Source organism: Vescimonas coprocola (assembly GCF_018408575.1).
GTDB classification, from domain to species: domain Bacteria; phylum Bacillota; class Clostridia; order Oscillospirales; family Oscillospiraceae; genus Vescimonas; species Vescimonas coprocola.
The window spans coordinates 1,084,407-1,142,077 of the sequence record NZ_AP023418.1 but is presented as its reverse complement, the minus strand read 5'-3'; the positions used below and the strand labels follow the sequence as shown (position 1 = coordinate 1,142,077).

General features: G+C 55.5%; 55 protein-coding genes, 1 tRNA gene, 3 pseudogenes and 1 riboswitch (1 of these 60 only partly in view). Of the genes and pseudogenes, 28 read left to right on the top strand and 31 right to left on the bottom strand.

The annotated features are described in order from the left end of the window. Positions 1-825: the 5' portion of a YkvI family membrane protein gene (locus tag KJS28_RS05630; RefSeq protein WP_213542092.1), read on the bottom strand. Its footprint begins 246 nt before the window's first position; 825 of the gene's 1,071 nt are visible here — the first part of the coding sequence; the start codon lies at positions 823-825; the stop codon falls past the left edge of the window. 340 nt (positions 826-1,165) lie between these two features. Here KJS28_RS05630 and KJS28_RS05625 point away from each other — a divergent pair, with 340 nt between their 5' ends. Further along, complete coding sequence (locus KJS28_RS05625; RefSeq protein ID WP_213542091.1) at positions 1,166-2,356, top strand: pyridoxal phosphate-dependent aminotransferase; 1,191 nt, start codon at positions 1,166-1,168, stop codon at positions 2,354-2,356. A 428-nt stretch (positions 2,357-2,784) separates the two neighbouring features. Beyond that, the gene (asnA, locus tag KJS28_RS05620) at positions 2,785-3,795 is read left to right on the top strand and encodes an aspartate--ammonia ligase (RefSeq protein ID WP_213542090.1); all 1,011 of its coding nucleotides are present in this window, start codon (positions 2,785-2,787) and stop codon (positions 3,793-3,795) included. An 82-nt stretch (positions 3,796-3,877) separates the two neighbouring features. On the opposite strand, the gene KJS28_RS05615 is transcribed toward asnA, so the two are convergent. After that, a complete protein-coding gene (locus KJS28_RS05615; RefSeq protein ID WP_213542228.1) occupies positions 3,878-4,447 on the bottom strand; it encodes a manganese efflux pump MntP in 570 nt (189 codons plus the stop codon). 316 nt (positions 4,448-4,763) lie between these two features. On the opposite strand from KJS28_RS05615, the gene KJS28_RS05610 reads away from it, so the two are divergent. Beyond that, positions 4,764-5,222, top strand: a complete 459-nt coding sequence (locus KJS28_RS05610) for a MarR family winged helix-turn-helix transcriptional regulator (protein ID WP_021858241.1) — start codon at positions 4,764-4,766, stop codon at positions 5,220-5,222. After that, on the top strand, positions 5,219-6,058 hold the full coding sequence (locus KJS28_RS05605; RefSeq protein WP_213542089.1) for a DegV family protein: 840 nt from the start codon (positions 5,219-5,221) through the stop codon (positions 6,056-6,058). Before KJS28_RS05610 ends, KJS28_RS05605 begins: the two co-directional genes overlap by 4 nt. A gap of 100 nt (positions 6,059-6,158) precedes the next feature. Here KJS28_RS05605 and KJS28_RS05600 read toward each other — a convergent pair whose 3' ends face one another. Then, entirely contained in the window at positions 6,159-6,767 is a 609-nt protein-coding gene (locus tag KJS28_RS05600) for an NUDIX hydrolase (protein WP_228298448.1), read from the bottom strand. 154 nt (positions 6,768-6,921) lie between these two features. Between KJS28_RS05600 and KJS28_RS05595 the strand changes: the two genes are divergently transcribed. From KJS28_RS05595 to KJS28_RS12770, 3 genes and pseudogenes are all read left to right on the top strand, one after another. Then, entirely contained in the window at positions 6,922-7,773 is an 852-nt protein-coding gene (locus tag KJS28_RS05595) for a hypothetical protein (protein WP_213542088.1), read from the top strand. Between the two features lie 187 nt (positions 7,774-7,960). Then, positions 7,961-8,101: pseudogene (locus tag KJS28_RS12775) on the top strand (transposase); the annotation flags it as partial. A gap of 6 nt (positions 8,102-8,107) precedes the next feature. Then, positions 8,108-8,258, top strand: a pseudogene (locus KJS28_RS12770) (IS200/IS605 family transposase); the annotation flags it as partial. A 279-nt stretch (positions 8,259-8,537) separates the two neighbouring features. Here the strand turns inward: KJS28_RS12770 and KJS28_RS05585 are convergent. Together KJS28_RS05585 and KJS28_RS05580 are read right to left on the bottom strand one after the other, a co-directional pair. Then, positions 8,538-8,762 carry a hypothetical protein gene (locus KJS28_RS05585; RefSeq protein WP_213542087.1) on the bottom strand — a complete coding sequence of 75 codons (225 nt, stop codon included), beginning with the start codon at positions 8,760-8,762 and terminating at the stop codon, positions 8,538-8,540. Between the two features lie 535 nt (positions 8,763-9,297). Beyond that, a complete protein-coding gene (locus KJS28_RS05580; protein WP_213542086.1) occupies positions 9,298-10,185 on the bottom strand; it encodes a 4Fe-4S cluster-binding domain-containing protein in 888 nt (295 codons plus the stop codon). 345 nt (positions 10,186-10,530) lie between these two features. Between KJS28_RS05580 and KJS28_RS05575 the strand changes: the two genes are divergently transcribed. From KJS28_RS05575 to KJS28_RS05560, 4 genes are all read left to right on the top strand, one after another. Further along, entirely contained in the window at positions 10,531-10,728 is a 198-nt protein-coding gene (locus tag KJS28_RS05575; protein ID WP_213542085.1) for a hypothetical protein, read from the top strand. Positions 10,729-10,864: 136 nt separating this feature from the next. Next, a complete protein-coding gene (locus KJS28_RS05570) occupies positions 10,865-11,458 on the top strand; it encodes a hypothetical protein (protein ID WP_213542084.1) in 594 nt (197 codons plus the stop codon). Between the two features lie 85 nt (positions 11,459-11,543). Further along, positions 11,544-11,654, top strand: a riboswitch (TPP riboswitch). 68 nt (positions 11,655-11,722) lie between these two features. After that, positions 11,723-12,286 carry an energy-coupled thiamine transporter ThiT gene (gene thiT / locus KJS28_RS05565; RefSeq protein WP_021858800.1) on the top strand — a complete coding sequence of 188 codons (564 nt, stop codon included), beginning with the start codon at positions 11,723-11,725 and terminating at the stop codon, positions 12,284-12,286. A 122-nt stretch (positions 12,287-12,408) separates the two neighbouring features. Beyond that, positions 12,409-12,482, top strand: a tRNA-Gln gene (locus KJS28_RS05560). A gap of 677 nt (positions 12,483-13,159) precedes the next feature. On the opposite strand, the gene KJS28_RS05555 is transcribed toward KJS28_RS05560, so the two are convergent. From KJS28_RS05555 to KJS28_RS05430, 26 genes are all read right to left on the bottom strand, one after another. Next, entirely contained in the window at positions 13,160-13,762 is a 603-nt protein-coding gene (locus KJS28_RS05555; protein ID WP_213542083.1) for a recombinase family protein, read from the bottom strand. 445 nt (positions 13,763-14,207) lie between these two features. Continuing rightward, complete coding sequence (locus KJS28_RS05550) at positions 14,208-14,963, bottom strand: helix-turn-helix domain-containing protein (protein WP_213542082.1); 756 nt, start codon at positions 14,961-14,963, stop codon at positions 14,208-14,210. An 86-nt stretch (positions 14,964-15,049) separates the two neighbouring features. Beyond that, on the bottom strand, positions 15,050-17,374 hold the full coding sequence (locus KJS28_RS05545) for a zincin-like metallopeptidase domain-containing protein (protein ID WP_213542081.1): 2,325 nt from the start codon (positions 17,372-17,374) through the stop codon (positions 15,050-15,052). Continuing rightward, entirely contained in the window at positions 17,358-17,513 is a 156-nt protein-coding gene (locus tag KJS28_RS05540; RefSeq protein ID WP_213542080.1) for a hypothetical protein, read from the bottom strand. The genes KJS28_RS05545 and KJS28_RS05540 overlap by 17 nt, the downstream gene beginning before the upstream one ends. A 73-nt stretch (positions 17,514-17,586) precedes the next feature. Next, positions 17,587-18,990: a type IV secretory system conjugative DNA transfer family protein gene (locus tag KJS28_RS05535; RefSeq protein ID WP_213542079.1), complete on the bottom strand. Its 1,404-nt coding sequence runs from the start codon at positions 18,988-18,990 to the stop codon at positions 17,587-17,589. Position 18,991: 1 nt separating this feature from the next. After that, complete coding sequence (locus KJS28_RS05530) at positions 18,992-19,708, bottom strand: hypothetical protein (RefSeq protein WP_213542078.1); 717 nt, start codon at positions 19,706-19,708, stop codon at positions 18,992-18,994. After that, entirely contained in the window at positions 19,705-20,514 is an 810-nt protein-coding gene (locus KJS28_RS05525) for a hypothetical protein (RefSeq protein ID WP_213542077.1), read from the bottom strand. The genes KJS28_RS05530 and KJS28_RS05525 overlap by 4 nt, the downstream gene beginning before the upstream one ends. Continuing rightward, positions 20,507-20,803: a DUF5592 family protein gene (locus KJS28_RS05520; RefSeq protein WP_213542076.1), complete on the bottom strand. Its 297-nt coding sequence runs from the start codon at positions 20,801-20,803 to the stop codon at positions 20,507-20,509. Before KJS28_RS05520 ends, KJS28_RS05525 begins: the two co-directional genes overlap by 8 nt. Continuing rightward, positions 20,793-22,751: a pLS20_p028 family conjugation system transmembrane protein gene (locus tag KJS28_RS05515; protein ID WP_407701756.1), complete on the bottom strand. Its 1,959-nt coding sequence runs from the start codon at positions 22,749-22,751 to the stop codon at positions 20,793-20,795. Before KJS28_RS05515 ends, KJS28_RS05520 begins: the two co-directional genes overlap by 11 nt. 24 nt (positions 22,752-22,775) lie before the next feature. Next, entirely contained in the window at positions 22,776-23,378 is a 603-nt protein-coding gene (locus KJS28_RS05510) for a hypothetical protein (RefSeq protein WP_213542074.1), read from the bottom strand. Next, complete coding sequence (locus KJS28_RS05505; RefSeq protein WP_213542073.1) at positions 23,378-25,282, bottom strand: VirB4 family type IV secretion system protein; 1,905 nt, start codon at positions 25,280-25,282, stop codon at positions 23,378-23,380. Before KJS28_RS05505 ends, KJS28_RS05510 begins: the two co-directional genes overlap by 1 nt. Next, positions 25,279-25,875 carry a TraC-like domain-containing protein gene (locus tag KJS28_RS05500; RefSeq protein ID WP_213542072.1) on the bottom strand — a complete coding sequence of 199 codons (597 nt, stop codon included), beginning with the start codon at positions 25,873-25,875 and terminating at the stop codon, positions 25,279-25,281. The genes KJS28_RS05505 and KJS28_RS05500 overlap by 4 nt, the downstream gene beginning before the upstream one ends. A gap of 104 nt (positions 25,876-25,979) precedes the next feature. Then, complete coding sequence (locus KJS28_RS05495) at positions 25,980-26,204, bottom strand: TrbC/VirB2 family protein (RefSeq protein ID WP_213542071.1); 225 nt, start codon at positions 26,202-26,204, stop codon at positions 25,980-25,982. Between the two features lie 2 nt (positions 26,205-26,206). Further along, positions 26,207-27,157, bottom strand: coding sequence for a hypothetical protein (locus KJS28_RS05490; RefSeq protein ID WP_213542070.1), 951 nt, complete (start codon positions 27,155-27,157; stop codon positions 26,207-26,209). A 68-nt stretch (positions 27,158-27,225) separates the two neighbouring features. Continuing rightward, positions 27,226-29,607: a VaFE repeat-containing surface-anchored protein gene (locus KJS28_RS05485; protein WP_213542069.1), complete on the bottom strand. Its 2,382-nt coding sequence runs from the start codon at positions 29,605-29,607 to the stop codon at positions 27,226-27,228. Between the two features lie 441 nt (positions 29,608-30,048). After that, positions 30,049-30,774, bottom strand: a complete 726-nt coding sequence (locus KJS28_RS05480) for a hypothetical protein (protein ID WP_213542068.1) — start codon at positions 30,772-30,774, stop codon at positions 30,049-30,051. Between the two features lie 592 nt (positions 30,775-31,366). After that, positions 31,367-32,236 carry a prealbumin-like fold domain-containing protein gene (locus tag KJS28_RS05475; RefSeq protein ID WP_213542067.1) on the bottom strand — a complete coding sequence of 290 codons (870 nt, stop codon included), beginning with the start codon at positions 32,234-32,236 and terminating at the stop codon, positions 31,367-31,369. A gap of 132 nt (positions 32,237-32,368) precedes the next feature. Beyond that, entirely contained in the window at positions 32,369-32,620 is a 252-nt protein-coding gene (locus KJS28_RS05470) for a hypothetical protein (RefSeq protein WP_213542066.1), read from the bottom strand. A 114-nt stretch (positions 32,621-32,734) separates the two neighbouring features. Further along, the gene (locus KJS28_RS05465) at positions 32,735-33,115 is read right to left on the bottom strand and encodes a single-stranded DNA-binding protein (RefSeq protein WP_213542065.1); all 381 of its coding nucleotides are present in this window, start codon (positions 33,113-33,115) and stop codon (positions 32,735-32,737) included. Between the two features lie 18 nt (positions 33,116-33,133). Beyond that, the gene (locus KJS28_RS05460; RefSeq protein WP_213542064.1) at positions 33,134-33,895 is read right to left on the bottom strand and encodes a plasmid recombination protein; all 762 of its coding nucleotides are present in this window, start codon (positions 33,893-33,895) and stop codon (positions 33,134-33,136) included. Between the two features lie 408 nt (positions 33,896-34,303). Continuing rightward, complete coding sequence (locus KJS28_RS05455) at positions 34,304-35,491, bottom strand: ParB/RepB/Spo0J family partition protein (protein WP_213542063.1); 1,188 nt, start codon at positions 35,489-35,491, stop codon at positions 34,304-34,306. Between the two features lie 166 nt (positions 35,492-35,657). Continuing rightward, the gene (locus KJS28_RS05450) at positions 35,658-36,278 is read right to left on the bottom strand and encodes a type III toxin-antitoxin system ToxN/AbiQ family toxin (protein WP_213542062.1); all 621 of its coding nucleotides are present in this window, start codon (positions 36,276-36,278) and stop codon (positions 35,658-35,660) included. Positions 36,279-36,540: 262 nt separating this feature from the next. Next, positions 36,541-36,708, bottom strand: coding sequence for a hypothetical protein (locus KJS28_RS05445; protein WP_213542061.1), 168 nt, complete (start codon positions 36,706-36,708; stop codon positions 36,541-36,543). After that, positions 36,705-37,691 carry a ParB/RepB/Spo0J family partition protein gene (locus KJS28_RS05440; RefSeq protein ID WP_213542060.1) on the bottom strand — a complete coding sequence of 329 codons (987 nt, stop codon included), beginning with the start codon at positions 37,689-37,691 and terminating at the stop codon, positions 36,705-36,707. Before KJS28_RS05440 ends, KJS28_RS05445 begins: the two co-directional genes overlap by 4 nt. Next, a complete protein-coding gene (locus tag KJS28_RS05435) occupies positions 37,688-38,011 on the bottom strand; it encodes a hypothetical protein (RefSeq protein WP_213542059.1) in 324 nt (107 codons plus the stop codon). The genes KJS28_RS05440 and KJS28_RS05435 overlap by 4 nt, the downstream gene beginning before the upstream one ends. After that, entirely contained in the window at positions 38,008-38,790 is a 783-nt protein-coding gene (locus tag KJS28_RS05430) for a ParA family protein (RefSeq protein WP_213542058.1), read from the bottom strand. Before KJS28_RS05430 ends, KJS28_RS05435 begins: the two co-directional genes overlap by 4 nt. 164 nt (positions 38,791-38,954) lie before the next feature. Here KJS28_RS05430 and KJS28_RS05425 point away from each other — a divergent pair, with 164 nt between their 5' ends. The 17 genes and pseudogenes from KJS28_RS05425 to KJS28_RS05345 all read left to right on the top strand — a co-directional run bounded on the left by KJS28_RS05425 (position 38,955) and on the right by KJS28_RS05345 (position 57,510). Then, positions 38,955-39,959, top strand: a complete 1,005-nt coding sequence (locus KJS28_RS05425) for a tyrosine-type recombinase/integrase (protein WP_213542057.1) — start codon at positions 38,955-38,957, stop codon at positions 39,957-39,959. A gap of 315 nt (positions 39,960-40,274) precedes the next feature. Beyond that, complete coding sequence (locus KJS28_RS05420; RefSeq protein WP_213542056.1) at positions 40,275-40,868, top strand: hypothetical protein; 594 nt, start codon at positions 40,275-40,277, stop codon at positions 40,866-40,868. Positions 40,869-40,938: 70 nt separating this feature from the next. Beyond that, entirely contained in the window at positions 40,939-41,535 is a 597-nt protein-coding gene (locus tag KJS28_RS05415; RefSeq protein WP_213542055.1) for a hypothetical protein, read from the top strand. Next, on the top strand, positions 41,528-42,463 hold the full coding sequence (locus KJS28_RS05410) for a hypothetical protein (protein ID WP_213542054.1): 936 nt from the start codon (positions 41,528-41,530) through the stop codon (positions 42,461-42,463). The genes KJS28_RS05415 and KJS28_RS05410 overlap by 8 nt, the downstream gene beginning before the upstream one ends. Beyond that, positions 42,375-42,968, top strand: coding sequence for a hypothetical protein (locus KJS28_RS05405; RefSeq protein WP_213542053.1), 594 nt, complete (start codon positions 42,375-42,377; stop codon positions 42,966-42,968). The genes KJS28_RS05410 and KJS28_RS05405 overlap by 89 nt, the downstream gene beginning before the upstream one ends. Continuing rightward, a complete protein-coding gene (locus KJS28_RS12765; RefSeq protein ID WP_213542052.1) occupies positions 42,958-43,386 on the top strand; it encodes a hypothetical protein in 429 nt (142 codons plus the stop codon). Before KJS28_RS05405 ends, KJS28_RS12765 begins: the two co-directional genes overlap by 11 nt. 308 nt (positions 43,387-43,694) lie before the next feature. After that, positions 43,695-43,943 (top strand): helix-turn-helix domain-containing protein, encoded by a 249-nt coding sequence (locus KJS28_RS05395; protein WP_213542051.1) that lies wholly within the window; start codon positions 43,695-43,697, stop codon positions 43,941-43,943. A gap of 468 nt (positions 43,944-44,411) precedes the next feature. Continuing rightward, positions 44,412-45,014, top strand: coding sequence for a TetR/AcrR family transcriptional regulator (locus KJS28_RS05390; protein ID WP_213542050.1), 603 nt, complete (start codon positions 44,412-44,414; stop codon positions 45,012-45,014). After that, positions 45,011-48,631 carry an InlB B-repeat-containing protein gene (locus tag KJS28_RS05385; RefSeq protein ID WP_213542049.1) on the top strand — a complete coding sequence of 1,207 codons (3,621 nt, stop codon included), beginning with the start codon at positions 45,011-45,013 and terminating at the stop codon, positions 48,629-48,631. The genes KJS28_RS05390 and KJS28_RS05385 overlap by 4 nt, the downstream gene beginning before the upstream one ends. Then, on the top strand, positions 48,628-51,147 hold the full coding sequence (locus KJS28_RS05380) for an InlB B-repeat-containing protein (protein ID WP_213542048.1): 2,520 nt from the start codon (positions 48,628-48,630) through the stop codon (positions 51,145-51,147). Before KJS28_RS05385 ends, KJS28_RS05380 begins: the two co-directional genes overlap by 4 nt. Positions 51,148-51,950: 803 nt before the next feature. Continuing rightward, complete coding sequence (locus KJS28_RS05375) at positions 51,951-52,523, top strand: sigma-70 family RNA polymerase sigma factor (protein ID WP_213542047.1); 573 nt, start codon at positions 51,951-51,953, stop codon at positions 52,521-52,523. Between the two features lie 407 nt (positions 52,524-52,930). Continuing rightward, positions 52,931-53,296, top strand: coding sequence for a type II toxin-antitoxin system PemK/MazF family toxin (locus tag KJS28_RS05370; RefSeq protein WP_213542046.1), 366 nt, complete (start codon positions 52,931-52,933; stop codon positions 53,294-53,296). After that, entirely contained in the window at positions 53,289-53,444 is a 156-nt protein-coding gene (locus KJS28_RS05365; RefSeq protein WP_213542045.1) for an SHOCT domain-containing protein, read from the top strand. The genes KJS28_RS05370 and KJS28_RS05365 overlap by 8 nt, the downstream gene beginning before the upstream one ends. Before the next feature lie 119 nt (positions 53,445-53,563). Then, positions 53,564-55,108, top strand: coding sequence for a recombinase family protein (locus KJS28_RS05360; protein ID WP_213542044.1), 1,545 nt, complete (start codon positions 53,564-53,566; stop codon positions 55,106-55,108). 7 nt (positions 55,109-55,115) lie between these two features. Beyond that, positions 55,116-56,000, top strand: a complete 885-nt coding sequence (locus tag KJS28_RS05355; protein WP_213542043.1) for a recombinase family protein — start codon at positions 55,116-55,118, stop codon at positions 55,998-56,000. Further along, positions 55,903-56,799, top strand: a pseudogene (locus KJS28_RS05350) (recombinase family protein); the annotation flags it as partial. The gene KJS28_RS05355 and the pseudogene KJS28_RS05350, both read left to right, overlap by 98 nt. Before the next feature lie 27 nt (positions 56,800-56,826). Continuing rightward, positions 56,827-57,510 (top strand): recombinase zinc ribbon domain-containing protein, encoded by a 684-nt coding sequence (locus tag KJS28_RS05345; protein WP_228298468.1) that lies wholly within the window; start codon positions 56,827-56,829, stop codon positions 57,508-57,510. Positions 57,511-57,671 lie beyond the last annotated feature (161 nt).

Below are 57,671 nucleotides of genomic sequence, written 5' to 3'. Positions count from 1 at the left end.
GAACATACTCAGCAGCAGCACGATGCCGTAAACCGTCCCCAGCGTGGGGCTGATGGCCGTGGCTACCGCCACCATGGGCAGCTCCGCCTCAATGGCCGCCGGATACACCGCCATGCTGAACAGGATACTGGCTGCCACCACCGTCAGCATCCCCCCCGCCAGGGTGATGCCCCAGTAGATCACCGAGCGCTTCTTCACCAGCTTGCCGATGGGCGCCATGATGCCGATGCCCCCCAGCAGGTTATAGGCCACAAAGGTCAGGGATGCCACCAGCCATGTGGGCATCAGGGGATTGGTGTTGACGTTCTCCAACCGGAAGATATTCCCCGTGCCGAACTTTATGCAGGCCGCTGCGGCAAAGGCCAGTGTGGCCAGAACCAGCACCGGGATCAGCGCCGAAAAGGCACTGACCATCCCCGTCACACCCAGCAGAGCCACCAGCGCCACCGCCAGCATGAACAGGGCGTTGCCGATCCATGTAGGCAGGCCCGTCATCTGCTCTAATAGCGCTCCGGATCCCGCCGCCATAATGACCACCACGCCGAACAGAAAGGCCGCCGCCACAATGCCGGAGGCCGCCCGCAGCCACGGGATGTTCCAAGGCACCAGCAGCCGGTCCATCTCATCGGTGTGGGCCACCTGCGTCAGCCGCACCAGCAAAATACCGAACAGGGTAAACAGCACCGCCGCCAGCAGAAAACCCACATAGCCCCAGTTGCCGAAGGCCCCGAAGAACTGCCACAGCTCCGGGCCGGACACGAAGCCCGCCCCCAGAAATACCCCCACATAGGTGAAGGCCAGCGGCAGCGTTTTCATCTCGTTCATCTTTTCCACTCCTACTCCACTGTTCTTTCAGCGCCGCACCCGCAGCGCTGCTTTGTGTACCATCGATAGCATAGGCATCAATGGCATAATTTCGTTCATATGGATATAGTGTATCGTCTCCCCCCGGTCCTCGTCAACCCCCATTCGCCATATTTTTACTGAATCATTCAACCATTTTCGTTGACGTTCCCGTCCGTAGGATGTATAATGGGCATAAAGTCGGTCTTTGCGGCGCCCAATTTCCCCTGCCTGCCGCCGATTTGCACCGATTTATCTGTTAGGTAGTATCGCTTTACGCATATTGATATCAGTCAAAAATTTAGGAAAAGGAGCTGGAACCATGGTCAATCCGACGTATGAAAAGCTGGGCAGTGCCCCCTCCATGATCCGTGAACTGTTCGCCTACGGTCTGCGCCGCTCGGCGGAGGTAGGCCCGGAAAACGTGTTCGACTATTCCCTGGGTAATCCCAGCATCCCCGCCCCGCAGCCGGTGCAGCAGGCCCTGCTGGATGTGCTGCACGACACCGATCCCATTCAGGTCCACGGCTACTCCATGGCCGGCGGCTTCGACGGCACCCGCCGGGCCGTGGCGGAGGATCTGACCCACCGCTTCGGAATGACCATCCGCCCGGAGGAGCTGTTCTTTACCTGCGGCGCTGCCGCCGCTCTGATCTCTGTCATCCGGGCGCTGACCGTATCGCCGGACAGTGAATTTGTGGCCATCGCCCCCTATTTTCCGGAGTACCTCCCCTTTGTGGAATCCAACGGCGGCAAGCTGGTGTCCGTCCCCGCCGATCTGGACACCTTCCAGATCTCTCTGGACATTTTAGAGGCCCATTTAACGTCCCATACACAGGCAGTTTTGGTCAACTCCCCCAACAATCCCACCGGCGTGGTGTACAGCCGCCAGACGCTGGAGGGGCTGGCGGAGCTTCTTCGCCGCAAGAGTACCCAGTTCGGCCACCCCATCTACCTGATAGCCGACGAGCCCTACCGAGAGCTGGTCTACGACGGCGTGGAGGTCCCCTTCCTGCCCACCATCTATCCCAATACGCTGGTGTGCTACTCCTACTCCAAATCCCTGTCCCTGCCCGGTGAGCGCATCGGTTACGTCTGCGTCCCCTCCTGCGTAGAGGGTCAGGCCGACGTGCTCCACGCTGTAGCCGGGGCCGCCCGCAGCTCCGGCCATGTCTGCCCGCCGACGCTGGTGCAGCTGGCTCTCCAGCGGTGCGCCGATGCCCGGCCGGACTTGGCGGCCTATGATGCCAACCGCCGCTTGCTCTATCGGGAGCTGACCCAGATGGGCTACGAGTGCATCCCGCCGCAGGGCGCCTTCTATATCTTCGTCCGGGTCCCTGACGGCGACGATGTGGCCTTCTCCCAGCGGGCCAAGCTGGAGCATGACCTGTTGGTGGTCCCCAGCACCGCCTTCCACTGCCCAGGCTTCCTGCGGCTGAGCTACTGCGTCTCCCACGACATGATCCTGCGCAGTCTCCCCGCCTTCCGGGCCATACGGGAGAAGTACCAATAAGGCACGAAACCCCGTCGGCAAGCGAGAAAGGTATTAAGAAAATAAGAAGCTCCCTGTCAGCAGACAGGAGTAGTTTCAAAAAAGCAAAAAAATCCCGGCAATAAGCGGAAGGTATATCCATACGACAGGAAACTCCGTCGGCGGAGGGCATTTTGCGAATCGTCAGACGGTGCCATCCTTCGCTTGCTGGTATGCTCTGCTTACCCATTTTCTCCGCACCTGTGACAAGGCGCATCCCTGTGCAGCTTGCTGCCCAGCGGTGCGCCTTGTTTTATATGGCTCTGTGTATGTGCCGCACGCTTTTCTGGAGGCTCTTGTCCTAAGCGCTTTCAGTTTTTTCCTCCGATATTTCAATTTTTTCTTGTATTTTTCGGCAAATGCTCCTATAATAACTGTATATTTTTTCAAAAAAGAGAGGTGCTTACGCAATGAGCAAGGTCTGTATCCCGCAGGGCTACAAAACCCCGTTGTCTGTCTATGAAATGCAGCGGGCCATCGAGTTTATCAAGAGCAATTTCCAGGTGAATCTCGGTAATGCCCTGAATCTGCGGCGGGTCTCCGCCCCGCTGTTTGTGGAAGAAAATTCGGGTCTGAATGACAACCTCAACGGCGTGGAGCGCCCTGTCTCCTTCGATATCCCCGACGTACACGCCACCGGGCAGGTGGTCCACTCTCTGGCCAAGTGGAAGCGGCTGGCTCTGAAGCGCTACCAGTTCCACCCCGGTAAGGGCCTTTTTACCGACATGAACGCCATCCGGCGGGATGAGGTGGTGGACAACCTCCACTCCATCTATGTGGATCAGTGGGACTGGGAAAAGGTCATCCTGCGGGAGGACCGGACGGAGAGCTATCTGCGCCAGACGGTGCGGGCCATTATGGGAGCCGTCTGCGAGACCAATGATGCGCTGGACATTGCCTTTCCCAGCCTGCACACCCGCATCGACCGGGATGTGTATTTCATTTCCACCCAAGAGCTGGAGGACCGGTTCCCGGACCTGACCCCCAAGCAGCGGGAGGATGCCATCTGCCGGGAGCACCACACGGTATTTCTCATGCAGATCGGCGGAAACCTGAAGCGCTCCGGCCAGCCTCACGATGGCCGTGCGCCGGACTACGACGACTGGCAGCTCAACGGCGACATCCTGCTGTGGAACCCGGTGCTGGAGCGGAGCTTCGAGATCTCCTCCATGGGCATTCGAGTGGACGAGGCGGCGCTGGATCGCCAGCTCACCGCCAGCGGCTGCGACGATCGGCGCACTCTCCCATTCCACCGGATGCTGCTGGCGGGGGAGTTGCCTCTGACCATCGGCGGCGGCATCGGTCAGAGCCGCCTGTGCATGATGATGATCGGCACCTGTCATATCGGGGAGGTGCAGGCCAGTCTCTGGGACCCGGAGACGGTGCAGACCTGCGAAAGCGCTGGTATCATGCTGCTGTAAAGTGAAAATACTGCACAGTGATTTTTGGTAAAAAGCGACCCTGTCCGGCTTTGGACAGGGTCGCTTTCTACGCTTACAGAGTTCAGAACTGGATGACGCCCAAATGCTCCAGCAGAATTTTCAGGCCCATGAGGATCAGGATGGCACCGCCCACCATCTCCGCCTTGTTCTTATACTTCAGGCCAAAGACGTTGCCCACCTTCAGGCCCACGGCGGAGAGAATAAAGGTGATGCAGCCGATGAACAGCACCGCCGCCACGATATTCACCCCCGGCAGTAGGGCGAGGGTGATACCCACCGCCAGTGCATCGATGCTGGTGGCCACCGCCAGCAGCAGCATGACCCTGGGAGCAAAGGAGGCGTCCGTCGTCTCCTCGTCCTTGGAGAAGGCTTCCTTCAGCATATTGCCGCCAATGACGGACAGCAGGATGAAGGCCACCCAGTGATCTACCGAGGTGATATACTGCTCGAAGGTGGAACCCAGCAGATAGCCCAGGGTGGGCATCAGCGCCTGAAAGCCTCCGAACCACGTACCCACGATGAGATAGTGCCGCCTTTGCAGCGTCTGCGTGGACAGGCCCTTGCAGACAGAGACGGCGAAGGCGTCCATAGACAGCCCCACCGCAATGAGAAACAATTCTAACAGTCCTATGATGGTTCCCTCCAAAAAAAGAAAATCAGGCACGGTATGCCTGACCAAAACGCCCAAGCACGACCCCCCGCCATACTTGAGTCTCGTTGTTTAAGACAAGCCAGATGGAGTCCCATCAGTCTGTTGACTTGCCACTCGCTGCCGAGCCATCTACTCCCTCAGTATAAGCTTTAGTGTACCATATCCGGCAGAAATGTCAACCTTTTGACGCAAATTCCACCTGTCATGCCGGAAAAAGTTTTTGTTGACAAATCAACATTTGCGTGGTATGATACGTCACACTTGTTGATTTATCAACATTTAAGGAGGAGCCACCATGCAGCAGCGCTTCGAGACCTTTACCGTGCTGATTGCCAAAATCAGCCGCAGCATCCGCCGCATCAAGGCGGAGGAGATGTCCGAATTTCATTTGAAGGGGCCTCACGTCTCGTGTCTTTATTATCTGACGCAGCTGGGGCCGCTGACCGCCGGGCAGCTGTGCGACCGGTGCGAGGAGGATAAGGCCGCCGTGTCCCGGTCGCTGGAATATCTGGAGCAGAACGGCTACGTCACCCGGCCGGACAAGCGATACCGCAGCCCTCTGACACTGACAGAGAAGGGGCAGGAGACGGGCCGGGCCATTGCAGGGAAGATCGACCGGCTGGTGGAGGCCGCCAGCGAGGGCTTGACACCGGAGCAGCGGCAGGTCATGTACGACGCCCTGACCTGCATCAGCGGCCATCTGGAGCGCTTGGCAGCCCCCCGAAAATCACAGAACGGAGAAACAGACTTATGACCAGAATCATCATAGATTCCACCATCGACCTGCCGGAGCAGTACCGCAGGCAGGTACACATCGTACCCCTGACCATCCACTTCGGGACGGAGGAGCTGCTGGACGGCGTGGACATCGACCGCCAGCGCTTTTATGAGCGGCTGGTGGAGTCGGACGTGCTGCCCACCACCAGCCAGCCCTCCCCTGACGCTTTCGCCCAGCTGTTCGATCAGGTGGAGGCTGCCGGGGACAGCGCCGTGGTGCTGACCATCTCCCACAAGCTGTCCGGCACCTATCAGAGCGCCTGTATCGCCGCTGAGGGGCGGGAGCGCATCTTCGTGGTGGACACCATGTCCGCCTCCATCGGCTCCGGTATCCTGGCCCGGTACGCCATTGACAATGCCCATCTGCACGCCGGAGAGCTGGCGGCGTTGCTGGAGCGGCGGCGGCAGGACGTGTGCATCATCGGGCTGGTGGACACGCTGGAGTATCTGAAAAAGGGCGGGCGCATCTCCAAGACCGCTGCCTTTGCCGGGGGACTGTTGAACATCCACCCGGTGCTGACCCTGACAGACGGCGAGGTGACCATCATCGGCAAGGCCCGTGGCTCCCGGCAGGGCAACAATCTGCTGGTGCAGAAGATCCACGAGAGCGGCGGCATCGACTTCTCCATGCCTCTGCTGCTGGGCTATTCCGGGCTCAGCGACGCCCTGCTGCAAAAGTATGTGGCCGACAGCGCCCCTCTGTGGGAAAATGGCACGGAGACGCTGGAGTCCGTGTGCATCGGCAGCGTCATCGGCACCCACGCCGGTCCAGGTGCCGTGGTGGCGGCCTTCTTCCGGCGGGGAGGAAAATAATAGGAAAGCCCCACCCTCCCCATTAGGGAGGGCGGGGCTATGTTTTGGCAGCCGAAACAAAAATCAGGCGGAGAAGCAGCTGCTCCTCCGCCTGATTTTTCTATTCCGCCCCCTCGGTGGCCCGCTGCACCACATGACGGGTGATGCGGGCGGTGAGCCCCCACAGGGGGTAGGGCAGCCCATCATACACCGGTACCTCCACCTGCCCCGGTGTCCACCGGTAGTCCGGCGGCGCCTGCACCCGGGCATAGGGGAATCGCTCTGCTCCCACCGGCAGCAGGGGATACCGGTACACCTCCGGCGGATGGGCCGCCAACCAGTCCAGCGACACCAGAAACGTCTGCCGCACCTCGGCGGGGTTCAGCCGCAGCCGCTCCAGCGCCGCCGGGGCCACCTGTCCCAGCACCGGGTGCATCAGGGCCTCGGAGCGCAGGTGCAGGAAGTCCGCCCGGCCCAGCAGCCGGATGTCTTCCGGGGGGATGCCCAGCTCCTCCCACGTTTCCCGCAGGGCACACTGCTCCGGCGTCTCCCCCGGCTCCATGCGCCCACCGGGGAAGCAGACCTCCCCGCTGTGGTGGTGCAGGGCAGGGGAGCGCACCTCATACAGCAGGCTCAGACCCTCCGCCGTCTCCGCAACCGGCACCAGCACGGCATAGGCGGCGGTGGCCCCCAGCAGGCCCGGCACATGGCCGGAAAAGGCCGCCTGCAATTGTTTCAGCTCTATGGAACATCCCTTCTTTCATGCCGGCATCAATGCTACCTATTATAATAGAGTCTGCCCGGTGCCGTCAACCGCTTTGATGCTGCGGCATATGCTGTATTGGGGCTGCGGCCCCACCGACTATCGAACAGGAGTGGATGTCATGGCAAGCTTTACCAACTTCGCCACCTTGATCTATAACGGCGGCACCTCCAATTCCAACACCGTCACCGGTGAGCTGCTGGAGACGCTGACCCTCACCAAGACGGCGGCCAGCAGCCGCTACACCGCCAGAGACAACGTCACCTACGTGCTGTCGCTGGTGAACGGCGGCACAACGCCCCTGACGGAACTGGCGCTGACGGACGATCTGGGTGGCTACGCCTTCGGCACGGACACCGTGTACCCGCTGACCTACAACGAGGGGACGCTGCGGGTATATGTCAACGGTGTCCTGCAAACGACCCCCACGGTGACGGCAGGGCCTCCCCTGACCGTCACCGGTCTCACCGTCCCCGCCGGAGGCAATGCGCTGCTGGTGTACGAGGCCGCTGTCACCCGCTATGCGCCGCTGGATCAGGAGGCCGCCATCACCAACACGGCCACCGTCACCGGCGGCGGTCTGGCAGCGCCCCTGACGGCGCAGGCGACCTTGGCGGCGGCCCAGCGGGCGGACCTCACCGTCAGCAAGGCCATCTGCCCCGCCACCGTCACGGAGAGCGGACAGCTGACCTATACCTTCGTCCTTCAGAACTTCGGCAATACCGCCGCCACGGCAGGGGACAACGTGATCCTGACGGATACCTTCGACCCGGCCCTCACCGGCCTGACCGTGACGTATAACGGCGATGCGTGGAAGGAAGGAGACAACTACACCTACGATGCTGCCACCGGCACCTTTGCCACCATTGCCGGGCAGATCGCCGTCCCGGCGGCCACCTATACCCAGGAGACGGATGGCACCTATACCGTCACCCCCGGCACCACCACAGTGACCGTCACCGGCACCGTGTAACGCTGCATCGGAAAAAGCAGGGCGCTTGTCCTGCTTTTTCTGCAGTGGCAACCAAAGACAACCCCCGGCTCTGCCGGGGGGAAAAATAGCCTATGGCGAGGGGAAAAGTAGACAAGAAAAAGTCTCCGAGTTAGAGTAAAGAAAGAGGTTTACCGACCAAAGCTTACAAAAACAAGGAGACTAATACATGAAAGAAGTAGATGTAAGTAGTTTAGAACATACCAGCTGGCGTTGCCAATACCATGTGGTGTTTGCGCTGAAATATAGGCGGATGGAGGTTTACGGAAAGATAAAAGAGGACATAGGGATCATACTGCGGAAGTTGTGCCAGCAAGTGGATACGGTAGGCCGCAACAAGAAAGCGATCAAGGCGTACATAGAACCAGTTGGAGGAGGACAAAATATCCGACCAAATTAGCATAAAGGAATTTATAGACCCGTTTACGGGTAGTAAGAATCCCAAGGCATCAATAAAAACCCCTTAAAGGGTAGCCTGAGAAGGAATGCGGCCGGCAGACCTTTCGGACCCCTTAAGGGGCTTCGTCCGTAATAGGCCCTTATAGGGCCTGGTCAACCCTCCGGCTTAGCCGGAGGGTTTGATTTTTATCCCTTTTACCTTTTGTGTTGATATAAGCCTATCCGCCAAATCCTTCGTCGATTTAACGGAACTCTAAGCACATGAAAAGGAGCAGGGTATATTTCAACCTTGCTCCTCCTATGGGATATATACTATTCAGTTCGACAAATTGAAATTGGCTGATCTATTACTCAACATTGTTATAGACTTCAATGCCAAGGATTTTTACTATCATTCCCTCAAGGTAATCATTTTCGGACGTGGCTTCTGGGTCTATTCTATGCACATTCTCAACTTGATACAGGATAGCATGATATACAACTGTGCCGCCGTCTTTCAGACGCATAGGAATGGGTATCAAAAGAACGATAGCCAACAAGATGCAAATACCTGTAACTACTTTTTTTCTCATATTATCACACTCCTTTGTCAAATTTGAATTTGTCTAGCTGCTTCATTATTTGTATAGACGGAAAAGCCAGCAAATTGTTCGACTTTTCTATATTATACAATATTTTTGTGTTACTTTCAAGGGATGAAAAGACGCCGAAGTTGCCTTCGGCTCTTTTCGGTGCCCTGCATCGGTTAAACTTGTACTGGAATGATGCCCTTGGTATCAAGTCCCAACTTCTTACTCTTAAGTTCCTTGTATGTAATCGGGTCGTTGATGCGATTACATATAAGGGAGTACAGTTCATCTACCATCTGCTTGGTGGTGAGGTCTTTGTTCTTTTCTAACCACCAGAAGAGCATGATGTCACAATCGAGGTATTTCGTGGCGGGTAGGTTCTCTTTGCCAAATATAGGGGCAGGAACGAAGCAAAAGAAATTGTTACACATAATTCACGATCATACATAGCAACACTTATCTTGAAAAGGGACTGATTTTTTGGGGAGAGACGGAAACATCCCCCGCTGTACAGTGAGTACAGTGGGGGATGTTTGCATCAGAAGTCGATGGTGCCGTCCAGAACCCGCAGGTCGTATGGCTCGTAGGTCACGTGGCGGTACTTCTCCACGTCCAGCTTCACGCCGGTCCAATCGGAGTGGATCTCGCCGTTCTGCTTGATGAGGATATCGTACAGAATGTCGTAGGTGATGCCGTCGTCGCCAGTCTCCACGATGGTGGAATAGGGAAGGGTCTTGTGGTAGGTCATGTGAAGGCCCTTATACTCGAAGTGGAAGCCGTTGCGCATCCGGCAGCCGTCCAGCCCCTTGTAGGTGAACTGCTTCTTCAGATCCTGAAGGATCTTGTCGTGTTCCTCCTCATAGAGGTTCTCCGGGGTAGTCTCTGTGTAGTCATAGCGGAACTGAATGGGGATGCGGTAGGGCAGGAAGCGCTCCACGTAATCCGTCAGCTTCTGGGCGGGGTAGTTCTTATACAGCACGCAGTTGATGCGGGTGGGGCAGGCGATGCGGCCCACTACCTCGTCCGGGGACTCCTCCACGTACTTCACCAAATGGCGGGAGATGTTGATGCAAGTGATCTTGTCCCGGTTGCGCTTCGTGAAGGCGATCATCTCGTCGGCGGAGTATTTCTGCTGCACGGGGAAGGTGGTGTTGATAAAAATTCTGTGGGTGTTGGGAATGGCGTCCAGCATCTTCTGGAGGGATCCCAGATCTGCCAAGGGCTCGCCGCCGGTAAAGACGAAGTCACAGCGGGGCGTGATCTCATCCATGGTGTGGATGCTGCGGAGAATGGCATCCAGACTGAAGCCGGAGCAGTCGGCATACTCCTTTTTGTTGATGCAGAAGGGGCAGTGATTGTTGCAGTCGTAGGGAACAAAGACGGTGACAGTAGCGCCGCCTTCCCGTGTCTTATAGGGATTGCTCATATTGTTCAAGCCAGCCTCTCAAAATAAGTCGTTCCCGATTAGTCTATACCAAATGGCACAAAAAAGCAAGAAATATCTGCAAAAATAGACTGTTTACTTATTAACAATACTGGAAGCGGAGGGAAATATCGGAGACTTTGGCAATATGAAGAAAATGGAGAGATGTGAGCGGAGGAGGTGTCATGCTGCGGCGTGATGGATTTCGGGCATGGTGATGCACATTCACCTATGTGTTATATGATTTGGACTTTGCGGAATATCCTTGCGAAAAATGTTGACTTCGCACAATTTGTGCGTTATTGTAAAGATAAAGAGGAAAAACAGGGCCGGAGAAGGGAGCTGACAATGTGGAAAAAACACAAGCACCTGTTCCTGTTTCCTGCGGCGGTGCTGGGCATACTTGCCGTGTGCTGGATGTCAGGACGGGTGAGCGAGTTTAACAAGTGGTATCTCATCATCGCCGGGACAGTGGGGCTATACTGCTGGGTGTCGGAGCTTGTGGAGCTTCTGCGGGAGCGGAAGAAGGAGAAGGAAGAGCCGTAAGGGCCGAGGAACCGATGCTGTAAGCTTCAGACCGGGCGGAAGGGGAACGTTCCCCTTCCGCTTTTTCATTTTGTGGCTTGTAAAAAACGGCGTTTTGTGATATGGTAGGGTAAAAGAATTTGCGGGGGGATCACGGATGAGCACCAGCTTTAAGACCAGTATGTTCGGCGGCTTTGACCGCAGCGATGTGATTGCATACATTGAGAAGACCGGCCGGGAACACGAGGAGCGTGTGGCGGCGCTGGAGGTGGAGAACGAGACCCTCCGGAAGGAGAACCAGACGCTGGAGAATACCCAGCGGGTGACACAGGCGCAGCTGCTGAAGATGCGGGACAACGAGGAGACCTGCCGCCGTCTGCGCCGGCAGCTGGCGGATGCGGAGGCCCGGAATCAGGAGCTGGAGCAGCGCTGCGCCCAACTGAAGGTACAGGCGGACGAATACGAGTCTCTGAAGGACCATGTGGCCCAGATCGAGATCAGCGCCCACCGCCGCACGGAGCAGTTCCGGGAGGAGGCCGTGACCCAGCTGCGGCAGCTGGCGGCCCGGCAGCGGGAGTGGTGCCGCACGGCGCAGGCGGACTATGAGCAGATGAATTGCCAGCTGCTGGAGCGCTTACAGCAGGCAGAGCAGACGCTTCGCCAGCCGGATATGAGCAGCTTCCGGCGGATGGAGGAGGGCCTGACGGCGTTGGAAAAGGGCCTGACGGCGCCGGAGAAAGCCGGAGAATAAGACAGACGAGGAGCATTCGGCGGGATGCTCCTCTTTTTGTGGAAAATAGCGATTGACAGACAGTGTTCGGCATGATAAGATGACGCTACAATCCAAGGGGCGCTGGTGCAAGCCGGCTGAGATGAGACGTATCGCCGTCCGGTCCCTCGAACCTGATCCGGGTAATGCCGGCGTAGGAATGCGATCATAGGGATTTCATGTTCCGCATTGCGACGCCTGCATGGCTCGCCATGCGGGAATTTTTTTAGGAGGAGATCCGAACACATGAAAAACAATAAGACCCGTACCCTCTGTGAGGCTGCCATTTTTATCGCTATGGCGGAGATTTTGAGTTTTATCAAGCTCTATGAGTTCCCCAACGGCGGCTCTGTCACGCTGGAGATGCTGCCTATCATCCTGTTCGCCGTTCGGTATGGCTGCGGCTGGGGCGCCGGCGCCGGCTTCGTATTCGGCACCGTGACCTATCTCATCGGCAACAAGTTCTCCATCGACTGGACCACCATCATCTGCGACTACTTCCTGGCCTTCACGGCGCTGGGCTTTGGCGCAGGCCTGCTGGCCCGCCGGAAGTGGAGCGTGTTCTATGGCACCGTCATCGGCGGCGTGCTGCGTTTTTTGGCCCACTACATCATCGGCGCCGTGGTGTGGGGCAAGTATATGCCCGATGAGTTCTTCGGCATGACCATGACCAGCCCGTGGTTCTACTCCCTGCTCTATAACGGGAGCTATATGCTGCCCAGCATCATCCTGTGCCTGGTGGTCTTTGCGGCGCTGTATAAGCCCCTGAAGAAGTATTTCACGGCGGAGGACCTGAAGCTGGCTCAGTGATGACCGGATGACAGCTTTCCGGGGCCGGGGAGACCCGGCTCCGGAAAAACTTTCAGGAGATTTGAAAAAAGTGTTGACAAAACACAGGAAGCGTGTATAATATAGCTTGTTCGTCAGAACACAGCGGGATTGTGTAAAGGTAGCACAGCGGACTCTGACTCCGTATGTGAGGGTTCGAATCCTTCTCCCGCTGCCATGATGACCACGGGGAACTGCATATATGCAGTTCCCCGTGCGCCTATTCTAAAGTTCGTTTTGCTTTGTTTGTCGTGCTTCCCGATCTGGTTCCTGTGCCTGCGCCTTATTGTGCAATACTGCAAGGGCCTCACCACGTTGTCAGCGGAAGCGATGTATTGGCTCCGCAGAACAGACTCTCTATCTGCTCTTTGCGTCTCATCCCCGTGACCGCTGGAAGGCAGCGGTGCCGCTCATATCATGGCGAAGCTCCGGGAGATGCGCTTGTATTTGACCGGGCCGATTATTCAGTTGTCTATATCGAGACCGGTTTTTGACCGGAGACGAACAAAAAAACAAGCCTTTTCCAATGTTTTCCATCGAAAAAGACTTGCCATTTATCCGCTGCGGTGGTACAATGAAACCGTGTCCACCACGGAAGTGCGACATAAAAAGCTCTTTCGATGCCGTGAACATCGTTTGAGTTGGTACCGTCCGGGATTGCCGTTCCGGGCGGTACTTTGTCGTTTATTGACTTGTTACTTCTATAATATCCTGTTTTTATCAATAATGCAACTATTTTTTGCATTTTCAATTCTTACAATTTCAAATTTGCGGCAAAAGCCAGACGGGCAGAGGGCTGAAACCCTTGTGCCGTTTGGCTTTTTCGTGTATGGAGCGCCGGCTGCCGACCGACCATTATTTTTCGCTGGCCAGCTTGTAGAAGGTAGATCTTCCGATTCCCAGACGCTGAGCAGCCTCCTTGGCGGTAAGCTCCCCGGCCTGCCACGCTGCGTAGATCTCCGGCCACTGAGGAGGCCGGGCCAGTCTGGGCCGTCCCATCTTGCGACCGGCTGCTCTGGCTGCTGCGTAGCCCTCCGCCTGACGCTGCCGGGTGCGGAGTCGCTCCTGCTCGGCCATGGTACCCAGCACCTCAATGATGATGTTGTTGACCATGTCGGCCACCCACTCCTGCCCGGCAGGGAAGTCGGTCATGGTGGTGGGCAGATCGAGGATCTTCAACCGGATGTGCTGCTCCCGAAACCAGAGCAGTTCCGTCTCAATGTCCGCCTTCCGACGGCTGAGCCGATCCAGCGAGGTGATGACCAGCGTGTCACCGGGCCGGAGGATGGTGTTCTTCAGGGCCATGTAGCCGGGCCGGTTCAGATCCTTGCCGCTCTCCCGGTCGGTGATGATGGAGCGCTCATCGGCGCCCAGGACTCGGAATGCCTCCAGCTGCCGTGCAAGATTCTGATCCCGACTGCTGACTCTGGCGTAGTAGTAAGTGCGGGTATCGCTCATGGGAAACCTCCTTTTCTGCAGGTGACGAAGAAAGCAGCCTTGCGGCTGCTTTCTTGACAAAATTTGTCGGCTATGGTATAGCCCCTCTTTCTGCTTCGTCTTAGCATAACCGGGCGACGGCGACGGGCCTCAAAAGATGTCCGTAAATCTTCTGGCGTTTTCGGACATATCCGTAAAGTTGCGGCGGGTATTTTACGGACGTAAGCCAGACGGTGCGAGTGTGTGTCTCAAAAAGTCTACTTTTGCAGACGCTTTGGCTGCTGCATCAGGCTGCCAGCGCCGTAACGACCGCAGCAGTTATCCCCCCGTGGAAAACTCCTGACGGAGTTTACACACAGGTCCCCCTGCTGCTGGAGCTGGCCTAAGATCGAAAGTCTGCGCCGGGGGCGGTTGTGTGAGAAATGATTTTTTTGATTTTTCGTTTGCTGTTCTTCTCTTGTAAGTCTTACGTTAGACGGTAGGATCTTTCTTTCAACAGGTAATTTAATACTCCCGTTATCTGAGTCTTAACCTTATTTGCTAAAAATCGGACTACCCCCATCAGAGAAAAGCCCTCGATCGGGGCTTGACACGCATCCGAAGCTGCGATATGCTGGTCACAAGAAGCCGCTGCATAATTGCCCTCTGCGACGCCGCAGATGTGATAGGAATTGCGACTATGCTCCTGGTTCTTCTTGATGCAGAGCTGCACCAGCAGGGTTTTAAGGGCCTTGAGCAGCCGCAGACCGGCGCAGACGGTGGAGCGTGCTGCGCCGGTTTTCTTTTGCAGCGCAGAGATGCTGGGGAACGCACGGGAGCTGTTCCCGGCGCAGACAATGATGGCGCACAGCACGATAAGGGCAGAATCGGTCAGCTCCTGTTCCAGCACGGCACGATCCAGGATGGTATAGCCCTTCTTCAGCAGGGCCAGATCGACGGTGTAGGTGTTCTTGCCGTACACGGTGCGTCCCAGCTTGCCGCTATGGTACTTGGTGTGCTTGACAGTAAGATATCCCGCCTCGGACAGCTCCCAGACGGCCTTGACAGCGGTGGCCACACTGCAGCCTGCCAGGGCGGCAATGGCCTCATAGCTTTTGCGGCAACCGCCCAGGGCGTTGCAGTAAGCAAAGAAGATCATGCCCACTCTCCGGGTGGCAAAGCTGAGGGTGGTGTCAAAGATGAGGGCGTTGGGTACCTTGAAATAGCTTCTACGCTTTCTCATAGGGGAAATCTCCTTCTGAAGATGAGCAGCGGCAGCCGTTCGGCTGCCGCTGCTGTTTTGTTTATTTACCGATTGGATAGAGCGGATTAGTAAGTCCAGTCCTCAGCCTTTCGGGCGAAAGGGGAGCGCACCTGTTCTACGGGGTCAAGCTTGGCCATGGCGCTCCTTAGGCCGGGGTCGTCCTGTGTGCGGGAGAGGGTGACCATGCGGGCCAGACCGTGGTCAAAGCCGTCGTCCCAGGCTGCTACGATTTGTGCCTCCTGTGAGGTCAGATCGTCCCGCCACGTCTCCGTCTCCGGGTCGTTGGTCTCATGCTCCCAGCTCTCCTGCAGCTCCCGGATGCGTACCAGCGACTCGTTCCAGTCCTTTCCGATGGGCGCCGCCTCACGGGATATCTCATACTGGCCTTCCAGCAGAGTGCGGATGCTTTCGGCACACTGCTCACCGGCCCGGTCGCCATCGGTGCAGAGATTGATCTGGCTGACGTCCGGTCGGTACTGGAGGAAGGCCAGCAGCGCACGGGGCGATACACCGCCCAATGCAATATAGTTCTCCGTGCGCTGGTCTGCCGGACGCATGGAGAGATAGGACAGCAGGTCAATCTCACTCTCAAAGACATTGCAGCGGGGGCAGTCAGGGTTCTCCATGCGAAAGCGGTACTCCTTCTGGGAGCCTCGGACGTCGAAGCGCTGTACCTGCTGCGTGGGATCGCAGCTGCGGGCGAAGTTGCTGGCCACTACGCCGTCAAAGTCCGTGCCGACGAATACAACGTTTTTGTATTTGCCGCTCTGGTAGATCCGGCCCTGCCGCATAAGCCCGTCTACCAGTTCCTGATCCAGCCCCCGCTCCTGAACAAGATAGTTATAGGCGTCCAGATTCGTCTTGGCCCGTGGCAGAGGGCGAAACTCCTCATGCTCTGCAGGCGGCAGCCATACCGGGGGCGTGTAGGTGACGTCCCTATGGATGGCCTCCAGCACCGTCCGTACAGCCTCCTGAAAGCCCATGCCATGGACATTGACGAAGTAGTCGATGGGGCTTTTGCTGCCCTCCGCCCGTGAAAACCAGTAGTAGCCCTTGCCGGGCGTTACTACCAGACTGTCATGCTCCACAGAGCGCCACTGTCCGTCCTTCTGGAACAGCGGCTCCCCGGTGCGCTGGAGGATGTCAAACACATCCTGGCTGCGGGCCAGCTCGATCATGTCGGCGGGAATGTACTTGCTCTCCCGGCGCTTCGGCTGCCGGACGGTGGTATCAGCGGGGAAGAAGGCTGCATGGGTAAAGACGGATCTGTCCTGCACATTCCGTGTATCGCAGCCGTAGAATTTGCAGTCTTTGAACTGCGAAAGCCTTGCCTCGCTTTCCGAGACGGTGACATTGCGGAAGGTGCAGCCAACAAAGCGGAGGTCTACGGGATCTTTGGCGTAGAAATCGAATTTTTCCTGATCGATGTTCTCCGCCTCAATGTGCCGGATCTGCCGCTTTTCTTCGGTGACGTTCCGTTCCTGCTGGAACTCGCCCTTTTCCATCAGGTAGTTGGCAATGCCGCTGGCGTCCTTGATGGCGGCGAACAGCTCCTGCGGATCCTTCTCCAGCACCTTGATCCAGCTTTGGATATAGGCTTTGTGCAGGTCGAAATGTTCGTTCAGAGCCTTTTGGGACATCTCCAGTCCCAGTTCCTGCGAAACGAAGGCGCTGGCGATTTCTGCCCGCAGCTCCTCCCGTGCGTAGTCCTCACTGCCGAAATGATTCTCGATGTGGCGGTTCAGCCGGTCAGGATGGCCGGTGGCGTGGCCGCACTCATGAAGGAAGGTGGAGATGTAGCTGTACGGATCGTCGAAGCTGGCCTCCGGAGGCAGCGTCACCATATCGGCTGAGGGGGAGTAGTAGGCACGGGTGCCTTCCTCCCGATAGGCCAGCTGCATATTCTCCAGCAGGGTGTCCCGCTGCTGGCGGAGTTGACCAATGTCTGTCCGGGGGCGCTGGGGCAGAGGCGGGACACCTTCCATCTGAGCGGCGTTAAAGACGAGAGCGGTACGGCTGCGAAGCTGGAGCTTGTCGGCTGCATCGGGATCATCCCGTTTCAAGCGCTCCACCTCGTTCCAGTTCATCCATCTTTTCCGCTCCATGTCGTACATGGCCCAGTATTCGACCTTGGTGGCGTGTTCTCCCTTGCGGATCTTCCAGCCCTTATCTTTGGCCTGCTGGAAGGTACACCAGCGGGGATCCTTGTAGCCCCGCTCATCGGCAAGCATAGAGAGCCGCAGCGTGTTGATGCCCTTATAGCGTCTGCCGGTAGCGGCGTTGTAGGGACGCCCCTGCGCCCAGCAGGCCCGCCACGGGAGCTGCTCCTCCTTCAGCGCAGCCAGGAACGCCTGTGCCAGCTCCTCACGCACCTTATTCACTGCTGCCATTGCTCGTCACCTCCTTCCCGTCCAGCGTGTAGCTGGGGCCGTCTATCAGCGCACCCAGCGCCTCCAGCTCCTCCATTTCCTCCGGATCGGACAGCTCGATGCCGTCCAGGATGCTCCATTTCTTCTTTTCGTTGCTCATAGGGATACTCCTTTCCATGTCAAATAAAAAAGAGACGGCAGGAGCCGTCTCTTGGTGGATGGGTATGAAATTGTTACCCCTTGAAATAGAAATTCTTTCTGAGTTTCAGGTAGCCGGTGCGGTGTATGACCACCAACTGTTCCCCCAGACTTTTCCATGTGTTGGGATGGATGGCGTAGCCCTCCTGCAGGCTGGTGGAGGTGCTGTCCGTCCTGCTGCCTGTGGTGGTGCTGATCTTCCGGTGATCCTCTTTTCCAACCAGGTCGGAGAAGTATGTCCTGGTCTCCGGATCGTTGCCGGAGAGCACCACGGTATAGGTGCAGTTGTCCAGGATCACCTTCCGCTCGTCCCGGCTGTATTCCAGATCAATGTCCGCCAGAGACTGGGTGAGGATGCAGATGTTGGCACCGTTTTTGCGGAACTTCCGCATGGGGCCGAGGATCTCCAGATGCCGCAGGCTGGCGAACTCATCCAGCGCCAGCAGGATCCGCTTGTCCCGGCTGCGGTCATAGGGCCGCTGGCCGATGTAGTCCAGCATCTGCGTTACCACGATGTTGCAAAACAGACTGTAAAACTCCTGCTTTTTGTCCGGCACCACCAGAAAGATGTGGGACGACTCCAGATCAGAGGGGGCCAGATACGGCTCGTCTGCACTGGATGGGCGGCGCAGAACACGCTCTACCTTGCTGTAATCGGCAAAGAGCTTGATGTTTTCATCCAGTGTGGACTTGGCCCCGGCGATGTTCTTTTCATTCTCCTGCGCCAGCGTCTGGATATAGCCCACAGCCCGCTGGTTTTTCTGTGCGGCGATCAGCTGAAACAGCTCCATGGGGCCGTTGGTAAAGACCACCTTCATAATTTCGCAGAAATCAAGGCCCTTGTCGTAAAACGCCACCAGAGATGCCAGCAGGATCTTCCGGGCCGTCTCCGTGAAGTAGCGCTCGGCACTGGTTGCCTTCGGCGGCAAGGGCAGAATAGAGAAAGTGAGCTGCTCCAGCAGCGCCCGCCGTTCGTCCGGATCGGACGCACGGTCTATCTCATCAAAGACATTGTAGATGACGGAATGCTCTGGATCGTCCGGCGCAAGGAGGACCTTCTTCTCTCCGGGGACATTTTTTGAGATGTCCCCGGAGATGTCGATGCAGAAGAAGGGGCCTTGCCAGACCCGGAGCGATGGGATCAGCAGGGCAGAGGTTTTCCCTTGCCCGCTGCCGCCGAAGATGGCGATGTGTCCCTCACCGTCACAGGGCAGATAGACCTTCTTCCCGCCCAGCAGTCCGAAGGTAAAGCCATTGGGCGCCTTATCTGCCGCCAGCCCGCTGCCCTTCAGTGTCTGCTGTACCCGCAGCTTCTGCTGCCGGTCGCTGCGGCCACGGTCACGCAGCAGCAGCCGCACCACAAGCGTCGCCACCAGCACCAGCGCCAGAATAGCCGCCAGCCGCCAGAGCAGGGCATCTATGTTTTCAAAAAAATCCATGCTAACCTCCTATTCCCAGCATACTGCATATCTCCTGCCAGAGCTGCTGCAGATTTTGCAGCAGCAGCTCCCGTGTGTTGTCATAGAGCAGGGCCAGCATGGCTATGGCCATCAGCGCAATGGAGACGGCGCCAAACAGCACACGGATGACGGTACCCAGCGCCTCCAGCAGCACCTGTGGCGTTCCCTTCTTTCGGACGATGACCGTGTGTTCCCGCTCCTCCTCCCGCTGCTTGGCGTCATACAGCTGCCCTACAAAGGAGGTAAGCGTCCGGGTATCCTCCGCCACCTCGTCCTCAGCCGCACGGATGTCCTCCCGGTCTCCGTTGGCTGCGTAGTAGCCGGTGAGGATCTTCTCCAGCTGGTCTTTCTGCTCTCCCGGCGACAGGGCCACATTGATGATATTTTTGATCTGCACGGCCAGCGCTGCCTTGACGATCTCATTTTTCGGGTTGTCGGTAGGCACCAGCAGGATGGGCGCTGCATGGTTGGTGCGCCAGATCCGCTTGATGACGCCTATCAATTCCTCGCCGTCGTTATAATAGGCGTCGGTATCATAGATGATGGCATCGGTGCCCTGGGCCGCCAGCAGGATGTCGTTTTCCTGCCTGCGGATATCCGGCGCTGCTGGGAGAAAGGTGACCTCCTGATGCAGACGCTGCTCCAGCGCCTCTCTCAGATGTCCCAGCTTGACCGAATCGCCCACACAGAGGATCATGCGCCGTCACCGCCTTCCTGCATCCGGGCCAGCAGCTGCTCCTCCTGCTCCAGCTGCGCCTGAAGGGCCTGCTTGCGCAGCATCATGTCCTCCAGCTCATTTTGTAGCCGTCCTTGCTTTTCCGCCATGGTGCGGAGGTTGGCGTCTATCTCCTCCTGCTGCTGGGGCGTCTTATCGGCCTTGGAGGCTTGCAGGGCCTCCAGCTTTTCATAGGCCAGGCGGAGGTCTGCGTTCTTCTCCTCCGTCTGCTGCTCCAGTTGCTGTAAGGCCAGACGGTGACCGGCAGCCTTACCCTCCACGGCGTGGATGCGGTACGCTGCGTCGGAGCGCTCCTCCAGCCGCTCCACATGGGCCATGGTGCGGTCGTCCATGTAGATGGATCTGCTGGCGCTGCCTGCCTTGACGGTCATGGCCACCTGCGCAAAGCGGCTGGAGACACCGGAGACCCGCACCACCAGCAGGTCGCCCAGATCCCGGTAAATCTTATAGAGGTAGTGGCTGTCGCCGCAGCGGAAACGGAAGGTATATCCCGGCTCTCGATTTAGAGACAGATCCTTCACCTCGAAGATGATCTCGAAGGCCCTGTCCTTCTCCGCCCAATCCCAGGAGGTGATAGTCAGGGTATATTCGCCCAGCTCCAGCTCTGTGCCGATGGGTGCGATCTCTACATCCTTGTAATGCTTCGGCATAAAAATACCGGTTGAAAAGAAAAGCAGATTGCCCAGCAGGAAGATGATGCAGAAGATCTGCAGGCCACGGACACCCCGTGGCCGTTTTTGCAGCTTCTGCCGCATGGAATCAAGCATCGTCCACCTCCTGCTCCGCATAGGGCCGGTATACGGCCCGGTCTGCCCGCAGCAGCACCACAATGGATTCCCAGTTGGCCCGGCCCTTGTTATAGCGGGAGGGCAGCACCAGATAGACGGCGCAGCACAGGGAGAAGATCATGTAGGGTACAAAAAACAGGCTGTAAATAAAGTCCTTGAGCATATAGGCAAACATCAGGTAGCCTACGATAAAATAGAGGCTGCTGAGGTTGATATGCCGGGATACTCTGGTTTTGGACTCGATTTGCGTGGTGACATTATCTGCCATGCCGCTTGTCCTCCTTTCCGTTTTTCGGTTTCCGATCCGGCTTGGGGCCGTTGTAGGCATGATACGCCTTCTCCAGCTCCAGCGCCTTCTCGTAGTTTTTCACCTGATAGAGATCTGCGCCCACAGGCGGCTGGATGGCCCGGTGCTTCCGGCCACGCACAATGGCCGTCACCTGACGGTTAAAATCCTTGCGTTCCTCGGCGGACGACTTCGGGCCGGGCGTCAGGCGCTTCACGGCCTCCGAGAAGGCCGGATTCGATACTCGTTTTTTAACTTCGGGAACTGAGTTCCCGAAGTTGGAGCCGCCAGATGTCCCCGCTGTCCCTGCATCCATGAAGTCCGTGGGGAAGGGCTGCGGCTTTGCCGGGGCCGCCTCCGTCGCTGCGGCAGCTTCGGCCCCGGCAGCGGGCGGCTCTGTCGCCTTCGGCCGGGCAGATCGGGTCTGCTCCTGCTGCTCCTGCTGCCGGGACGGCTGCTCTTGCTGTCGGGTATCCTCGTCCTCACGGTGGAAGCGCTGGTGGATGCCCTTGCCGAACTGCTCGCCGGTGGAGCCTTTGGACTGACGCTGGCGGAGGGTGGTGCCGGTGGCCGCTGCCATGGCGGTGTTCTTCACGCCACGCACCGCCTTGCCGCCCAGTCTGGCAGCGGTACGGCCTGCGGCCTTACCGGCTCCAAAGAGGGCCATGGCCCGGCCCACAGAGGAGGAAAGCCCTGCATCCATGCCAAGGATACGCTCCACCAGATTCGGGCCGTCTATGACGGCGTAGGCGATGAGCAGGCAGACGATGCCCTTTCCAATGCCGGTGATGCCGAAGGAGGTGACGAGGCCTACCATGATCTCATAGAGCTTTACGCTGAGGACGCACACGCACATGGTAAGATAAGTGTCACGGACAAAGAGCAGCGTGTTCTTCAGCTTTTCGCCGCCTCCGATATCGGCGGCAAAGAGGAAGGCCAGAAGTCGGGACACCACCAGCTCATAGGCGATGCGCACATTTTTATAGCACAGCGCCAAAAACAGCAGTGATAGGGACAGCAGCTGCAGCAGGCAGCTCCAGAAATCGAAGGAATAGCGGTAGAAAAACTGATTGCCGATGTTGGCACTGGTGAGGCCATCATAGTTTTTCCGGGCCACATCGCCGTCTGCCGTGTGGGCCAGACGGTACTTTACCCGGTTATTAAACGCTGTAGACCAGCCGTACAGGTTCTTGCCGTTTTTGGCCGTGTGCCAATCCAGCGTCTCGCAGAGGTCGATGCTGTCCATATCGTCCTGACTGGCGATCCCGACACCGTAGATGACGCCCTGTCCCGCCTTGTAGTTCAGGGCGTTGATATCACCCCGCTTGTCGATGCGGATCAGGTCAATAAGGTTACTTTCCACCAGCTCATAGGATTGGTTCACCTCCTCGCCGCCCAGGATGCCGTCCCGGAAGGCGATCACCAGATCGTTGGCGGTGGAGAATAGCCATGCAGAGGCGCTGACGGCCACGATGCCCAGCAGGATATTCCTCAGAAGGGGCGGGCGCTTCTCGTGCTGTACCAGCAGCATGATGCCCAGCCCGGCGCAGCAGAGGACGGTCAGGGCCAGCAGCACGGGCCGCAGGGTATCCAGCAGATCATTGATCTGCGGGTAATTGGTGATGTCAATCAGGCCGAAGGTCTTGGTATACAGCGTTTCTGCGACGTTTGCCACCTTGCAGACAAGGCCGGTGATGCTCCAGCTGACGCTGCGCAGTGCGTTTCCAACGATGTTATTATTCTCCAGCAGGGCGGCATTGTCCCGGTACCACTGGAGGTCGTCGGCGTCGGAATTGTCGTCGGACTCTCCCTTGTGATAGGGATCGTCCGCAGTGGGGGTCGTGGTGTTGTTTTCGCTGCCGGTCTCCGCTGCCAGAGCCGTCGTGCATGGCAGCAGACACAAAAGCGCCAGCAGCAGGTATATCACCATCTTCTTCACGGTTCGATCCTCCTTTTATCTTTTAGACCAGCCGCCGTAGCCGTAGATGCTGATCCACACGTCGATGGATTGCAGGTACGGCACCTGACTGCCTGCCACATAGCCGTCGCCTACATAGATGGCGACATGACCGGCATAGTGACCGCAGGAGGCGCAGAAGGCGCCGGAACGGTGGTCGTTTTCGTATACCTTCCCGGTGCCGGGGATGACACCGGAGAAGATCAGGGCGCCCTTGGGGATAGGGCCGTCCCGGTTGGCCATGGCTGCGCCGTGGCTGTAAGCGCAGCAGAAGCCCTCGTAGGGGAGACCGGCGTAGGTGTACACGACCTTACACCACAGCTCACAGTACCCGGCATAGCCGTTTTCAAAAGCTCCGTGCTGATTGCTCCAGCGCCGGGTCTCCGGGATGACACAGCCTGAAAAGTCCGTGTCGGTATCATCCACACCCACATAGGTGGCTTTGATGGGGGTGCGGCTCTCCGATGCGGACGCCTGACGGCCACCGAAAGCTGCCGTCACGTCGTCGGCAAAGCTGCCTGCCGCCGTGGCGACCAGCAGCAGGAAAAACACCAGAAAGCTGCTGCTGCCCAGCAGCAGCCACAGTTTCCATTTCCGCATTACCGGCCTCCTGAAAAGAGCGTCGCCTCGTAGTCTCTGCTGAGCCAGACACGGAATTGCAGCGCTCCGGCTCCGGCAATGGAGAGAACATTTTCGCCCTGCTCCAGAAAGGGGATGCTCTCCACCTGCGAGAAGGTCATGCCCTCTCCGAAGATCCTGCGGATATGCTCCTTGGCGCTGCTGTCCTGCTTGAACATGAATTTGTACTGGCACAGCTCAAAGAGGATGCGGATATTATCCGCACCGGAAAAGTCGCCCTCCGGCATATAGTCCCGGACGCTCTGGGAGGCCAGCACGATCCCGGCAAAATACTTCCGGGCCTCCCGCAGATACCGGGTCACCATGTCCAGGATCAGGGGCATGGAGGTATTCACCCAGCGGTGGCTCTCGTCGATGAGGATCAGGAACTTTGTGATGTCCTCGATAGCGTATGCGCCGCTCTCCCATTTCTCCTTCTCAGGGCCGCCCACGGCAATGGCGTTGTCCCAGCACAGGGACACCAGATTCTGCATCTGGGCCGTAAACACATTGCCCAGCTCCTTGATGGTGGAGATGTCAAAGGTGACGATCTTCTCACCGGTGATGTCGGATATGGTGGTGTGTCCGTCAAAGAGCCTGCCATAGTTGCTGCAGAGATTCTCCACGGCACCCAGCAGGATCTGCAGGTTCCGGGCCTGCTCCACATGGATGGCCGTCTCCACCTCCGTCTCGGCTGCCTTGTCCTGCTGCGCCACAAAGGTGATGTAGCCCTGTAAAAACTCCCGGAACTGAGAGAGGGTGGGGTAGTCCGTTGCGGCCCGGCCTGTGACGGAGCTGCCGTCTGCGGGTACCAGATCAAAGCCTGCGTAAAACTCCCGCAGGTAGTTGGCCAGCTCCTGCAGGAGCTGGTCTGACATGGACGGATTGATGCAGCGGAAGAACGCCTGCAGCTTGGAGATATGCCTGGCATAGGAGGCGTAGTCGTCCTCACCGGAGCGCAGGATCTCCAGCGGGTTCAGCATCCCATCTGAGCCGGAGCAGCGGATGATCTTGCCGCCGAACTCCAGCGTAAGGGCGGAAAACTCTCCGGACACGTCAAAGCAGCGGATATAATTCCCGATGCTGGCGTTCTGCTTGAATAGCTTCTTCAGCAGCGTAGACTTGCCGCTGCCCATATCGCCGCAGACGGCGGCGTTATAGTGCTTCCTCTTGACCGTTTTGGAAAAGAGATCGAATACCACGGCACCGCCCATGTCCGTAAAGCCCAGCAGCGCTCCCTGCTCATCCAGCAGGTCACTGTAATCAAAAGGATATCCCTCCGCCAGCTGCCGGGCCGTAAGGGACAGGCCCTTCATGGTCACGGGCTTGGCGTGTGTGACGGCGAACGGCTCGTAAAGAGACTGCCATTCCGTTTTCTGTTCCCCCAACAGGACGGTGTTCTTATAGCCGGAGGCGTCCAGATTGTCCTGCAGCTCCTTCGTCTTTTCCTCCAGCTCCGCCAGCATCTGGGCCTGCAGGAAGATCCGGAAGTCGCAGATCTTCATCACCTCGCCCATGCGTTCCAGCTCGTCATAGAGCTGCTGCAGCTCCGCCTGCCGCTTCTGGGCGTCATAGAGTGCGTTGTAGTCCTTGGCGTCGTAGGCTCTGGCGCCCTCCTCACCGATGGAGCGGTTGATGCTGCGCTTCACGGCGGCCATGTCCTCCGTGGCCACATCGAAGGAACAGATGCAGCCGCTGACGGTGAAGATCCTCGTCAGCCAGTGCCTGTCCAGTGTGTTGGGCAGGCCGTAGATATGCAGGCAGCGGCAGTAGCCGTCTCCCATACGGGTATAGGACGGATCTGCAAAGGTGATCCCGCCGTGTGGCTGGATCTGCTGAAAGAGCCGTGCGTCCACGGCCTGAGCTTTGGCCGTTTTCTTGCTCATCCTTCCTCCTCCATAAAGCCCGGTGCGGAGTCATCGTCCCCGTCCGGGTAGATATCGATGATGGTGTTCATGTTGGCCAGCTTCTCCAGCACTTTGGCCTTTTGCCTGGCGTCTATCTCCTCCACCAGCGGCTGGTAGCCGGTGGCGGCGTATTTTCGGATCATGTCATGGTTCTTGCGGAGCGTATCCGCATCCTTGCCCCAATAGGCAAGATAGAAATGCTGGGAGCTGATATTGGTCTCGGCCACCTCCAGCTCACGGATCTGCCGCTCCAGCCAGCGGATGCGGGTCTCGTCTCCGGCCTGCCGTGCGTGGTGCAGCAGCACTGCCTTCTGTCGCTCCAGCGAAAGCGGAAACCTCATGCTCAGGAATTTCAGATCGCAGCCTACGGTTTTCAGCACCTTGGTAAACTGATAGATCTCCAGCTCCAGCTCATCCTCCGCAATGTTCTGGAGGTCTCTGGGGACGAGCCGGAGAAGATCCAGATATGAGCTGTCTGCCAGCAGGAATGCGCCCACAGACGGCTCCCAGCTCCGCACGGGGAGTATGTCCAGGCATGTCTTTATGACGGCATTTTTCTCTTTTTTCTTCATACTTACACCTCCGCAATTTTTCAGTGAGCCTACCTTCGGGCACCGAGTGCCCGAAGGTAAAGGAGACAGGAGGCAGGGCCGCAGCCCCGCCTCCTGCCACGCTGTCAGGAAAACCACTCCATAAGCATATTGCCCAGTGAAGATGCGCCAAAGACCAAAGCGCAGCCGATGACGATGTTCTTCATGACCTCCTTAAACTTTGACCGTCCTTCGGCGCCTCCGGTGATGACGCCGATGCCCAGCACCACCAGTGCAAGGATCGTCAGCGCTGCCGCCACCTTCTGAAGTGCCGGTACGATCTCATACAGTCCTGCAACCAAACCATCCATAATTAAACCTCACTTTCTTCGTCCGTTTTCTTGTTGTTCTTCTTCCGCAGCATAAAGATCAGGGCCGCAGCGGCCAGCGCCACCACCAGTACCCCAGCGCCCACCTTCAAGATGGTCTCCAGCGCACTTCCAGTATCCTGAATGGTGTAGGTGGCAACGGCCTCCATTTCGTACAGGCCGTCCGGGTACTGACTGTCCGTGTAGGTGATTTCCGCCGTGTACTCCGGTTCCGTCTGATAGGTGGCCGTCCAGACCGGGGTCTGGCGTGTGCCGGTATAGATGGCCATGCGGGTATAGTTATCACCCTCCTGCTGGAAATCGCCGTCCCAGCTGCCGCCCGTCAGTGTGTAGCTGCTGCCGCTCAGGCCCAGGTACGCCGTCATCACGGCCTGCCAGCCGTCCCATAGGGGGGCGTCGCCTACTGTGACCACAGTATCACCAATGGCATACAGCCTGCTGGCGGGATTGGAGGTCTGAAACACAGCCGGAGCGGAAAATGCCTCCGTCTTTGTACCGGCTGTCACCGATGCCAGCGGCAGGCGGACGCCGTCCACCGTCAGGCTCTGCGGCACCTCCGACTCCGATGCGTATTCCTGCATCACCGTCCGGCTCTCGCCGGTGGCCCATGTGGGGGTCTGCGCCGTCAGGGTGCGGCTGGTGCCGTCTACCGTCTCGGTGATTTGCTTCGGGTAGTCGCCGGGATCTCCGGTGACGATGGTGCGTACCACCGTCACCGGCTCCCGATGCGCCTTCATCTCATACTCGACGCTTGTCAGGGTATAGGTCTTGCCGCCCTCCTCCACCGTCTCCGGGACGGTGTAGTGGGGGTTTTCCTGCGTGGCCGACTCAAAGGGATAGCTGCGTGTCACCGTGGTGTCTGCCGCCATGGCCACATTGGGCATGGCGCACAGCAGCACCAGCAAGCCAGTCAGCAGAAGCTCTTTCACTTTCAATGGGATTCCCTCCTTCGATAGATTTTTGTAGGAAAAGGAGCGGGTGTGTACCCGCTCCTTGCTCTGTATCAGCTGTGCCGTTTTCGCCGCAGCAGATAAGTCAGGCCCGCAGCGGACAGCAGCAGGCCAAGCACGGCGACGGTAACGCCGCTGTCGCCGGTCTTAACGCTGCCGCCGTCAAAAACGGGCTTGTCCTTGATAGTGATAATGCCGATGGCGGGTTTAATATCCACCGTTTGCCCCCTGTCTTGCGGATTGGCGTGAATGGCGACCTCATGCCCATCCATCTGAATACTTTCAAAGACTACCAACGCTTTGCCACCCAACAGGGCCGTGTCGATGGTGAACTCCAACTCCACGGTGCCATTGGGTTCCGTGGGAGTAAAGATAGCGGTGGCCGTCACAGGCTTTCCGCCCTGCTCCAGAGCCTTGCCGGTGGATTTATCCATCACTGTACCGGTGATAACATATTCCTTGCCGGGGATAAGGTTGGTGTACCCCACTACATCTTTAAGAACATAGGTTTTGCCGGATACCACATTCTTTTTGCCATCGATGGTGGCGGTGGTGTGGATCTCCGGCCAGTGGACAGTCTGGCCCTCGTCGTCGATGTCAGCGTGAACTGCCAGTTCCTTACCTTCCTTGCTCAGCGATTCAAAAACAACGGTGGTCTTACCCGCCAGCAGGGAGGCATCCACGGTAAACTCCACCGTCACCGTGCCGTCTGGCTCGGCGGGGGTAAAGGTGATGCTGGTAGTGATCTCCTTTCCGTCCTGTATCAGCACTTTTCCGGTGGACTTATCCATGAGTTTACCGGTGACGGTGTATTCCTTGCCAGGAATCAGGTGCTTATAGCTGACCACATCGGAGATGGTCTGCGTCCCCGCTGCCTTGGCGATATGCTCTCCGTTTACAGTAGCAGTGGTGTGGAGGATGGGGATCTCCTCGTCTTCCATTGAAAAGGCTGAATCGCTGACTACGCTGCCCACGGTGACGGACATATCCTCTGCCACAAACCAGCCCTCCGGGGCTGCTGTTTCATGCAACGTATAGGTTGCGCCAATAGGCAGGTGGTAGATCACATGGGGCGTGTCTCCGCTGACCCATTCATCCACCACATGGCCGTCCCTATCAAGCAACTGCAAAGTAGCGCCGATGACAAAATTTCCCTGATAGTCTACCTTGGACAGATGCAGCTCTGTGGGAAGATCTGTCATGGTGATGGTCTGCACCTCGGCGGTGTCCTGTACAATGAAGGTCACGTCATCCGCCAGCAGCCAGCCCTCCGGGGCCGCTGCCTCATGCAGCGTGTACTCCGCTCCGATGGGCAGACCGTACAGCGTATGGGGAGTATTCTCCGTCACCCACTGGGCGGCCACATTGCCGTCCTTATCCAGCAGCTGCAGGGTAGCGCCGGGAACGAAGTTCCCCTGATAGTCTACCTTGGCTACACTGATCTGGGTGGGGCTGTTGGGGGCCGTCAGGGTAATTACGGTGAGGCCATCCTCCTGTGCTGCATTTTCAGGCAGCACATCAAAGAGGAAGGGCTTGTCCGCCAGCACATAGCCGCTGGGTGCCACTACCTCCACAGCCTGATAGCCTCGGCCATACTCCAGCTCACAGGGCAGTTTCATAACGCCGCTGCCGTCTGTGTACCAGGTATCTGCGCCCCACCATTCCAGTTTCTGGCCCTGAGGGGCGATAATCTGGAAGCCGATGCCAGCTGCGGGGATGGCCTCGCCGGTGATAGCGTCCACCTTCACCACCTTCAGGTAGCTGTAGAACCGCTCGTTGTTGATGATATAGCTGTAGGTCTTTCCGTTCTCGTCGATTTTTACGGTGAAGGGTTCCATCAGCCTGCTGCCCTCCCAGCCAGAGGTCTGCTCCACAGTATAGAGGCCGTAGGGCAGGTCGGGAGAGACGGCGAAGCCGTCCTTATCGATGGTGAGCTGCGCTCTGGCATTTGCAGGGGCAGCGTCATAGCTCCCGGCAGAGGCGAGGTAGATGTTGAAGGTGGCACCCACCTCCGGGGTCTCCACCTTGGTGGTGCCGGTATCCGTGTGCTTCACGATTTGGATACGGCCCGTGACCACCTGCTCCGATACCGTGGGGGCATTGTAGCTGTTGACAGCCTCCAGTGTTCCGTCGGGCGTGATGTTACGGACATACACAGTGGGGTCGATCAGGTAGCCCTCCGGTGCCTTAGTCTCTTGAATCAGCAGCGTACCGATGGGGAGGGTGATTTGTCCCATACTGTTATAAAACAAATCATCTCCGGACACTTTGAGGGATTCGTCCATAATACGAATCCGCCCCTTTTCATTGGTCTTGAAAGCCCAAGTGCGGGTAGGCGCACCGCTGGCCTCGGTCTCCGCTGCGGTGGCATACTGCCCGTCATAGTACCGGAAGGTAAATTCTGCACCGGCCAGCGACGCATCGCCGCTGGACACCTATGCCGATAGGTAAGGCTTTGATCTCTCGCCGCCTTTTCCCCCGGCCCACACCCGGCGTACACCTTTCAGCGTACCGGGCGTTCCATCATATCTGAAATAAAATTGACACAAAAAATGCCGACCTGCTAAAGTCGGCGAAGTTGACAGGAAACGGATATCCTGTTACAATATTTGACAAGAGTGCTGCACGAACGGCAGGCGGTTGGCTACACCACCCGAAAGGGGGTGAGGCTTATGCCGATAACTTTGACCTTACATATCCTTGGATTTGTAATTACGATCAAGGTTAAAAGCGAAAACCGCCACTCTGCCAAGTGACGGTTTTCATAGCTTTGCTATAATTCTGTAACTTTCCGCAGAGCCAACCGCTTGTCGCAGCACTCTTTCTATGCTTATCTTACCACACGGGCAGAAAATGTCAAGTGTGGTTTTTCTTTTTTAGGGTGCCTTGGTCGCACCACAGGAGCAGATATAGTAGTCTATCTCTTGATGCTCACCAACCTTGACTTGCCGCCCCTCGGAACGCCATTGGTCACTCTCGCCTCGATCCAGATGATAGTCACTATGTTCAATTAGTTGAGCATTAGACCATCCTGTCATATCTTGACCACAGGTAACGCAGTAGCTGATTTCACGCATCTCGTAATCTTCGACCGTCTTATACACCGGCTCCCAGCTGTGCTGGTGTACCGGCGTAGGATCGGGCGCTACCGGGGTGCTGCTGCCACTGTTGCCGGAATCGGAGGAGCTGTCACTGCTTCCACCGGAAGAATTGCCAGAACTTCCGCTGGAGGAGTTGGAGGATCCGATGGAACTGCTGCCGGAATCAGGATCGCTGCCATCGGCAGGCTTTGCATCCGTCTTAACATCCGTTTTGGTGTCCGCTTCGGGCTTGCTCTCGGCGGCCTTGCTGGGGAGGGCTTTCAGCTGCTGGGCGGCAAGAACCAGCTTGCCGCTGCCGTCCACCACATTGCCGTCTTTGTCCAGTGTGTAGCCGGTGACGGCCTTGCCGTCCTTGTCCACTACGGTATCCTTGCCGTCTACAGTGGAAATATACAGCTCCGGTGTGACCATCGAATCGGCCTTATTGTCTGCTTTCTTGCCGCAGGCCACCATGGTCAGCACCATGGCAATGGCCAACATAAGCGCAAAAATTTTCCTCATAGGGGCCTCCTTTCTGTCCTGGAAGGGTGTTTCTAATCATAGCATAGTTTCCTAAAAAGTGCAAATGAGGTACAAAGTTTGTGTCAATTTTGTTAGTTTCAGATGTGACTGGCGCCTGTTGCTCCATCCCCATTACAGAGACTTCCTCGCTCGTGACGCCGCTCTCGCAGCTTATCTGCCTCATGGAGTGAGTAGCTATGCAGACAAACTGTTTTCTGTGTTCCGCTGCACCTATCATGGGATAGGGTTAGGAGCCGTCCTATGGGGTAGCGGTCTTTTTGGAGAGGTCTTTCGCCGTGATGATAGTTACTCGACCTCAACCGCTATACAGGCTTTCGCCTGTCAAGCGCCCCGTACCTTCGGAGGTTCGTCAGTGCGGCGTGTGCAGGCCGCACATTCTCTCCATGCCTATCCGACACCCGGCCTATCTGCATCATATCCCGAAGGACTTAGACACATTCGGCCGACTTTAGCGGGATCAGCACCCCGGTCATACTCCATATAACCGGCGCACTCCGCAGTTCAGTGTGGGCGTTGCCGCCCATCAGCGCAGCAGTTCAGGCTTAAAAAGCCCGGACGGCCTTTTCAACCGTCAACGCATCTCACCATCACCGCTTGTCGCATCGATCTTCTTCAGCAGTACGCCGACAGGATCGCTTTGGGGGTTATCGGAAACACTCAGGGTCGTGGTGTTTCCGGCTGTTACACTGAAGGAGTAAACGCCTGTATCCAGAGCATAGCCCTTGGGAGCCGTCAGCTCACGACGCCAGTAAGTTCCGGCCCGCAGTTCCAATGTTACGGTGTTGCCGCTTGCGTCCGTGGTCAGGGTACCCAGCCGATTGCTGTCCGACCATGCGTCCGACTCACTGCCGTATACGCCGTACACGGCCCCGGCCAGCGAATAGCAGCTGTTTCCGTTTGTCAAAGCTGTGTTGGCGCTGCTTTTGGTCAGAGTCACCTTGCCGGTGGGCTTGGTACGCCACAGGAGCATTACCTGATAACTGGAGTTCGAGGGGCGACCAATGAATGCCTCAAAGCTGTCCGGCACGCTAACGCTGCCTACCTCATTCTCCACAGCGGTGATGCCGCTATCACGGGAGCCATTGCCCAGCCCCAGATGATTGGCCGCAGCATGATGGATGCACCATGTACGGTAGATATCGGAGGTCTGGGATGCCATATAGGCGTAGCGGGTCATAGTGGTATCTGCTTCCGATAGGGAGAGCGTGGAACCGACGGCAGGGCCGTCCTTGGCAGGCTCCACGCAAATGCCACGCCCAGTGCTGTCACCGTAGTCTACTTCCACCACGGCATTGCCGTTCATGCCGGGGTAGAGCGGGTGCGGCTGATAATTCATGCTGATAACACGGGCGTCTGCCGCAAGAGCGGTGACGATCATGCAGTTTATCAGCATGATGGCCGCCAGCACAGAGGCCAGCAGTCTGCTCATAGGTTTCTTCATGTGTCTCGTCCTTTCTTGAAATGAATTTTTGTATATATGAAAAGGAGCCGCTGTGCAGAGGCTCCTTGAATCGTTGTAAAAAGAAAGACAGCGAGGTGTTCGCTGTCTTTTCTGATATATTATTCCGTTTTGTTACTGACCGATCTTGGGAAGCGGCAGGCTGTAAGTCTCGCTGCAAGCCTCTGCCCAGTCCAGCAGGGCGTTGACGCCGTCTCTGGTGATCTCGGCGTATTCCTCCATCCGATCCAGACGTTCGTCCATCTTATCCAGCCGGGAATCCATCCGATTCAGACGCTCGTCCATCTTATCCAGTCGAGAATTGATTTGAGCAAACATTTCGCTGTGCTGTTCCAGCAGCACAAGGATCTTTTCTTCGTTGTTCATAGCTGTACCCCTCTCTTTTGATGTATTGTATCCTTTAAGAATCGTGTTGTCAAGGTTATTTGGCTTCACCGATTGTAGCAGGTTCTTTCCAAAAGGTCAAATCGTTGGGGGAGATCAGTCCGGCAACTCTTCCTCCAGCTCCTCCGGCAGCGGCTCTGCCGGTGCAGCGGTGTCCTTCCTGCTGTCTCCGAAATAGATATTGTCGGCCACCACCTCGGCGCTGTGCCGGTTGTTGCCGTCCTTGTCCTTCCAGTCATGGATCTGCAAGCGGCCCTCCACCACGGCCATGCGGCCCTTGGTGAAATACTTGGCCACAAACTCCGCTGCGGCTCTCCATGCCACGATGTCGATGAAGTCCGTGGCCCGCTTGCCGTCCTCGTCCTTAAAGTCACGCTCCACGGCCAGCGAGAAGCCGGTGACTGCCGTGCCGTTCTGGGTGCGCCGCAGCTCCGGGTCGTGGGTCAGACGGCCCATCAGGATGATCTTGTTCAACATGGTGATTTCCTCCTTAAATTAAAATTCATGCTCGTGTGTTGTGGTGTGCTGCTGCTCTCGCTGCTGCTCACGCTCCTGCTTCAGCTCGGCCACCGTGCGGTTGCCGCCCTGCTCCACGGTGATACCGCTGTTGACATTGGCGTCCAGCCCGTTCTGCAGCAGCCAGAGCTTCAGATCGCCGTGGAAGGACAGCAGTTCTTTCCGATTCAATACCTCGTAGGCGCAGACCTTTCCGTCCGGGATGTCAGACGCCGTTTTGTTCCGGTAGCGCAGCACTGTCTTTCTGCTGGTACCCAGCTCACGGGCCACCTTGGAGATGTTCGCCTCATGCGGATGCTCCTCAAAATACCGGACGACGTTGACCATGTGCTGGCTCGGCGTGTACTGCGCCACCGGCACGAAGTAAAAGTGCAGGTGCGCCTCTCCGCTCTCATCCTTGTGTACCTCGGCGGCCACCACATTTCGCTCTCCGTAGCGCTGGGCCAGAAAATCATAGCAGAGCCGGAAGAACCGGCGTTCCTCCGACTCCGGAAGATCCTTGGGCTTGGTGATGACCCAGCCGCACATGGTGCGCACGTCCTCACGCTCCATACAGTGGAGCTGAGACAGCCGCTTTTGCAGATAGTCCGCAGGGGCCATGTCTCTGTCGGGAGACAGAGAATAATTCAGGTGCGTCCTGCTGCTGTCGATGTCGGCGTTGGCCGGATATCTGACTTGCCGCAGGATATGCCGCAGCTGATTCGAGTTCGATCGCTCCCCGAATTTCTCCACGGATGCCATGCTTTTCCTCCTTTCAAAAGGTGGGCAGTGTGCCGCAGCGGCACACTGCCGAATCATGTTCGCCGCACGGCGAACACCTACACCCGGCAGCAGCGCTGACGGGTGCGCTTGCCACCGGCAAGCCTCTCCACGGGGGTCAAGGGGGCCGCAGTCCCATTGCAACCCGAACATACCTGTGAGGGCGACTGTCTCGGATATAGCTGGCGTGAACGCCCGTAGGGTGTGCATGACTGCTATATCTTGTAAAGCAAAAAAGCACACCACTGGAAACCCGCATGAAATCTGGGTTTTTCAGTTGAACTGCAAAAACTGCGGTTTTTGCAGTTTCGGTGGCTTTTTTGGGGTCTGCGGAGACATTCCGCAGGCCCGCTGGCGGCAGGGAAACTGTCTTTCCCCGCCACCTCCGTCTTACAGCTCGATGTCATGCTCCAGCACATAGCGCAGAGCCTTCTCCACATAGGCTTCCCGGTCACGCTTCTTCACGGTGATTGGGAACAGCGTCTCCGGCACGGTATACTTCCGAGGCTTCATCGGTACCGGTGCAGCGGCCTCCGTCTCTGCTGCCGGGGCCTGCATGATCCGCAGAAGCCGCTGCGGTGCGTATTCCGCCTCGCTGCCGCTGCGGTTCCACTCGTTGTAGTCTACCCGCAGGGCATGGCAGCTGCCGTCTGCCAGCGGGAAACGGTAGGTGCGCCGCAGCTGGAGCAGCAGCCGCTGGGTGTCGGTATCCAGATAGGAGAGGTCAACCGCTGCGCCCTGCGAGATATCCTTCCGCTCATAGAGCCGGTACAGCTCGTCAATGAGATAGGTGAGTCGGATTTTTCGACGGACAGTCCTGCCGGACTGTCCGTACATCTCGCCAATGGTATCTACCGTTTCCCTTTTAGAACTTTCGGACACGGTGTCCGGAAGCCCGCACACCTCTCCGATGGTATCAGAAGTACGCTTGCTCCCGTTGGAACTTTGTGCAACCATTGCACCAAGTCCGTCATCACCCTCCATGGTGTTTTGCCCCTCCAGCATCGCCATCAGGTCGGTGCGCTGGCCCTGCCGCTGCATGGCATCAAACAGCTGGCGGTAGGCCCATGCCTTTTCCAACTCGGTAACGCCGGTGCGCTGGAGATTGCTGTCGTTGATGATACGCACCGCCTGCACATCGTCCACCCGGACGATGCTGGCCTTGATGGTTTCCCAGCCCAGGTCTCTGGCGGCCCGGACACGGTTGTGTCCGGCGAGGATCTCATATTCGCCGTTGATGGGGTAGCTCTGGATGCTGTCCCTGGGCCGGACGATGACGGGGTACACTAGGCCGCTGGCTTGCAACGATGCTTTCAGCTCGGAGTAGGTTTCCTCGTCCAGTTGGCGGAAGGCGTTCTTGGGGCTGGCGGACAGCTCCTTCAATGGCAGCTCCACGGCGTCGTCCTTGTGCGGCTCCTCCTTCGGCAGCTGGCCGAGCAGCGGGGTATATGTCCACTTTTTGGCGGCCTGCTCCGCCCGCTCCTGACGCTGCCGATCCATCTCGGCATAGTTAAACATGGGGATCTTGCTCACATCCCGCTTGGGATATGGATAGGGGCCTTTGCGGTCTTTCAGCATAACGGGTTCCTCCTTTAACGGGAGCAGCGGCAGCCGAAAGGCTGCCGCTGCTGTTTGGTTTGTTTACTTGTTGGGACAGGTGCGTCGTCTTAACTTCGGGCACCGAGTGCCCGAAGTTAATTACTGAGCAAACGGGAACTGAGTTCCCGTTTGCTCTGAGCGGTAATCAGTGTGTCCAATCCTGCTCCTTATCATGGGCGACAGGCTGCTCCTGTGTGTGCGTTACAGGGTTCAGCTTGGCCATGGCGCTCCTCAGTCCGGGATCGTCCTGCATATGTTGGCAGTCGATGTAATGATCCATTGCCACTTCAAGTACTCTAAAATCACAACACCGTTTTGCCAACTGTGGGCGTGCGGTCTTGCTGGTGATGATGCGATAGAGTTTTTCTGCTTTTTGGATAATCGAAGCTGCGTTCGCTGACGTGTTACACCAAGATAATTGATTGGCCAGAAGATTTTTGTAATCAACGGTAGCCTTATCGTCTGTTGGCAGGATTCGTATATCAATGTGTTCAAGCTGATCTGAATGGATCGGGATCATGTTATTAAAATTGATAGCACCCCAGACACCGCCATTGATCTTCAAAAAATCAACCTGATTTTTCATGTGCAGATGTTTGGGCTTCGGAGAAGTAAGAGGAGCGTAATAGTCATAGTCATTCAGAGTAAGGACGATTCCAATAAACGGACGAGCCTCTTTTTGATCCATAGTGTATGGAACGCACGGGTCACTTTTACGCAAATAATCGCAGTATAAGGCATCGGCACGGTAGAAAGAAAATTTCATATAAACCTCTCAAAAAAGAGGGCTGGACACTATACAGTCCAGCCCTCAACTTTTCAGTTCCCACTCGTGGTAGGGTACACCGCTTTTTTAGCTCCCACTTACGGTAGGGTACACCGCTTTTTTAGCTCCCACTCATGGTAGGGTACACCGCTTCTTGGGTATTGCTACCCTTCGGTAGTATTATACGCAGGACATAAAAATATGTCAAGAGTTTTTCGTGACAGCAAAATCACCGGTCAAATTCTATTCATAAAGAAAATCGTCACTGCCCGGCAGTCGGTGCCTTGCCGTCAGCCGGTCGGCCTGTTACCAGAGGCCAGACGCCCCGGAACCATGCCTTCCACGCCATGCAGCCGGAGCTGCAATACATGGGGTCTCGGCGGCAATTCCCGCAGGGCGTCGCCGGGACATGGATGCGCTTTCGTTTCATGCCTTCACCTCCTTCTCTATGTACTGTCTGATCCACGCCGTCAGGGCGTCCTGAAACGCCGGGTCTTTGGTCAGCTGCTTTGCGCCTTCCGGCAGCAGCTCCTCCGAGATGGAGATACTGATACGCTTCGTCCGGTGGGGCAGCTGCTCACCGGACAGGCCCAGTGCCTCCTCTGCATCCAGCGCCGTCAACCTGCCGTCTGTCTCTGCCTGCCGCAGCGCCTTGGCCTGTGCTTCTTTCAGCAGGATTTTAGGGTTGTCAGCCAACACAGCCACCACGACCTGCTGGCTGTTAGGTGAGAGGAATGCCAGCTGATACCCGGCCTTTACTTGGATGTCGGTCTTGCTGTCCACCGCATTGGCATCTACCATATCCAGCAGCTCCGGGATCAGGTCATTGAGCTTGATATACATATCCAGCGTTTTGGGGCCGATTCCGAAACGCTGAGCGGCAACATCTCGGTTTCTTCCCAACTTCGGGCACTCAGTGCCCGAAGTTGTATCCGTCCGTTGACCCTGTGTTATCCCCGTTTCGGTTTGAACTGCTTCCAGCCACACTTTGTATGTCTTGGCCCGTTCGGAGGGCAGCCAGTCCGGGCGCTGGATGTTGGTCTCCGCCATCATGATGTCGGCGTCTGCATCGGAGAGCTGCGCCACGATGCAAGGCACCGTGGCCAGCTCCAGCTCCTGCGCCGCCGTCCACCTTGTATGTCCGGCGATGATCTCATAGGCCCCCGGCTGCACCGGGTCACGCCGCACCAGCAGCGGCGTCCGAATGCCGCTGCTGCGGATGCTGTCCACCAGTGCCGTGTAGTGGGGGCTGCCCGTCCGCACCTTGAAGGTGTGGTTGCTCTTGGGCCGCAGCGCCGTTGCCGGAAGCTGCTGCACCTGCTCCTGCTGGGCAGCAGCAGGGATGCCGCCCAGAATGATATCCATGCCGTTGTCCTGCCCTTGCGTCATGGCAAGGCGTTCCTGCAAGGTCATTTGCTTTCCTCCTGCTCTCGATAAAATACCGGTATGCACGGCCTGCGTTTGCTGCCGGTCTCGTCCGTAATGCACTGATCTACATAGCAATCAGCCAGCATGGCAAAGTACCGGATGTTCTGAAGCTCATCCTGCGACACCGGAACACCTTTCCGCTCACAGGCTGCAATGGTGAAATAGCCCTGCTTTGCAGCAGCGCCAACTGAACCCATATACTTTACATTTTGGCTTTCATACTCTTCCTTTGTTTTGACATACCCCTGAGATAAGCGTAGCTCCTTGGAAAGAGTGCGCCGACGAATCGTGTTCCCACCACTCATCTTACCAGCACCTCCTTTGCCACGGCCATGTAGGCCCGTCCGATCTCACTGCCCGGCTTGCTGACGCAGCTGCGTCGCTCACGGGGTGCATTGCTGGCCTCGGTCAGATAGGGGATCATGGCGTCAAATACCTTGTCGCCCAGAGCGGCGATGAGGTCATCCCGCACCTGCTGGACGCTGCTGCGGCGACGATCGCAGCGGGTGAGCAGCACACCCAGCACCTCCAGCGCCGGGTTATAGCTGCGCTGCACCTGCCGCACCGTACCCAGCAGGTCAGAGATACCGGCCACGGCGTACTCCTCCGGCTCTACCGGAGCTAGCAGCCCGTCTGCCGCTGCCAGAGCGTTGATGGTCAGCAGATCCAGTGACGGCTTACAGTCCAGCAGGCAGTAGTCGTAGGAGGCTGCTCCGTCCGACATGGTCAGCGCTGCGATGGCCCGTGCCAGGACTCGTGCGCCATCGGCCACGGTGGCCAGCAGGGTAGGAGCGCTGGACAGAGCAGGGGTGGCCGGGATGTAGTCCAGATCCTCTCCATCGTGGTGGCGGATAAATCCGGACACTACCACAGGCATATTGTAGGCGGTGAAGTAGATCAGCTCGTTGACGGTGCTGGGCGTATTGTCGGGGACATATCCCAGCGTGTCGCTGAGGTTGCGCTGAGGGTCAAGATCGATGAGCAGCACACGCTTGCCCAGCTTGGACAGGGCTGCGCCCAGATTGATGGTGGTGGTCGTCTTTCCGACGCCGCCCTTCTGATTGCAGATGGCGATGATCTTCATGTTTTTTGCCTCCTATTTGTTTTCATTTTTTGCTCCGAAATAGTTGTCCGGCAGGGGTGCGCACCCCTGCCGGTTCGGAGGTCAACCGGCACCTCGCCTCATGCAGCAGAGTGCCGGATATGGTATAATTTGGATGGACTACTACGAAGGAGAAAAAAGATAACATGGATTTTTTGGATATCAAAGTGCTTCTTGAGGAACTTGTTCAATGCTGCCAGTCACCCGATATAAGCGTTTCGGAGTGGGCTGAGCGATGGTATGGCACTTACGTTGCGAACCGTGATATTACCGAAAAGTCGGCGACAATGTACAGGCAGAAGCTGAAACACTATATCTTACCGAAGATTGGCGATGTGCCAATGCGAGAAGTAACGGAGATACAGCTTCAGGAAATATTAAACAGCTCCAATAGCAGCAAATCCACAGCCCAAAAGGTAAAGATTGTGATGCAGGCAATGTTTCGACGAGCAAAGTCGTGTAAATTGATATTGAATGACCCATCTGAAAATATCGTGTTGCCGAAGGCCCCGGAAGGGACACACCGTAGCATCACAGATTTAGAAAGAAAAGAAATTCTGCGGTTAGCAGAGGAACACTATGCCGGGCTTTATGTGCTGACACTTTTGCAAACGGGAATAAGGCCCGGTGAAGCAATAGCATTACGATGGGGGGATATCAATTTTAAGGAACGGACGATTACAATCAGCCGTGCCGTAGAGAGCGGGACAAAGGTTAAAATCAAAGACCCAAAGACTTCTGCGGGGGTGCGAGTGCTTCCAATTTCTGATTATCTGTATGAACGCCTTTGGCACAGAAAAAAGAATGCAGACGAACTTATCTTCTGCCAACCACTCACCGGGCGAATGCACTCGTCCAGCAGTGCGAATGATTATTGGAACAATTTCAAGCGGGCGCTGGATATTCAAATGGGAGCGAAGGTTTATCGTAATAAGATCGTACAAAGTGTGGTAGCGGAGGATCTGGTTGCATACTGTTTGCGGCATACATACTGTACAGATTTACAACGAGCCGGTGTACCAATCAATGTTGCAAAGTACCTCATGGGACATTCGGATATTTCTGTGACCAGTAAAATATATACATCTATGACTCCGGATGTTATTGACCGAGCCAAAGAATCTATGGATGATTTTTACAGCAGACTCTGACTCCGTATGTGAGGGTTCGAATCCTTCTCCCGCTGCCACAAAAGGGCTACAAAATAGATGTAGCCCGTGAAAACCCCGATTTTATCGGGGTTTTCACCGTTTATACGGCAAAATTTCAGCGAACCGTTTTGACAGATATAAAAATGATGTTTTCCCTTTGTTGGATGTCTTGAACTCTCACACAACCGAATAATGATACGCAAGGCAGATAGAAAGCAAAAATCTATCTGCCTTTTTTATTACCCTAAAAAGGAGAAATCAAATATACTGCAGAAAGAATTAGCCAAACGCCTCAAAGTTCGGTACGACACCAAGATGGACGGCAACGAATGGATGGAAGTGTCCTCGGACGGCATCCCCCTCTGCCGGATAAAATACAACGGTCAATTTCTAAGCAACGCCGACCAAAACCTCTCGGATGAATACCGCAGTAAAATTGCAGATATTCAGGATGAGATCTCTACGGTGCGAGAATATGTCGGACTCTACGAACACGCGCCGCAGATGAAAGCTGCCGATGTCTCCGATTACAGACAACTTGCCGCCTTCGGAGATACCGTATTGGCGGCGACCTACAGCGAAAAGAACGGTTTTATGTTCTGCACATGGAAACAGAATGCAGACGGCGACTCGGTGTTCTGGGGAGATTACTCGCCGAACTATGAATATGTCAAGGAAGCCTTCGCCGTGCGCTCCGGTCTCGTCAACAAACACCGCCTGTTCAGTGAGAATGAATCGGCAGACCTTTGTCGCTGTGTGGACTTTGCCAAAGTCAACTGCGAAACACTGACCTATGAGCAGGAACGGCAGCTGGATAAGCTCCAAGAAAAGCTCACGGACGGATACCCCTCTCTTGAAGCCGAGCCGCCGACCTTTGAGCAGTCGGCAGCTTCACAACAGAATATGTAATACTATCAATCGCCCTTCGGTTACACAAAAACCGGAGGGTTTTTTTTATTTCACAGCAAGGAGAAAAACAATGACCATATTTTCAGATAATCCACATGACCGCCGAATCGAACGGTTTATGACCGCAATCCCGAACTTCAAGCCGAGAGGTGTCGGTGTTCGTTTTTCGGAATCACAGGTGCTCATCACAATAACCGCTGCAACACCCACGGAAATACTTGCGGAAACCATGCGGCAGATACGGTGTCCGCCCTTCCGAAAGAGATTCAATGAATATATAGAAAGCGAGGAAAAACCAATGACATATATAAATGAAAAGCATCGGGCAAGATTTACGCTTGCCGCAAAGAATGTACACCGAGAGAATTACGCATTGCTTTCGGCGCTGTATCTGCTTACCGCAGACCAAAAGCTGTGGAGCTGCTGCAAGCACCATATAATTAACGGTTGTGTGTTCTTTGAGAACATTAAGCTCAATAACTGCACCGAACGAGCCTACACCCTTTACTGCGCAGCAAAGGACTTGACGCTCGGCACAAAGCATCTTACCGTGTCGGATCTGTCGGACGCCGACCTTGTTCCGCCTATGCTGTTTCGCACCATCTGCAACGCTATGGCAATCCGCCGCTTCGGACTCACCGCCATCAAGGAGAATTGCCATGATTAAACTGAAATTCAAATATGGAAACAGTCAGACCGATCTCCGCTTTCCCTGCACCGAAAAGGAAATGAATGCGGCACTCGAAAGAATCCACGCCGAGGATATCACGCCCCTTGAATTGTATGTATCCGAGGTCATATTCCCCGAGGAACTCGGTTGCCTCCAAGACCGATTCGTTGACCTCGATGAAGTCAACTACCTCGGAAAACGGATGGACAGCTTTTTCGGCGATGAGGAATATCAGTTTTACGAGGCAATGAAATTAGAGGGCTTCGACACTCTGCCCGACCTTATCAATCTGAGTTTCAACCTCAATCGCTATCCTCTGATTCAGGACATCAGCGATATGGGCAAGATTGGTCGAGAGTATCTGCTCACGGTCAAGGGCTGTCTGCCTGCCGACGATGCGGACGATCCGAAATATGCAGAATTCGGGCGGGAGCTGATTCGATCCGGCAAGGGCGTTTTTACCGAACACGGTTTGCTTTTCGTCGATGAGGACACACCGTTCGTAAAGGATTATGACGGGCAGAATTTTCCGGCATATGTGTATGATCAAATGCTTTGCTTCATACGGGCTGAGTACAACGGAAAAACCGAATTCTTGTATTTGCCCTGCGAGGAAGAAGCCATCGACAAAGCGTTCGCAAGGCTCGGCACAACAGCGGATGAGGTGAAAATTACGCTGGAGGACTTCAATACCGACAGCCCCGAATGGTTCGGGCGATTCCGTGAGATCGCCTCCGAGGAAGGCGTATGGACGATACCACCGTACTCGACTTCATGCGTTACGCCGTGCGGTACTTTCTGTCCACACAGCAATACTACGAATGGAGATGATGGCAATGAAACAGCAGAAAAAGAAAAAAGGCCGCTCGGTGCAGGATTTGCTCGGTATCAAAACCTTTACGAAATACGGTCTTTCTACCAATAAGGGCGAGCTACTCTTTTACCTTGTGTCGCCCACCAATATCTCGGTGCTCTCCCACACTAACATTGAGATCAAGATACGCCATCTGATGATGGTGCTGTCGGCATTGCCCGACATTGAGATCGTCTGCACCGACTCCTCGGAATGCTTCGACGATAACAAGGCCTATCTTACCGAACGCCTTAAAGCCGAGGAAAACGGCAAGGTCAAAAAGCTCATCAGAAAGGACATCGACTTCCTCGACAACATTCAGACGGAAATGGCGACGGCGCGGCAGTTTTTCTCTGTGGCACGGCTGAAAAGCCAAAAGGAAAAGCAGGTCTTTGAAACCGCCAACCGCATCGAAAGCAAGATCGCCGGCGAGGGCTTTGAGGTACACAGGCTGAAAAAACCGGAGATCAAGCGCATTCTGGCGTTATACTTTGAAGCGAGTATGCAGGGTGAAGCAATGCCCGACATTGACGGCGAACAGTTCTACGAGGGTACGGACGATGAGGATGAGGAATAAGCCCGCCCTCATATTTTTTTGTTTTCTGCTGTCGGCGGCTGCCGTGCTGTCAGGTGTTAATATCTATTCGCAACTCAAAGAACAGCAGAAAGAAAAAGAAGATTTCAAAGCCGTTGCCGAGATAGCCGAACTGCCGATGACCGAAACTCCGGCAGAATCCGTGTCGGACACGGAAACAGAACCGAGCGCAGAGCCGACCGAACAGTCTGCCACAGAACACAATATTCCTGCGCTCATTGCCGTAAACGGCGACTGCATCGGGTGGCTGAGCATAATACGCAGGATACCATCTTCGGCGGCTTTGCTCCCAACAGCAGCTCGGCGGAAACGCTGTCCAAGGCTCTCGGCAGCCGCACGGTCATGTCGGGCTCGGTCAGCCGCAGTAAAAACGACCCGTCGCAGTCGCTACAAACGATGAACACCCTTACGCCGTACCCGACCAAGGCAACCGTGAGGTCAGGTATGCCGACAAGAAGGAAATTCAGGACGGCATCCTCGAAAAATATCCGCCGGAGTGGAAAGAGGAAACGCCTGCACCGAGCGACGCTGGCGGCGGCAGTCAGGCACAGCAGGCCAGCCCAAAGAACGAGCCGCAGAGAACACAGCCCAAGAGCGAAAAGCGAGGCGGCAACCCCATCCGTACCTCACCGCCGAAAAAAGAAACTGCTCCCGACATGACGGAAGCAGAGATCATAAAAGACTTAACCGAAACGGAGGTGCAAAGCAATGAGCCGTCTTGATTTTCTCTACCGCACCGAGCTGCCGCACAGAGCCGTTGCGGTATATATCTATCTCGCCGACAGGACAAATGAGAACAACGAGTGCTGGCCTGCCATCCCGACCATAGCCTCAGACCTCAAGCTCTCGCCCTCCACCGTCCGCCGCGGGATCCGTGACCTCAAAAAAGCAGGGCTCCTCGCAACCGAGCAGCGGTACAGAAAAAAAGTGGCAAGAGCAGTCTGCTGTTCCGGCTGAAAGCGGAGTGAAAAAAGCAAAACGCTCCGCCAAGGGGCAACTGCGTTCTCGGGGTCCCCAAAAAACTATACAGCTTTTTGGGGAGAGGAGGAGCAACGGAGCAGATGAGCTTTTGCCGTTCTACGGCAAAACGAATCGTGCGGAGTTTGCGATGACGAAGTGACAGGTGCCACCTGTCATGGTGGAAGAAGAAAGTGAACTACCCAACTGAAGATAGATTACAGCAGAAAGAAAAAGACACAGAGGTTTCTTTTTGAAAAATCCGGAGATAACAAAGACATTTTTATTAGTACGGTTTTGATCGTTGAGGCCATCCGCTATTTTCTTTCTGCTGTAAGGACTTTTTTATGAGATCATATTGCAATTTGATTTTCTTCGATTTTTCTCGAACAGTTCTTGAATTCGACACAATTCTATGTTATATTATATTTAACTGATTAGTTAGTTATCAAGAAGGAAGTGGCGTATATGAGAGCAACAGAGGAACAGCACAACGCACGCAAGCGCGAAATGATGGAAAAATGCTTTGAATGCTATGCCGAAAACGGGCTGACGGGTACGGGCATCAAGGCTTTGGCAGCGGCGTGCGGCTGCACGACGGGGAATTTGTATTCCTACTTTAACAGTGTGGACGAACTGATTATCGAATCAACGGCATACTGTATGGAAAAGGTTGAGGATGACTTTATGGAGATGGCGCCCACCGACCCTAAGGATGTTGTCCGGTTTGTGAAGGAGGTTCCCTACTGGACGGCAAAAAAGCACGGCAAGAAATATCGGCTGATGTATCAGATCTATACGCATCCGAAGTATATCGAGCACGGCAAGAAATTCTTCGAGGGCGTGAACGAGCGCTATACCGAGTATGCCAAGCGGCTGGAGCCGAAGATAGGCATTCCCTATACGGTCATCACCCCGTTGATCTTTATCTTCGTCCGCGCCTGCGTACATTACGCTATGTTCGAGGACGAATATTATCTGAAAACCCAGATGGAGGTCTTAAAGCAGGGCGTCGCTCTGTTTGCAGATAAATACCGCTCGCAATACTTGAACGGAGGTAACGAGAAATGAAGAAACGAATACTCAGTATCCTACTGCTGTGCTGCATGGTGCTGACACTGCTGCCGACAGCGGCCTTTGCTGCGGGTGAGCTACCGGATGTCAAACTTTCCGTCCCAACGACGTTTGACAAGATAGTGGACCTTACGGAGCAGAACAAAGAATTGAAAATCAAGGACAGCAAGACCTATCTGATCAAGGGATCCACAGATCCGAACTGGTATTTTCAGTACCGGATCAAAATTGATGGCAAGAACAATACACCGCACATCTTTCTGGACGGCGTCCGCCTTCAGGCACCCGAGGACGGCCCTACCATCGAGCTTTACGGCGGTGCCTCTGCCTGTCTGTACTTTATCGGCAACGACAGCGAGCTGATCGGCGCAGAGAACTTCGCCGCACTGCAGAAAAACAAAACCGAGGGTTATCTCCGGGTTCTGGTGCAGACGGGGACAAAGCTCACGTGTCAGGGCGGTCATCATGGCGCTGGCATCGGAGGCTCAAAGGTCGGAATCAAGAAGTTCTCGCAGGGACACGGCGTGAACCTTCATTTCGGCTCTCTGGCGACGGATATCTATGGCGGTGAGATTCTTGCGACCAGCGGCGTAGGCGGTGCGGGTATCGGCGGCGGTGCAAACGGCGGCATCGGCGAGTGGATTTATGTGTATTCCGGCAAGCTGACGGCGATCTCCGTTTCGCAAGGCGCAGGGATCGGCGGCGGTCAGGGCGGCCCCGGACGCTTTATTTATATCAAGGGCGGCACGGTGGAGGCCGGCAGCCGGTCAGCCGGAGCCGGAATCGGCAGCGGCGATTACGCCGGGCCGGGTGCGTCGGAGGATACACATGATATTGAGATTTCCGGCGGAAGTGTCATCGCGTGGAGTAATTATGCCGGCGCAGGCATCGGCGGCGGAAGATACAGCTCAGGCCATGACATTTCCATCATCGGCGGCGAAGTGATGGCGCAAGGCTACTGGGGCGCGGGCATCGGCGGTGGAATGAACGGAGACGGCTGGAACATTCTGATCAGAGACGCAACGCTGACGGCGCAGTCCGTTCCGCTTTATCCGAACCGCGATTATGACGCCGTAGCCATTAACCTCAGCCCTGCAGTTGCGGTCGGAAGAGGCTCAAACCGTTCAGGCTGGACGACGGCACTGTTCAATCCGGAGTTTGGCCTGACTAGCGAATATAACATCAAAATCGGAGCCTCGGACGGGAAGTCCGTGCGGCTGAGCGCGACCGGGTGGCAGTGGCGTCTCAGCCAGGGACAGTATGAATGGGACTGGGGTACCACGACGGAGCTTCTCATCCCCAACGAAAACGGGCGCGTGGACCTGCAGCGGCTGAGCCTGCCGTATGCCTGCAATTACGGCAGAGTGATCGGCAGGCTGGAGCTGCACTGCGAGGAAAGTACCTGTAGCCATGAATTGGGCTGGACAGACAGGGACGGCTGCCACATCTGGGCCTGTAAGAAATGCGGTGCGCGGGACCCCGCCGCGGAAATGTCCAAACAAAACGCCAAACACATTCCCGGCGACTGGAGCAATCAGAAGCAGCTCTGCACTGTGTGCGGTCATGTGCTTGAGAGGGACACGAAAGCCCCGGTTATGGAAACTCTGACGGACGGCGAAAGCTACATCGTCGAGGATAACATCGATGGAAATCCCGGTGCGTACACCTTCACCGTGGGCGACCCGGCTGCATCGGGAGAGACGTCCTCCGGCATCAAGTCGGTGACCATCAACGGCGAGCCGCAAGACGGTCCCACCTATTCTCTCCCCGCACCCGACGGCGGCAACAATGACGCAGGAGCGGAATATACCGTGGTTGCGACTGACAACGCGGGAAACGAAACTACGGCGACAGTCAGAATATACAGGAGGCACCACGTGAAGGTCATCAGCCCGGACGGCAACGGCACGGCTTCCGCATCTCCTGACAGGGCCGTGGCTGGTACGGAAATCACCCTGACCGCAACGCCCAAAGAGGACTACCGCTTCAAGGAGTGGCAGGTCGTATCTCCGGCAGGGCTTGTAATCACCAACAACAAGTTCACCATGCCGGACAGCAATGTTGAGGTCAAAGCTATCTTCGAGGAGGACGAGCCTCCTGCACCTACCGAGCATACCGTCAGATTCAATGCCAACGGTGGCGGCGGCACAATGGCAGATGTCACCGGCGTTTCCGGCAGCTACACCCTGCCCGCCTGCGGTTTTACTGAACCGGAAGGCAAGCAATTCAAGGGCTGGTCAACCAGTGCCGACGGTTCGGTTATTTCCGGCACGACCTATGAAGTAAGCTCGGATACTACCTTCTATGCAATCTGGGAGAGTAAAGAGTATTCCATCATCGTAACGGACGGCAAAGCGACAATCGGTGCAGGAAGCGAAATCACTAAAGCGGCGCAAGGCACAATCATTACTCTGACCGCAAATGCGGCTCCTGACGGTAAGGTGTTTGATAAGTGGGTAGTAGAAAGCGGCAACACTACTCTTGAAGATGCGAACAGTGAAACCACTACTTTCATAATGCCTGACAGTGAAGTCAGCGTGAAAGCGACCTACACAATTCCCCATACCCATACCTACGATCAGGAAATTCAGAAGCCGGAAACCCTCAAGTCGGCTGCCGACTGCACCAACGATGCAGTATATTTCAAGAGCTGCTCCTGCGGAGAGATCAGCACAACAGAAACCTTTACGGCAGCAGGTACACAGCTCGGGCACGCATGGGCAAGCGATTGGAGCAAGGACACAGACAATCATTGGAAAGAATGCTCTCGCTGCCACGAAAAGAAGGACGAGGCGGCTCACGATTACGGTAGCGATAACATCTGCGACACCTGCGGATATGACAAGACCGTACCGCATACGCACAATCTGACCCTCGTTCCCGCAAAGGCTCCTACTTGCACGGAGAAAGGCAACACAGCATATTACACCTGCGATGGCTGTGACAAGTGGTTTGAGGATGCAACCGGTGCATCCGAAATTACCGACAAGACAAGCGTAATCCTTGCGGCAACAGGTCATAGCGCTTCCGACTGGAAGTCCGATAATACCGATCATTGGAAAGAGTGCACCGTTGTCGGCTGCGGCGTGATCATCGAGGGCAGCAAGGCGGCGCATACCGCCGGTGAATGGATTATCGACACCCCGGCAACAGCTGCCACAAGCGGCTCAAAGCATAAGGAATGCACCGTCTGCGGCTATACGATGGCAACCGAAACCATCCCGGCAACCGGCGGCGGTGAGCATACTCACAGCTACGGCAGCGAGTGGAAGAACGATGCCGACAACCACTGGCATGAGTGCTCCTGCGGCGATAAGAAAGATGTTGTAGCACACAGCTTCAAGTGGGTGGTAGATAAGGAAGCGACCGCAACACAAAAGGGCTCCAAGCATGAGGAGTGCAAGGTTTGCGGCTACAAGAAGGCGGCAGTTGAGATTCCGGCTACCGGAACATCGACTGAGCCGGGCAAGCCGACTGGTCCGGATTCTCCGCAGACCGGCGACAACAGCAACCTCATGCTGTGGATCGCACTGCTGCTTGTCAGCGGCGGAGCTTGCACGGCGCTTACCGTGAAACGAAAAAAATCGTATCGACCCGGAGGTAATGCAAAATGAAGAAACGAATACTTAGTATCCTGCTCGCCCTATGTATGCTGTTCTGCCTTGTGCCGACTACGGCGTTTGCCGAGGGCGAGACAAACAGGAAAGTCGAAACGGAACAAGAGCTTGTCGATGCGCTGGCGGACAGCAGCGTAGACATCATCACGCTGAAAAATGACATTGCAATCGGCACGACCCTGACCGTCCTCCGCAAGGTCACCCTCGATCTCAACGGCTATGTTCTGAAAATGACCGGCAGCGGCAGCGTTATTATCCTCGATAATAAGAGCGGCATCACCGGCGACCTGACCCTTATCGACAGCAATCCCACGGCGGAGCACAAATTCAAGGTTAACGGCGTAGAACCTTGGGTGCTGGACGACAGCGGTACAGAGACCGTCTATGGTGGCATCATCACAGGCGGCACGGGCAGCCGGATCTTCTTCTCCAACGGGGTGGAAGGCGGCGGCGTGATCATCGGCAGCGGCGCACTCACCATGAACGGCGGCAATATCGTCGGCTGCATAGCCAATGAAGGCGGTGGCCTGTTCCTCTCAGACGGTTCGTTCACCATGAACGCCGGCAGCATTGTCGGCTGCTCAACACCAAACAGATTAACGACCGGAGAGGCCTCTTACGGCGGCATATACGCTTTTGGTCCGATGGCGAACATAGACACAACCGGCGTGATCACGTTGACCGGCGGCCTGATCAAAAACAACGGCAGATACGCTATCAATGCTGCGTATATGACCACAATTTACGCCAACGGCGGCGAGGTATACGGTGGGGTTCACCTAAATCAGGCATGTAAGATCACCTGTCTTGCAGAAGATAACGGTATTACCGCCTTCAAAGGCAAGACGGTGATCGGCGGAACTTCCAGTGTAAATCCAAGCCATGTTGACTGGGGCCTCTTCTACGGCGGTCTGTATATTTACGGCAATACGACCGGCGTCATCGTGACCTACAAGGACGGCGACAGTGAATACGCAAAGCAGGTTCTTCCCTCCGGCACTCTCGCGACGCGTCCCGACACTCCCGCCGCCACACCGGGCTATACCTTCGGTGGCTGGAACAAGGCCGACGGCACGGCGTGGGATTATGCAAGCGATAAAGTCACCGATAACATAACATTGTATGCAAAATGGGCAGCGAACACCTACACGATTACCTTCGACACCGCCGGCGGCAGCGAGATTGCGCCCATTACGCAAGACTACGGCACGAATATTGCCGCCCCTGCCGACCCGACAAGAGAGGGCTACACCTTTATCGGTTGGGACAGGGAAATTCCCGAAACCATGCCCGCTGAAAATATGACTGTCACCGCGCAGTGGGAAATCAATCAATACACAATTACCTTTGACACCAACGGCGGCAGCGAGATTGCTCCGATTACGCAGGACTACGGCACGGTAATTACCGCACCTGAAGCCCCGGAAAGAGAGGGCTACACCTTCATCGGCTGGGATAAGGCAATTCCCGAAACCATGCCTGCCGAGAATATAACGCTCAAAGCACGGTGGAAAGACACCGAAAAGCCGACGGGCGAAATTATCATAGGTGCCAATAAATGGCAGGAATTCTTGAATAAGCTCACCTTCGGTCTGTTCTTTAAGGACACGCAGACGGTAACAATAAACGCCGCCGACAACAGCGGAACCGTGTTTATCTCCTATTTGGTGACCGATCGGGATCTTTCAGAGGCGGAGCTTCAATCTCTCGTATTTAGCGGATATGAGGAGCCGTTTTGCATAGACCCCAATGGGGAATATATTGTTTATGCAATGCTTGTTGACGAGAGCATGAACATAACATACCTTCGTTCCGACCGCGTAACGCTTGACAATGTTCAGCCGGTCATCGGTGGCATAGAAAATGGCAAGATCTATTGTGAGGCGCAGACGGTCACCGTTGACGAAAAGTATGTGAACACCATCACCGTGAACGGCACAGAGGTCACGCTTGACGAAAACAATAGCTTTACCCTCGCTCCCGCAGACGGCGAGCAGAGAATCGTTGTCACCGACAAGGCGGGCAACACCGCCGAGATGACCGTAACGGTCAACGACGGGCATACCTATGGTGAATGGGTATCGAACGGCGACGGCACGCACACCCGTCAATGCACGGTGGACGGCTGCAACGGGCTTGAAACAAAGGATTGCTCCGGCGGCAAGACAACCTGCGCCGAAAAAGCAGTATGCGAAGTCTGCGGCAAATCCTACGGTGAGCTTGATCCGAAGAACCACACCGACCTCAAGCATATCCCCGCCAAGGCGGCCACCGAGGATGCCGAGGGCAACATCGAGTATTGGTACTGCGGCGGCTGCAATAGGTATTACAGCGACAAAGACGGCACCAAGGAAATCAAAAAAGCCGACACCGTAACGGCGAAGCTGCCGCAGTCTCCTCTGACCGGCGATACAAGCAACCTCATGCTGTGGAGCGCATTGCTGCTTGCCAGCGGCGGTGTTCTGACAGGTGTAACGGTATTTGATAAAAGGAAAAGGCATTCCGCCAAATAATCAAAGATAAGTAACAATTAACGATCCATCACGGAAACATCACAATTACGGCACAGAGGGTATAAAAACCGCTGTGCCGTATTTCTTTCCTTGGCGACTGTTTTTGAAAAATAAGCAATTTCTCGGTCATAACCCAACAATTTTTTGCCGGATTCCATGTATACTGCGTATATCACACTTATGCACTCTTCACTTTTGCCCCGGCAGCGGACACACGGATATCAACAGATACCAAATACAGCGAGGTAATTATGAAAACAAGGAGAAGCCCCTAACAATCATGTACATAAGCGAAACGCAACATTCAAGACCGTCTTAACAAAACGGTTTTTATATGCACGCCCTCATGCGGCTGTACTATGCCTTAAAGCATAGCGCAGTCGCTTTTTTGTTTTCCCGAATACCGTAACAGGAGGTGACCGCGATGTTTAGCCTTGCAGAATCAATCGACGAAGCTCAACACAACGCAGTGCCATAAAAAGCGGCGCCCTGCCGTTTTCAAGCGACAAGGTGAAAGAATGAAAAAGAATACAGGAAAGAAACAGGTGTTGAAATAGCAAAGGCTGTCTTTGCGCAAACACACAGACACCTATATTTTTTTGACCTCTGCGGTCAACAGAATTCCATACGATATCTGCAAAAGACCAACGATAAATCTGTTATTTCGGAATATCAAAGTGGCTTGGCTTTCTGCGTTTGTATAAACGGCGGCGTACTGTCGAAGTTTGCGGTAGGCTGTCGAAGCCCTCCGTATCAATCGTTTTTGACCTAACAAAAAAACGATTGAACGGAGGTACATAAACTTGAAAAAACTGAACCCTAAAAAGGTTTTTATTATAGCCGACGGCAGCTATCGGGAAATTACTCCCGCGGAGCATGAATTTCGGAAAGAAGCCGATGCAGGCTACCGAGAAAAGAAATTCATCGGCCTGCACAGCATGATCATGGAGGTGAGTGAAAAGGAATACATTGAATTCTACCGCAACAAACGGCGACAGAAATATCTCGACGAGCAGCGCAGGGATAACGGCGATGTTTCGTATGACGCCTTGAACAGTGATGAGTTCAATGGCGAGGAAATTCTGATTGCTGGGCTGCCGGATGTGTGCGATACGCTTGTCCATCAGCAATTGTTGGACAAGCTGCGAAAAACGGTGGACGCTCTGCCGGAGGATGAAAAGGCTCTGATTGTTGCACATTTCTATGACGAAGTTCCGCAGACGGAGCTTGCCGAGCGCTACGGCGTTTCACAGCAGGCAATCAGCAAGAAAATCGCAAAGATCCGTGCGAAACTCAAAAAACTTTTAGAAATTAAAAAATTTGGTTGTAGCCCCCTCACTTTTTCGGCTGAAAAAGTGAGGGGGCTTTCTCAATAGCCTCCGCCCGTTCTTTGAAAACCGAATAGTACAGCGCATTCTTTACCTTCCTTCTGCCGTCGGCGAGAGCCGATGAGCCACACGACCTATGAGTCGAACGGGGCGGCGCATCCGCACCGAAGGCCATGACAGGCAGAAGCGATAATGATACTTGTGCTCAGTCACAGGTCGAGCGTTGAAGCGGCACGAAAAAGCGCCGTGAGCCGTCGCAACCAATGAGAGCACCTCGCAGAGATCCTGGGAGGGGTGAGATTCCCATGAGGCAAAATGCATTGCCGGAGGATGCGTTCCCTTGTTCGGGGTGTCGTGGACAAATACGGACAAAAGCAAAAACGATTGATACAAATACCAAGGCGGTCGTTTGCCCCAAAGCACTCGACCGCCTTTTACTTAAAACGGAGGCTAATATGAAAGAGATCAAACGAGGTGAAATCTATGCCGTTGACTTCGGTACAGGCTTCGGCAGTGAGCAAGGCGGAACGCACCCGTCCTTGATTTTACAGAATGATATCGGCAACAGGCACAGCCCCACCACCATCGTGGCGGCGATCACAGGCAGAAAAACAAAAGCAGCTCTGCCCACCCATGTGAAAATCATGGCGAAAGGGCTTAAAACCGAATCCACCGTCCTGCTCGAACAAATCAGGACGATAGACAAAGAGAGGCTCGGCGAATACATCGGCAGGCTCGACAGCAAGACACTCGCCGCCGTTGACCGTGCCATTGTAGTGAGCCTCGGCATCAAATACTTGGAGGGACTGCTCAATGGATAAAAGAACCGACATCAACAATGCATCATTCGCCTACGGCATAAGCCTTTTACGAATGCTGCTTGATATGAATCTGATAACCGAGGACGAGTACGAAAAAATCACTCAGATCAGTGCCGAACATTACGGTGCTGATCTTATTTATGTCTGAAATCTTAATTCTCAAGTTTTTGCGAAAAACCGCTGGAAGTATTCGAACTATTGTGGTATGGTGTGTCGTGCCAAAAGGCGAATAACAGCAAGGTGACCCCTTGCGGAAAGGAGAAAGACATGAACATTACTGAAATCACAAGCACAAAGAAGCAGACAGCCGAACGGCTTCGGTTAGCCCCGTATTGCTGCGTATCGAGCGATTCAACCGACCAGCTCCATTCCTTCGCCGCACAGATCCGCTACTACAGCGACTATGCCAAGAAGCATCCCGAATATACGCTGGTGGACATCTACGCCGATGAAGGTCTGACCGGCACCGAGATGAAAAAGCGGGACGAGCTGAACCGGCTGATAGCCGACTGCAGGAAAGGCAAGGTCGACCGCATCATCGTCAAATCGGTTTCCCGATTGGCACGGAACACCGAGGAGCTGCTCGTACTGCTGCGGATGTGCAAAGAGATCGGCGTGAGCGTGTACTTCGAGGAACAAGGCATCGACACCGAAAAACTGAATATGGAAATGATCGTAACATTCCCCGGTATGGCCGCACAGCAAGAAAGTGTGAACATATCGGGGAATTTGCGTTGGAGCTATCAAAAGCGGATGCAGTCCGGCGACTTCAACTGCACCTGTCCGGCTTACGGCCTCGACCTCAAGGACGGCGAGCTCGTAATCAACGAAACGGAGGCGGCGGTCATTCGGCGCATATTCGACCTATATCTCCAAGGATACGGAACGCTTGGCATTGCAAAAATGCTGAATGAGGACGGCATACCGCGGAAGCACGGCTACGAAAAATGGCTGCCGAGTTCCATCAACTATGTGTTGAACAATGAACGCTATATGGGAGATGCGCTCCTGCAAAAGAGCTACACTACCGAAACCCTGCCGTTTCGGAAAATGAAAAACGACGGACGGCTGCCGCAATACTATGTGGAGAACAGCAACCCTGCCATCGTCAGCCGAGAAACCTTTCAGGCGGCACAGAATCTGCTGCGCTCACGGAAAACGGAAAGATGCAAAAGAAAGTCCTATCCGCTGACCGGAAAGCTGCGCTGTCCCGAATGCGGCAGAGCCTTCCGGCATCAGATCGTAAACGGCAAGGCGCATTGGATATGCTCCTGCCGCTCGTCCGGTGCGACCGAATGTCAGCACCGCCATGTGCGTGAGGATATCGTATATGAGATATTCACCGATATAGTTATCAAGCTGAAAACCTACCGAGCCGAACTGCTCGGTACGCTGATCCACCAAATGGAAACCATGCAGGACCGCACAAGCCGCAATCAGGAGCGTATACGGCAGATAGACAAAGAAATTGCCGACCTCGGTGCGAAGAACCATGTCATTGCAAGGCTGCACACAAGCGGCGCTATGAACGCCGCCGATTACGCCATGCAGACTTCGGGGATCGGCAACCGCCTCACCGAGTTACGCATCGAGCGGCGGCAAAAGCTCACTGAGGATGAGGACGACCAACTGCTCGCCACCCTCAAAGACTTAAATACTATCCTCGATGAATATGAGCCGACCGTCGAGTTTGACAACGGGCTGTTTGACGAAATCGTCGAGAGCATCACGGTGGACAGCAGCGAACACCTTACCTTCAAGCTCATCGGCGGCATTGCACTGACCGAGCAAATCCCCAAGAAAGGACGGTGAGAACCGAATGAAAAACAGAACCCTCCTTGACGGCTCCTCAATGCTGACCATAGCCGAGCAGCTGAACAGAGAGAAAATCGAATACAGGGACGGCGTTACCGGTTGGAACAAGGGGCGGCTCAAGCATCTCATTGACAATACAAAATATCTCGGCACAGAGGTGTATCCGCCGATCATCGACCAAGCGACCTATGAGAAAATACAGAAAACAAAGCATGGGCGCAACACCCAAAGGAACACGGACAAAACACGGGACATATTCAAGCTGACCGTCCCCGTCCGATGCCCAAGCTGCGGTGACCGAATGCGCCGCCGACACGACAGCCGATGCAAATGCCAAGAGCGTTGGACTTGTGAAAACTCGGCCTGCCGTCTGCGGATCGAGATATCCGATGCCGAACTGCTGACCGCACTCGCCGACCTTCTCGGCACGGTAACCGCCGACAGCATCACACTGCCTGCCGAAACGCCCTACGAACCGAGTGCCGAGGTAATACGCCTGAACAACGAGATCAGCCGAATGCTTGACATGGCGGAAATAGACAAAACCGTATTACGAAGCAAAATGACGAAATGCCTCGCTCGGAAATATAAAGAACTCGGCAACGGGTGCTACGCCGTACAAAGGCTGAAGGCCGAACTTGACAGTACGGCAGACATCGCCGAGCGGCTGAACCGCACGGTCAGCGAAATACGCCTGTACACCGACAAAACGGCAGACATCATACTGCTGAACGGACAGATCATACGAAAGGAGCAAGGTCATGCAACAAACAACGGTCGCTCCTCAGAGAGTGGTGCGGATAATCGAACCGACAATATCGGTCAGAGAGAGCGTGAAAACCCATTACCGAGTCCTGCGGGTGGCGGCATACTGCCGCGTTTCCACTAAGCAGGAGGAACAGCTCAACAGTTATGAAAATCAGGTGGAACACTATACCGAACGCATCAATTCCGAAAACGGATGGACGCTTGAAGGTATCTACGCCGACAAGGGCATCTCCGGCACAAGCGTGAAAAACCGAGATGAATTCAACCGCATGATCCGCCGATGCAAGCAAGGGAAAATCGACATGATCATCACGAAATCCATTGCCCGGTTCGCACGGAACACGGTGGACTGCTTGAAGTATGTCCGACTGCTCAATGACCTTGGTGTCGATGTGTACTTCGAGGAACAGGGCATCCACAGCAATCAGCCCGGTGCGGAATTTTACATCACCATCTACGGCAGCATCGCCCAAAGCGAATCGGAAAATATCAGCGCCAACATTAAATGGGGCAAGGCGCAGGCCGCCCGTGAAGGCAAGGTAGTATTCAGATACAAGAACTTCCTCGGCTACCGCAAGGGCGAGGACGGACAACCCGAAATCGTCCCCGAAGAAGCCGAAACGATCCGCTTTATATATGACCGCTTCCTCGCAGGCGACAGCTTAAAAGGAATTGCCGAACTACTTGAAGAAAAGGGCATCAAAAGCCCGACAGGAAAAGCAGAATGGTAGTTTTCCACGATACAGTCCATTCTCTCCAACGAGAGATACAAAGGCGATGCCATCATCAATAAGACCTACATCACCGACTGCATCAGCAAAAAGGTCAGAGTCAACAACGGCGAACGCCCGAAATACTATGTGGAAAACAGCCACCCTGCCATTATCGACTCGTCCACCTTCGGCAGAGTTCAGGAGGAACTCGCAAGGCGCTCCGGCAAACGCAAAATCAGCCGAAAAGCCAAGACCGAGCAAGGCAAATACTCAAGTAAATACGCTCTGACAGAACTGCTCGTCTGCGGTGAATGCAAGTCCGCCTACCGCCGATGCACATGGACGGCAGGCGGCAAAAAGAAAATTGTATGGCGATGCATCAACCGCATTGAATACGCCAAGAAATACTGTCATAACTCACCCTCCGTAGAGGAAAGCATACTGCAACGGGCTGTGATGGCGGCGATCATGAAAACGGCAGCCCGAAACACTGAGGTGCTGCAAACGCTGAAGTTGCACATCGGCATGGGCTTGGCGGGAGAAAAGAGCGAGGATAACAGCATCGACCTACAGATACGGATCGCCGAGATCGACGCAGAATTCAAAAAGATGCTCGACCGGGTATCCACCGACACCATCGAAGCCTTTGATGAGGAAACCGTAGCTCGGCTTATGAATGAAAAAAGCCGCCTGCAACAGCAGCTCGACAACATAGCCGACGCTGAGCAACGGCGAGAAAACGCAAAATCCCGACTCGATGATATCTATACAATACTGGACGGCATAAAAAACCGTCCGATGGAATACGATGACCGAATCGTCCGCCAACTGCTCGAATGTGTAGTGGTGGACTCAAAAGAACAGATTACTGTAATATTCAAAGGCGGACTTAAATCGGTGCAGCCGCTGACCGAATGACAGCGGCTCACCTCCGCACCCAACTTTGAAAGTTCAAGATTTTTCGTAAGGGAACAAATACTAACCCCAAAAAGGCGAAAAAATCTATTTTATAGTCCTCCCACATAAAGGCTTTCGGCAATCGCCGGAGGCCTTTCTTTTTATAGTGTAAGTTCATAGCG

Coding starts and splice junctions, on each gene's coding strand:
- KJS28_RS05460 (WP_213542064.1), bottom strand. CDS start 33,895: ATGGCATCCGTGGAGAAATTCGGGGAGCGATCGAACTCGAATCAGCTG.
- KJS28_RS05410 (WP_213542054.1), top strand. CDS start 41,528: ATGATTAAACTGAAATTCAAATATGGAAACAGTCAGACCGATCTCCGC.
- KJS28_RS05440 (WP_213542060.1), bottom strand. CDS start 37,691: ATGACCTTGCAGGAACGCCTTGCCATGACGCAAGGGCAGGACAACGGC.
- KJS28_RS05625 (WP_213542091.1), top strand. CDS start 1,166: ATGGTCAATCCGACGTATGAAAAGCTGGGCAGTGCCCCCTCCATGATC.
- KJS28_RS05580 (WP_213542086.1), bottom strand. CDS start 10,185: ATGAGCAATCCCTATAAGACACGGGAAGGCGGCGCTACTGTCACCGTC.
- KJS28_RS05470 (WP_213542066.1), bottom strand. CDS start 32,620: ATGAACAACGAAGAAAAGATCCTTGTGCTGCTGGAACAGCACAGCGAA.
- KJS28_RS05505 (WP_213542073.1), bottom strand. CDS start 25,282: ATGAGCAAGAAAACGGCCAAAGCTCAGGCCGTGGACGCACGGCTCTTT.
- KJS28_RS05405 (WP_213542053.1), top strand. CDS start 42,375: ATGAAACAGCAGAAAAAGAAAAAAGGCCGCTCGGTGCAGGATTTGCTC.
- KJS28_RS05415 (WP_213542055.1), top strand. CDS start 40,939: ATGACCATATTTTCAGATAATCCACATGACCGCCGAATCGAACGGTTT.
- KJS28_RS05585 (WP_213542087.1), bottom strand. CDS start 8,762: ATGAGAAAAAAAGTAGTTACAGGTATTTGCATCTTGTTGGCTATCGTT.
- KJS28_RS05610 (WP_021858241.1), top strand. CDS start 4,764: ATGCAGCAGCGCTTCGAGACCTTTACCGTGCTGATTGCCAAAATCAGC.
- KJS28_RS05380 (WP_213542048.1), top strand. CDS start 48,628: ATGAAGAAACGAATACTTAGTATCCTGCTCGCCCTATGTATGCTGTTC.
- KJS28_RS05570 (WP_213542084.1), top strand. CDS start 10,865: ATGAGCACCAGCTTTAAGACCAGTATGTTCGGCGGCTTTGACCGCAGC.
- KJS28_RS05370 (WP_213542046.1), top strand. CDS start 52,931: ATGAAAGAGATCAAACGAGGTGAAATCTATGCCGTTGACTTCGGTACA.
- KJS28_RS05465 (WP_213542065.1), bottom strand. CDS start 33,115: ATGTTGAACAAGATCATCCTGATGGGCCGTCTGACCCACGACCCGGAG.
- KJS28_RS05520 (WP_213542076.1), bottom strand. CDS start 20,803: ATGGCAGATAATGTCACCACGCAAATCGAGTCCAAAACCAGAGTATCC.
- KJS28_RS12765 (WP_213542052.1), top strand. CDS start 42,958: ATGAGGAATAAGCCCGCCCTCATATTTTTTTGTTTTCTGCTGTCGGCG.
- KJS28_RS05545 (WP_213542081.1), bottom strand. CDS start 17,374: ATGGCAGCAGTGAATAAGGTGCGTGAGGAGCTGGCACAGGCGTTCCTG.
- KJS28_RS05495 (WP_213542071.1), bottom strand. CDS start 26,204: ATGGATGGTTTGGTTGCAGGACTGTATGAGATCGTACCGGCACTTCAG.
- KJS28_RS05595 (WP_213542088.1), top strand. CDS start 6,922: ATGGCAAGCTTTACCAACTTCGCCACCTTGATCTATAACGGCGGCACC.
- thiT (WP_021858800.1), top strand. CDS start 11,723: ATGAAAAACAATAAGACCCGTACCCTCTGTGAGGCTGCCATTTTTATC.
- KJS28_RS05530 (WP_213542078.1), bottom strand. CDS start 19,708: ATGATCCTCTGTGTGGGCGATTCGGTCAAGCTGGGACATCTGAGAGAG.
- KJS28_RS05455 (WP_213542063.1), bottom strand. CDS start 35,491: ATGCTGAAAGACCGCAAAGGCCCCTATCCATATCCCAAGCGGGATGTG.
- KJS28_RS05525 (WP_213542077.1), bottom strand. CDS start 20,514: ATGCTTGATTCCATGCGGCAGAAGCTGCAAAAACGGCCACGGGGTGTC.
- KJS28_RS05390 (WP_213542050.1), top strand. CDS start 44,412: ATGAGAGCAACAGAGGAACAGCACAACGCACGCAAGCGCGAAATGATG.
- KJS28_RS05395 (WP_213542051.1), top strand. CDS start 43,695: ATGAGCCGTCTTGATTTTCTCTACCGCACCGAGCTGCCGCACAGAGCC.
- KJS28_RS05515 (WP_407701756.1), bottom strand. CDS start 22,751: ATGGTGATATACCTGCTGCTGGCGCTTTTGTGTCTGCTGCCATGCACG.
- KJS28_RS05480 (WP_213542068.1), bottom strand. CDS start 30,774: ATGAGGAAAATTTTTGCGCTTATGTTGGCCATTGCCATGGTGCTGACC.
- KJS28_RS05510 (WP_213542074.1), bottom strand. CDS start 23,378: ATGCGGAAATGGAAACTGTGGCTGCTGCTGGGCAGCAGCAGCTTTCTG.
- KJS28_RS05420 (WP_213542056.1), top strand. CDS start 40,275: ATGGACGGCAACGAATGGATGGAAGTGTCCTCGGACGGCATCCCCCTC.
- asnA (WP_213542090.1), top strand. CDS start 2,785: ATGAGCAAGGTCTGTATCCCGCAGGGCTACAAAACCCCGTTGTCTGTC.
- KJS28_RS05385 (WP_213542049.1), top strand. CDS start 45,011: ATGAAGAAACGAATACTCAGTATCCTACTGCTGTGCTGCATGGTGCTG.
- KJS28_RS05355 (WP_213542043.1), top strand. CDS start 55,116: ATGAAAAACAGAACCCTCCTTGACGGCTCCTCAATGCTGACCATAGCC.
- KJS28_RS05435 (WP_213542059.1), bottom strand. CDS start 38,011: ATGAGTGGTGGGAACACGATTCGTCGGCGCACTCTTTCCAAGGAGCTA.
- KJS28_RS05535 (WP_213542079.1), bottom strand. CDS start 18,990: ATGGATTTTTTTGAAAACATAGATGCCCTGCTCTGGCGGCTGGCGGCT.
- KJS28_RS05365 (WP_213542045.1), top strand. CDS start 53,289: ATGGATAAAAGAACCGACATCAACAATGCATCATTCGCCTACGGCATA.
- KJS28_RS05550 (WP_213542082.1), bottom strand. CDS start 14,963: ATGAGAAAGCGTAGAAGCTATTTCAAGGTACCCAACGCCCTCATCTTT.
- KJS28_RS05360 (WP_213542044.1), top strand. CDS start 53,564: ATGAACATTACTGAAATCACAAGCACAAAGAAGCAGACAGCCGAACGG.
- KJS28_RS05450 (WP_213542062.1), bottom strand. CDS start 36,278: ATGAAATTTTCTTTCTACCGTGCCGATGCCTTATACTGCGATTATTTG.
- KJS28_RS05445 (WP_213542061.1), bottom strand. CDS start 36,708: ATGAAACGAAAGCGCATCCATGTCCCGGCGACGCCCTGCGGGAATTGC.
- KJS28_RS05425 (WP_213542057.1), top strand. CDS start 38,955: ATGGATTTTTTGGATATCAAAGTGCTTCTTGAGGAACTTGTTCAATGC.
- KJS28_RS05540 (WP_213542080.1), bottom strand. CDS start 17,513: ATGAGCAACGAAAAGAAGAAATGGAGCATCCTGGACGGCATCGAGCTG.
- KJS28_RS05555 (WP_213542083.1), bottom strand. CDS start 13,762: ATGAGCGATACCCGCACTTACTACTACGCCAGAGTCAGCAGTCGGGAT.
- KJS28_RS05575 (WP_213542085.1), top strand. CDS start 10,531: ATGTGGAAAAAACACAAGCACCTGTTCCTGTTTCCTGCGGCGGTGCTG.
- KJS28_RS05475 (WP_213542067.1), bottom strand. CDS start 32,236: ATGAAGAAACCTATGAGCAGACTGCTGGCCTCTGTGCTGGCGGCCATC.
- KJS28_RS05605 (WP_213542089.1), top strand. CDS start 5,219: ATGACCAGAATCATCATAGATTCCACCATCGACCTGCCGGAGCAGTAC.
- KJS28_RS05430 (WP_213542058.1), bottom strand. CDS start 38,790: ATGAAGATCATCGCCATCTGCAATCAGAAGGGCGGCGTCGGAAAGACG.
- KJS28_RS05500 (WP_213542072.1), bottom strand. CDS start 25,875: ATGAAGAAAAAAGAGAAAAATGCCGTCATAAAGACATGCCTGGACATA.